We start from the raw sequence: 56855 nt of genomic DNA on the forward strand, positions 1-56855 counted from the left end.
GGCGAGCTTCTTCGCGGTCTGGTGTTCATTGAAGGCCAGCTCCGGATTGCGGTGCAGGTCCTGGTACAGGGCTTCGACCGACGGGAACATCTTGTCGAGCTGGGCGGTGAATTCAGGCGGCAGGGGGGCGGCCTGGGTGCTGCCGGCGGCGAACACGCCGGCCAGCAGCAGCGGTTTCAACAGCGGGAGGAGACGGGAAGAATGTTTCATGATTATCTTGAAAAGCGGGGAAACGGGAAGCGGATCGGACTGACTTTAAGGTCATTTACCAAAGGGCGCAACCATAACAGGTCGATTTCCGTGCGGCAATATTTAACAATTGGTATAGTGGAAACTACGTAGAAAAAGTGTCGTAAAAATTTCTCAACTGCATTTTTTATTTCCTTTGGGTATGCGCTTGCCCGTAAAATCCCTGCCTTGTTTGTGACTTCGCCAGCCCATTCGGCGCTGGCGCCTCACGTCTTACCTCCCCCACACCAAGGAAGCAACAATGGGTTTCATTTCGAATATCCGGATTGGGCGCCGCCTCGGTCTCGGCTTTGCCGTGATCCTGGCGATGACACTCCTCATTGCCATCGCCGGCATTTCGCGCCTGAACGAAGTTGCGGCCTCGACCCGCAACATGATGGCGGCTCCCCTTACCAAGGAACGCCTGATCACTGACTGGTACAGCCTGAACTTCGCCTCGATCCGCCGCACCGCAGCGATCGTCAAGAGCACCGACCCGGCGCTCGGCCCCTACTTCAAGGAAGACGCCGCGGCCTCGGTCAAGAAGGCCGCCGAACTGCTCAAGCAGATCGAGCCGCTGATCGTCGAAGGTGCGGAAAAGACGCTGTTCGACAAGATCCTCGAGCAGCGCAAGGCCTATAGTTCCTCGCGCGACGGCGCCATCAAGGCCAAGGCCGACGGCAATGCCGAGGAAGCGGCGCGCATCCTCGATCAGGGCTTCACGCCGGCGGCGCAGAAGTACCAGGACCTCCTGCAGGAGCTGGTGCTCATGCAGCGTAACAGCATCGACCAGACCGCCAAGGCGATCGACGCCAGCGCCAGCCAGGACGGCACCGTCATCGCCGTGCTGGCCGGCTGCGCCGTGCTGCTCGGCGCCATCCTCTCCTGGCTGCTCACGGTCGGCATCACGCGCCCGATCCGCGCCGCCGTGCTGGCCGCCGAGACCGTGGCCGCGGGCGACCTGACCCATCGCATCGACGCCGATTCGAAAGACGAGACCGGCGCCCTGCTGCGCGCCCTGCGCAACATGAACGACAACCTGGCGAAGATCGTCAGCGAAGTGCGCAGTGGCACCGACACCATCGCTACCGGCTCGGCGGAAATCTCGGCCGGCAACTTCGACCTGTCCGCCCGCACCGAGCAGCAGGCCGGCGCGCTGGAAGAAACCGCCGCCTCGATGGAAGAACTGACGACCACCGTGCGCCAGAACGCCGACAACGCGCGCCAGGCCAACCAGTTGGCGATCACGGCGTCCGATGTCGCGCTGCAGGCCGGCACTGCGGTCGAGCAGGTCATCGCCACCATGAGCTCGATCAACGACTCGTCCAAGAAGATCGTCGACATCATCGGCGTCATCGACGGCATCGCCTTCCAGACCAACATCCTGGCGCTGAACGCGGCGGTGGAAGCGGCGCGCGCCGGCGAACAGGGCCGCGGCTTCGCGGTCGTGGCGTCCGAAGTGCGCACCCTGGCGCAGCGCTCGGCCGCGGCGGCCAAGGAAATCAAGCTTCTCATCGGCGACTCGGTCGACAAGGTCGAAGCGGGCACCAGGCTGGTCGACCAGACCGGCGAGACCGTGGACCAGGTGGTGACTTCGATCCGTCGCGTCACCGACATCATGGCCGAGATCGCGTCGGCCAGCCAGGAACAGACCGGCGGCATCGAGCAGGTCAACGGCGCCATCGGCCAGATGGACCAGGTGACCCAGCAGAACGCCGCGCTGGTCGAGGAATCGGCCGCGGCCGCCGCCTCGATGCAGGACCAGGCGGCCCGCCTGGCCCAGGTGGTCGGCGTGTTCAAGCTCGGCGCCGGTGCCGCTCCTGCCGTAACGCCTGCCGCCGCCCCGGCAGCAGCCAAGGCGCGTACGCTGGCGCTGCCGGCCAAAGCCGCGAAACCGGTCTCCAAAGCGGCGCCGGCGAGCTCGCGCGCAGCTGCCCGTGACAAGGCTGAAGAGTGGGAAGCGTTCTAAGCGCTGCGCATTAAATGACGAAACGCCCGGCCTGCGCGCCGGGCGTTTTGCTTTTTGCTGGTCAGTGCTTAGAATTTGACGATTTCGCGCGACACTCACCCTGTGTTTCCTTGACGCACTAGCGGCACTGCGGCAAAGTTTTGCCTGCACAGCGCCCATTTTTCCTTGCCCATGCCCTTCGATTACCAGCAGCCGCCCGCCGAAACCACCCAGGTCCAGCCTGCCGCCACCGCCTCGTTCGATGAACAGTACGCAGAAGCCCGCCGCCTGGCGAATGCCGGCCAGCCCGGACTCGCGCTGGCGGCCTACAACGCCCTGCTCGCACGCGCACCCGGCAACGTGGACCTGCTGCTCGGACGCGGCATCGTGCTCAGCCGCCTGGGGCGCTGGAGCGAGGCGGAAGCCGACCTGACGGCGGCGGCCAAGGCCTCGCCCGACTATGCCGATGTCTGGTTCGCACTCGGCAATCTCTATCAATGGCAGGACCTGCCGGCCCGCGCCGCCGAGGCCTACGGGCGCGCCGCAGTGCTGCGTCCCGGTGATGCCGCGACGCTGGCGGCGCGCGAGCGCGCCCTGCGCGCCATGCAGCCGCGTCCCGGCACGCCGCAAGCCGCGATCGCCTCGGGCTATACCTGGACCGCGGGTCTGTCCGGCAGCTGGCAGGACGTTGGCGCCGGCCCGCGCTGGAACGACCAGACCCTGAGCCTGCGCCACTACGGCAAGCGCGGCTCGATCGGCTTCGAAGCGCTGCGCGCCCACCGTTTCGACCAGAGCGGCCGCGCATGGGCCGTCGACGCCTACGCCAGCCTGTGGGACGGCGCGTACGCCAACCTGCGCTACCAGAGCGCGCCGGCCGGGCGCCTGTTCCCGGCCAATTCGGGTCGCGTCGAGCTGTACCAGTCGCTGGGCAGGGGCTGGGAAGCATCGCTCAGCGAGGACGTGCTCGGCTTCGAGTCGCGCGTGAACATCCATGGGGTCGGCCTCGGTAAATATGCCGGCGACTTCTATGTGCAGCTGCGCCACCAGAACATCGTCTCCGATAACTCGCGCGGCGCGGGCCAGCGCCTGCTGGCCCGCTGGTACTACGCCGGCGACAGCGCGGGCGACGGCGCCAGCTACCTGGAGATGAGCGCGAACCGCGGCCGCAGCGACGACCCGCTCTCGCTCACCGGGGGCCGCGCGCGCTCCGGTGGTGGCAGCCTCACCTGGGTCCACTACCTGTCGCGCCACTGGGGCGGCAAGGTCGGCGCCAGATTCGCCAGGAGCGGCGCGGGCGGCGCGAGCGAGGCGCGCGAGCGCGGCCTCAGCGTCGGGCTGTATCGCCGCTGGTAAGCCGGCCGCTCTGTCTTTTGACCGATCGCGCCCTCGCTCTTCGCCAACTAAAATATACGCTGTATAAATAACGACGAGGCGTTACATGATCACTGGGCACATTTTTATCGCCACCAGCCTGGACGGCTACATCGCCCGTCCCGACGGCGACATCGGCTGGCTGCTGCAGCGTGACGATCCATCCGAAGACCACGGCTATGACGAGTTCATCGCGGACAAGGACTGCATCGTGATGGGCCGCGGCAGCTACGAGAAGGCGCTCGGCTTCGACCCGTGGCCCTATGATCGCCCCGTGCTGGTGCTGTCGCGCCGGCTGGCCGGAACGGCGGTGCCAGCGGCCCTCGAAGGCAGGGTTAGCTTTTCCGACGCCACGCCCCAGCAGGCCATGGCGCAGCTGGCAGCACAGGGCGTGCGCCGGGTCTATGTCGACGGCGGGCAGCTGGTGCAGTCCTTCATTCGCGCCGGCCTGGTCGAAGACGTGGTGCTGAGCACCGTCCCAGTCCTGATCGGCGCCGGCCGCCCCTTGTTCGGCGCGCTGGCGCGGGACGTGGCACTGGCCCTGGTAGCCAGCCGCAGCTTCCCTTCGGGCCTGGTGCAATCCACCTACCGCTTCCTGCGATGAGCCGGCCCCGTGGCCGCCCCCCAGGAGGCGCGGGCGTGACGCGCGAGGCCATCCTGGGCGCCGCGCTGGCCCTGCTCGACGAGAACGGCGCCAATGTCAGCATGCGTGCGCTTGCCACGCGCCTGGGCGTCACCCCGATGAGCCTCTACCACCATGTCGGCGACCGCGCGTCCCTGCTGCAGGCCTTGTGCGAGCGTGTGTACGGCGCCGTGCTCGACGAGAACGATGCCGGCGCCGACGCGCGCACACAGGTTCGGGCGCTGCTCACCCGCTACCACGACGCCGTCGGCCGCCATCCGCAGCTGACCCTGGCAGTCTTCGCCGAACCTGCCGCCTTCGCCGGCACGGCGCAGCGCATCACCCAGCACCTCACCGGACTGCTGTCGTCCCTCACGCCCGGGCATCTGCTGTGGCGCGACATCCTGGTCGACCATGTGCACGGCAGCGGCCTCGCACTGTGCGCGGCGCGCGGCGATGGCGCCCAGCTTGAGGCCATGCGCGTGCAGTACGGACGGGCGCTGGACTGCATGCTGGAGCGGCTCGCAGATCCTGTCGCCGGTAATCGTACCTAGAACAGCGAGAAATCGATCTCGCAGGTATCGGCGAGCACCCGGTCGGCCGTGACCTCGGCCGTCACCAGGGCCTGGTAACCAGGTTCGAGGTAGCACCCGATGGTCAAGCGTCGGCCTGGTTCGAACGCCAGTTCGACGTCGCTCTCGCCCTGGGGCTCCACGAACACCGATTTGCGTTCGCCGGGCGCGAGATAGCCGATGGGATAGGCGTTTCCGGTTACGTGGACGACAGCGCCGCGCAGGGGTTCGCTGCCGCGGTTGGTCACCGTCACTGTGATTCGCGCGGGCACGGCGAGGTCGATGAAGATGACGACCAGCAGTGCCAGGATGCAGTACAGCGGCAGGCGCAACACGTGGCGGCTCAGCCGTTTTACCCGATAGAGCGATGTGTGCACAGCCTTAGTCATCCGTATCCTCCAGGAGCTCACGGTTTCGGAGGCGCTCGAACAGTCCACCGTCACGGGTGACGACGAACATATGTGGCGTGCCTGTTCCCAGCACGTGGCGCGGCCTGCATTGGCGGACCTGTTCCCAGAACGCCCTGGCTTCGTCGTTCTCGGCCAATACGGAAAAGCCGAATACATTGACGTGCTGCCGCACCGGGAACACGGCGGGGGCGTCGTCGAACACGTACCATTCGTCGAAGCCCGGCGTGGGCAGGCAGTCGATACTTGCGACGCCGGCGCTGAGCGTTACATCGCCTTCCCTGCACCACCCTGCTTCCAGTTCGGCCGCGGATGGGGGGTAGGCGCCGCTGTCGCAGGAGACGATCGCCACCCGCCGGCCCAGCACCAGCTCAGGTGCGACCGCCAGCAGGTCGGCCAGCGAGGGATCCCACGCGAACGACCAGTCGATCACCAGGTATCCATCCCGTTCGCCGGTGCGCGGCATATGCATTCCTCCCATCGTGACGGCTCGACCCAGTATAACCCGCAGTGCGGGGCGGCCTGCGGTAGCGATACCTGAGCCCCGGCAAGCCGTTTTGCGCTACCTTGGCGGTTCCTGCTGCGCTTGCCGCGCGATGGCGGTAAGATCGCGCCGCATTCAACCATTCCCTTTTCTAGCTCATGTTCCACGCTTCCCTGCCCCGCCTGGCCGCCCGCGCCACGCTGCTCGCCACCCTGCTGCTGCCGGCCGCCGCCCCTGCCGGCATCCTGGACGAGGTGCCGGACATCGGCGCCGTCACCGACTACCGCCCCAAGATCCCGCTGCGGGTGTACTCGGCCGACAAGGTCCTGATCGGCGAATTCGGCGCCGAGCGGCGCGACTTCGTGCCGATCGCGAAGATCCCGCCGCTGATGAAGGCGGCCGTGCTGTCGATCGAGGACGCGCGCTTCTACGAGCATGGCGGCATCGACTGGATCCGCGCGCTGGGTGCGGCCAAGGCCAACATCGCTGCGATGGGTCACGCCCAGGGCGGCTCCACCATCACCATGCAGGTGGCGCGCAACTTCTTCCTGTCGCGCGACAAGACCCTGCCGCGCAAGCTGACCGAGGTGGCGCTGGCCTACAAGATCGAGCAGGCCTTATCGAAAGACCAGATCCTCGAGGTCTACATGAACCAGATCTACCTGGGCCAGCGCTCCTACGGCTTCTCCAGCGCCGCACGCACCTATTTCGGCAAGCCGCTCGAGTCGCTGAGCGTGGCCGAGATGGCGATGCTGGCCGGGCTGCCGCAAAACCCCTCGCGCCATAACCCGGTCGCCAATCCGGAGCGCGCGCAACAGCGCCAGCGCGCGGTCCTGAAGCGCATGTTCGAGCTCGGGAAGATCAGCGAGCCCCAGTACCGCAAGGCGCTGGCCGAGCCGCTGCGCGTGCGGCGCGACGGCGGCGGTCCGGGTGCGGGCGCCGAATACGTCGCCGAGCTGGCGCGCCAGGCGGCCTACGCGCGCTTCGGCCAGGCTGCCTACGAGCACGGCTACACCGTCACCACCAGCATCCATGCGGCCGAACAAACCGCTGCCTACGAGGCGGTGCGCCGCAGCGCCATCGCCTACGACCGCCGCAACGGCTACCGCGGCCCGGAAGCGCGTATCGCGCTGCCCAAGGCGGGCGAGGCGCGCACCGAGGCGATCCAGGAAGCGCTGCAGAAGCAGCCGGCGGTGAGCGGTTTCGCGCCGGCTGTGGTGCTGTCGGCCTCGCCCAAGCGGGTGCGCGTCGCCACCCGCGACGGCGATACCGTCGAGATCAGCGGCGCCGGGCTTGCCTTCGCCGCGCCGGCCCTGACGCCCGCGGCCAGGGCCGGCGTCAAGCTGGCGCCGGGCGCCGTCATCCGCATCGCGCGCAACGGCAAGGATGGCTGGGCGATCACCCAGTTGCCGCAGGTGGCTGCGGCCTTTGTCGCCCTCGACGCCCAGACCGGCAGCGTACGCGCGCTGGTCGGCGGCGTGGACTTCCAGCTGCAAAAGCTCAACCACGTGACCCAGGCCTGGCGCCAGCCCGGCTCCAGCATCAAGCCCTTCGTGTATTCGGCGGCGCTGGAGCGCGGTTTCTTCCCGGGCACCACCATCCTCGACGAGCCGCTCGATCTGTCGGGCGAGAAGGCCTATGCCAACTGGTCGCCGCGCAACGACGACAACCTGTTCGAGGGACCGGTGACGATGCGCCATGCGCTCATCCATTCGCGCAACGTGCCCACGGTGCGCATGCTGCGCGCCGTCGAGGTCGAGCATGCGCGCGAGCACCTGGGACGCTTCGGCTTCGACCCGGCGCGCCACCCGAGCAACCTGACCCTGGCCCTCGGCACCGGCGCGGTGACGCCGCTGCAGATGGCCGGCGCCTACGCCGTGCTGGCCAACGGAGGCTACCGCGTCGAGCCGCAGCTCGGCATGACGATCCAGGACCGTGACGGCAAGGTCCTGTTCGAAAGCGGCAAGCCGCGCGCGCCGCAGGAAAACGCGCGCGTGCTGGATGCGCGCAACGCCTTTATCGTGGATTCCATGCTGCGCGACGTGGCAAGGGCCGGCACCGCCGCCCAGGCCTCGCGCCTGCTGAACCGCGGCGACCTGGCGGGCAAGACCGGCACCACCAGCAATGCCATCGACGCCTGGTTCGCGGGCTATGGCGGCAATGTGGTTGCGGTGGCGTGGATGGGCTACGACGACCCGCGCTCGCTGGGCGGGCGCGAATACGGCTCGACGATGGCGCTGCCGGTGTGGGTCGACTACATGCGGGTGGCGCTGGCGAAGACGCCGCAACGCGAGCGCCCCGCGCCCGAGGGGCTGGTGCGTTCTAGCGGGGACTGGGTGTATGCGGAATTTGCCGAGCAGCCGCCCCCATCGTCGGAAGCGGCTGCAGCGGAGATCATGGCGCAATGAAGCGCCGCGGCAAGTTCAGTTCGGCGGGGCCGGGAACAGGATCGCCGGACCGGCCGGCTTGACGCCCGGCGCCAGTCCCGCCGGCGCTGGCTTGCCGGCCGGGCCGAGGTGGCGCACGAAGCGGTAGATGGCGCGCAGGTCTTCCTTGTCCATGGTGTTCAGCGTGAACCAGGGCATCGGCGGACGCGCTTTCATGGTCTGGGCCATCCTGATCCAGTCGTTTTCGCTCATGGCGTTCATCGACAGGCGCAAATTGGTGGGATAGGTCGTGCCCCACGGGCCGTGCCAGCCCAGCTGGTCGCCGGTCAGCCATTCCTTTTCCGGCACCTGGCCGGCGCTCATGCCATAGCCCGCGGTGTGGCAGTCGTTGCAGCCGCCGACCTTGACCAGGTAGCGTCCGCGTTCGATGTACTTGCCCTGCGCCGACGCGTTCGCGCCAGCGGGAGTGTTCTGGGCCGCATGGGCCGGGATGCCGAGCACCAGCAGCATGGCTGCGTGCACGGCGGCGTGCTTGGCCGCGTGGGAAAGTGCGCGCGAGGTCTTGTAAATAAGTTTGATCATGGTGGTCCGTTCGGGGTTGCTGATCGAATGGCGACACGATAATCGCCATTCGCCATCCGGGGCAGCCCCACGCGGGGGGGAATGTGTACATACTCCCCGGTTTTGATTCAGGGCAGGCCCTGAACCGTCCCCTCCTTCGGATAGTCGATCACGTAGTCGACGTTGAAGCGCGCCGTCTCGTTCGGCTTCAGGCTGCGCTCCCAGCCGACCAGGCCGCGGCGCTGCTGCCAGTCCCTGAGGTTCGCCTCCGGGCTGAGCGCCACCTTCGCCGCAATCTTGTCGTCCTGGCTGACCGGGGTCGGCTCCAGCACCAGGATGTCGATCGGCTGGCGGTGGAAGCTCGTCACCACATAGGTGTCGGCAATGCGCTTCTGGTTCTCCTGTTTGAAGATGCCGACCTGCCCCGCTTTCGCGTCACGGTTCTCGACGGTGACGCGCACCAGCGGATCGCGGCCAAAGGAGATCGTGAAACGTTCGCTGTCCTGCGGATTCCAGTACAGCGCGCCCACGTAGGAGCCGTCGCGGCGCAGCTGCACCTGGCCCGGCAGCCAGACGCCCTCGGGGCGCGCCGCGTCGACCGTCAGCACCGCCGTGTCCCTGCTGGTGCGCGGCGCGATGCGCACCAGCTGCTTGACCGCCAGGTTCTGCTTCGCCAGTCCGACCGAGATCTCGCGGCCGTCCGCGGCCAGGCTGACCCTGGCCGGCACCTCGTATTCGGTGGTGAAATTCCCCTGCGTTTCCACGATGGGGGCCACGTAGTCATCCGCAGGCCGGATGTTGCGCGAGCTCGCCACCGTGACAGCCTCCGGCGCCGGCGGCGGAGCCGGTGCGGGAGCGTAGCGGTAGCGGATCATTTCCTGCTGCTCGCGGGGTGGGCGCCAGGTCAGCAGCCATGGCTGGGGATCGGGCGCGTAGGCCGTCTGGCTCGGCTGGCCGGTGGAGAGGCGCAACTTGACGTTGCTCCAGTCCTCGCCAGTCTTCTGCGAGATCGCGGCCATCCGTTCCAGCTCGATGCTGGAGGCGTTCGAATCGAGCGAGGCGCGATACAGCGGCTTCCATCCGGCGCGGTTGACCTGATAGCTCAGCACCAGCCGGCCCGCCTGCTTCGCCGACACGGACACCGTCATGGTGCGGCTCTGGCGCGAATTCGCCTGCACCTTCTCCAGGTCGCTCTTGAGCGCTTCCAACTGCTTGGCCAGGGAACGCTTCCTGACTTCGGCCTCGTGCATGCGCGCCAGGGCGTCGCTGCCGCCCTTGCGGATCGCATCCAGGGTGCCCAGCAAGGCCTTGGGATCGCTGGGGCCAGTGCGACTGCCCTCACCGCCGCCCAGGCGCTCGAGGTAGCCCTGGACCAGCTGCGCTGATTTGTAGTCCGCATCGATGACGGTGAGCTGGTCCTGCAGTGCCTGGATCTTCGCTTCCAGCTCCGCTTCGCGCGGGTTGCGGCTGTCGGCCGAGGCCTGGTCGCGGGTGACCACCTGCCCGACCTGGATGCCGGGGTCGGCCTGCAGGCGCAGGGTGTCGGTGCTGAAGTTGGCCAGCAGGCCCGTGATCTCGACCTGGGTCATGCCCGGTGTGACCTGCACCACGCGCTCCACCGTGGCGCTGCCGGGATACAGGGTAACGCTTTGGATCGGCGCCTCGACGGCAAAGGCATTGGAAGCGACCAGCGCCAGGACGGCTGTCCATTGCGGCTTGATGTCCATGGAATCCCTTTTTGTTATTGGTGATACAGGAAGCGTAACAGAGCCGGGGCGCCAGAAAAACACACAAAGCCACAGCGGGGCAACTCATGTGTAACGAGACGTTTCAGCTGGTCCGGGCGGCTGCCAGCACCTGCTCCACTAGACGCGCCGGCGACTCGCGCAGGTCGAGCGTGAGGCCGTATTCGTCCGGCTGCAGGGGTTCGAGGGTGCGCAGCTGGCTGTCGAGCAGCGACACGGGCATGAAATGGCCGCTGCGCGCGGCCATGCGCTGGGCGATCAGCTCGCGCGGACCGTTCAGGTGGACGAAGCAGACCGCGCCGGCATCGCTCCCGCGCAAGACATCGCGGTAGATGCGCTTCAGGGCGGAGCAGGACAGCACCGCCCCCTCTCCCGCGTCTGCCGCCCTCTGCAGCTCGGCACGCAGGGCCAGCAGCCAGCCGCGCCGGTCCTCGTCCGTGAGCGGCACGCCGGCCGCCATCTTCGTCAAGTTCTCGGGCGGGTGGAAGGCATCGCCCTCGATGAAGCGGGCCTGCAGTGCCTGCGCCAGCCGCCGGCCGATGTCGCTCTTGCCGCAGCCGCTCACGCCCATGACGACCCATAGCGGCGGATTCATTTCATGCATATCTCGTATTCATGCGTTGTATTTTGGTGCCATCAAGCAATTCTTGTATATGACAAAATTGATTGATGACTATACTACTCAACAGTAAATGGCGCGTTTTTATATGTGATATCGTATGAATTCGTCATTTTTTGTCGATTTTGCACCGGATATGAGGATCTCCCCCCCATGCGCGTCAATACCCCCATCACCAACCAGGAATACCTCCTTGCCGATGGCCGGACCATCGTCTCGACCACCGACCTGCAGGGTAACATCCGGTATGCCAACCCTTACTTCATCGAAGTCAGCGGTTTCACCGAAGAAGAACTGATCGGCGCGCCCCAGAACCTGGTGCGCCACCCCGACATGCCGGTAGAAGCCTTTGCCGACCTGTGGGCGACGATCCGGGCCGGCTTGCCATGGAGCGGGATGGTCAAGAACCGCTGCAAGAACGGCGACCATTATTGGGTCTACGCGAACGTGACGCCAGTACTCGAGGACGGCAAGGCATGCGGCTACATGTCGGTGCGCACCAAGCCTTCGCGCCAACAGGTCGAGGCGGCCGCCGCGCTGTATGCGGAATTCAAGGCCGGCAACCCGCGCAAGCTGGTGCTGCGCCATGGGCGCGTATTGAAAAGCGGCCTGGCAGGCCGCCTGGCAGCGCTGCGCAACCTGCCGCTGCGGACCCAGGTCAACGCCGGCATGGGCGTGGTGGCGACTGTCCTGCTGGTCAACCTGGCGCAAGGCTGGCGGCTCGGCGCCGCGCCCTGGAGCCTGCTGGCGATGGCGGTCTCGCTCGGCGTCGCCGTCAACCTCTGGCTCAGCCTGCGCCGCAACGTGCTGGCGCCGCTCGACGAGGCGACCGCCTTCGCGCGCCGCCTGGCCGGTGGCGACCTGACCGCCCGCATCGACAACCGCAGCGACAACGAGATGGGCCAACTGGTAGCCGCCCTGCGCCAGACCTCGGTCAACCTGTTCAGCGTGATCGGCGACGTGCGCAGCAATTTCGACGGGATCCGCCATGCGACCGGCGAAATCGCGAGCGGCAACATGGACCTGTCCGGCCGCACCGAATCGCAGGCTTCCAGCCTGGAGGAAACCGCCGCCAGCATGGAGCAGCTGACCCAGAACGTGGCGCAGAACGGCGACAACGTGAAGACCGCGAACGAACTGGCGATGCGCGCGGCGAGCATGGCGGCCCGCGGCGGCGGCACTGTCGGCGAAGTGGTCAGCACCATGGAGGCGATCAGCAGCTCTTCGCACAAGGTGCTGGACATCATCGGCCTGATCGACGGCATCGCCTTCCAGACCAACATCCTGGCGCTGAATGCGGCGGTCGAGGCGGCGCGCGCCGGCGAACAGGGCCGCGGCTTCGCCGTGGTCGCCAGCGAAGTGCGCAACCTGGCGCAGCGCAGCGCTGCCGCCGCCAAGGAAATCAAGGGGCTGATCAACGCTTCGATCGCCACCGTGGACAGCGGCAGCCGCCTGACCGCGCTGGCCGGCCAGACCATGGGCGAGATTATCGACGCGGTCGACAGCGTGCGCAGCGTGATGGAAGAAATCGCGGCCGCCACGATCGAACAGAGCGGCGGCCTGGGGCAGGTCAACCAGGCGGTCGGCCAGCTCGATGCCATCACCCAGCAGAACGCCGCCCTGGTCGAGGAAGCGGCAGCGGCGGCGGCATCGCTGGCGCAACAGGCCGACAGCGTGGCCGACGCGCTGGCGGTGTTCCGCCTGCACATAGGCGCGTCGGCGCCTGCCCTGCCCGCGCGCGGCAAGGCGCAGCTGCGCCTCGCGGCCTAACAGAAATCCCTGCTCGGGGCGCGCAGTTTCCCGAGCAGGTGCGACATGTCCACCAGCCGCTTGGCTACCAGGTGGCGCACCTCGCCCTGCTTCTGCCAGATGCCGTACACCCCGAGCAGGGGGGCATTCAATACCTCGCGCCGCTGCTGCTCCACCAGGGTCGGCCAGACGATCACGTTGATGTTCCCGGTCTCGTCTTCCAGCGTCATGAACAGCACGCCCTTGGCGGTGCCCGGGCGCTGGCGCACCGTCACCAGGCCGCAGGCGCGCGCCAGCTGGCCATCGGCGTAATCCGCAAGCGTGGAAGCCGGCATGAAGCGCCTGGCCAGCAGCCCTTCGCGCAGCAGGGCCAGCGGATGGCGCCCGAGGGTGAGGCCCTGGGCGCGGTAGTCGCCCACGATCTCGTCGGCTTCCGACGGTGCGGCCAGCTGCGGCTGCTCTTCCTGCGGCGTGGTCGGGCGCAGCAGGTCGCGGTCGGGCACCGCGCCCACCGCCTGCCACAGCGCTTCGCGCCGGTGCCCGGCCAGCGATTGCAGCGCGTTGGCGCCGGCCAGCACCTGCAGGTCGCCGCGGTCGAGCTGGGCGCGGCGCGCCAGGTCGGCCACGCTGTCGAAAGGACGCACCGCGCGCGCCATCTCGATGCGCAGGGCGACTTCCTGCTTCAGGCCGCGCTGTAGGGACAACCCCAAGCGCACCGCCGGCTGGCGCGAGCGATCGGCCGGGTCCAGCTCTTCCAGCGTGGAGTCCCAGCCGCTGATGGCGACGTCCGCCGGGCGCACCTCGATGCCATGGCGGCGCGCGTCCTGCACCAGCTGCGAAGGGCTGTAGAAGCCCATCGGCTGGCTGTTGAGCAGCGCGCACAGGAAGGCCGCCGGCTCGTGGCACTTGAGCCAGGAGCTGGCATAGGCCAGCAGCGCGAAGCTGGCCGCGTGCGATTCGGGGAAGCCGTATTCGCCGAAGCCCTGGATCTGGCTGAAGATCGCCTCGGCGAATTCGAGCGTGTAGCCGCGCTCGAGCATGCCGCGCACGATGCGGTCGTAGTATTTTTCGAGGCCACCCTTGCGCTTCCAGGCCGCCATCGCGCGCCGCAGCTGGTCGGCTTCGCCCGGCGTGAAGCCGGCGCCCAGGATCGCGACCTGCATCACCTGTTCCTGGAAGATCGGCACGCCCAGGGTGCGCTCGAGCGCCAGCTTCATCTCGTCGCTCGGATAATGGATCGGTTCCAGGCCCTGGCGCCGCCGCAAATAAGGATGCACCATGCCGCCCTGGATCGGGCCGGGGCGCACCACCGCGACCTCGATCACCAGGTCGTAGAAGCGGCGCGGGCGCATGCGTGGCAACATGCTCATCTGGGCGCGCGACTCGATCTGGAACACGCCCACGGTGTCGGCCGCGCAGATCATGTCGTAGGTGGCCTTGTCGTCGGGCGGGATGTCCTGCATCTCGAACAGGTTGCCGTAGCGCTGGCCCACCAGTTCCAGGCCGCGCCGCATCATCGACAGCATGCCCAGCGCCAGCACGTCGACCTTCATCAACCCGAGTTCTTCCAGGTCGTTCTTGTCCCACTGGATGACGCTGCGGTCGGCCATGGTGGCGTTCTCGATCGGCACCAGGCGCGACAGCTTGCCGCGCGCGATGACGAAGCCGCCCGGGTGCTGCGACAGGTGGCGCGGGAAGTTCAGCAGCTTGTGGGCGAGCGTGGCCCACTGCTGCGCCAGGCGCGATTCCGGGTCCAGGCCCGCCTCGGCCAGGCGTCCCACCAGGTCGGCGCGGCTGTCGAACCAGTGGTGGGTCTTGGCCACCTTCTCGACGATGGCCAGGTCGATGCCGAGCGCACGCCCGCTGTCGCGCAGCGCGCTCTTGGGGCGGTAGCTGATCACCACCGCCGCCAGCGCCGCGCGCTCGCGCCCGTATTTCGCATAGATGTACTGGATCACCTCTTCGCGGCGCTGGTGCTCGAAGTCGACGTCGATGTCGGGCGGCTCGTTGCGCTCCTTCGAGATGAAGCGCTCGAACAGCAGGCTGGCGCGCGCCGGGTCGACCTCGGTGATGCCGAGGCAGTAGCACACCGCCGAATTGGCGGCCGAGCCGCGGCCCTGGCACAGGATATGCTGCGAGCGGGCGAAGCGCACGATGTCGTACACCGTGAGGAAGTAGTGCTCGTACTGCATCTCGGCGATCAGGCCAAGTTCGTGCTCGATCTGGGCCTGCACCTTGGCCGGGATGCCGTCGCGGAAGCGCCGGTGCGCGCCGATATAGGTTTCCTGGCGCAGGAAGCTGGTGGCGTCCATGCCGGGCGGGACCACTTCGTCCGGGTATTCGTAGCGCAGTTCATCGAGCGAGAAGGTGCACAGGCGCGCGATGCGTACCGTCTCGGCCAGCGCCTCGCGCGAATGGATGTTGGCCAGGCGCAGGCGCGAACGCAGGTGCTGCTCGGCGTTCTGGGCCAGGCCGTAGCCGCATTCCGCCACCGGCTTCTTGAGGCGGGTGGCGCTGAGCGTGTCCTGCAGGGGTTTGCGCGAGCGCACGTGCATCACCACGTGGCCGAGCGCCGTGATCGGCAGGCCGTGCTGCCAGCCCACCTCTTCCACGGTTTCACGGTGCGGCTCGTCGAAGGCGCGGTGCAGCAGCACCAGGCCGAGCCAGGCGCGCCCCGGGAAGGTGGACGCCATCCAGGCGGCCTGCTGGTGCAGGCGATCGACGTCTGCCGCCTCGTGCGAGGGATAGTGCGGCAGCAGGATCGCCAGGCAGTCCGGCATGTGCTTCAGGTGCGCGTAGGCGGGCGCGGGCCGAGCCAGGTCGTCCAGGGTCAGGAAATAGGTGCCCTTGGCGCTGCGCGTGCGGCCCAGCGTGATCAGCTCGGAGAGGTTGCCGTAGCCGTTGCGGTTCTTGGCCAGCAGTATCAAGGAAAGCGCCGGGCTGCCGTCCGCGTTCTTCAGGTGGAAGTGGGCGCCGATCACCAGCGGCAGGCCGGCCTTTTTTGCTTCGGCATGGGCGCGCACCACCCCGGCCAGCGAGCATTCGTCCGTCAGCGCCAGGGCGAAGTAATCGAGTTGGACCGCCCGCGCCACCAGTTCTTCCGCATGCGAGGCTCCTTCGAGGAAGGAGAAGTTCGACAGGCAGAACAGCTCCGCATAGGGAGGCAAAACCTGGGGTGGCGTGGAGAGCGGATCGGTCATCGGCAGGCGCTAGGCAAAGGGGATACAATGCTAGTCAAACCAGCAATACTGTATAAAAACACAGTATAACCGAGACGGCTTGTTCGACAAGGAAATCGCATGCAGATCCGTGCACTGAAGTGTTTTGGGGCCGCACCCGGCACCGGCAATCCCGCCCTCGTGATCGAAGGAGACGCGTCAAACGAAGACACGCGCCGCGTCTTCGCCAAGGCACGCAACACCACCTGTGTCTACCTCGACGGAGATGTCGTCGATTTCTACTACCCGCACATGCGCAGCCCGCTGTGCCTGCACGCCACGCTGGCCGTGGCCCACGTGCTGTTCGCGCGCCATCCGCAAGCCCCCATGCTGGCGGTGACGACGGCCATGCGCGGCCAGCGCCTGGAGCTGCTGCGCGACGCGGATGTCTTCTACATCCGCCTGCAGGCGCAGCAGGTGGCACAGCCGGCCCTTGCGCCCGACCTCCCCCCGCGCCTGCTGGCAGATCCCGGTCTGGTGCCGCTGTCGCGCCCGCAGCTAGCCTCGGTGGGCAGCCCGAAACTGCTGGTGGAAGTCGCCGATGCAGCGACCCTGTACGCGCTGCATCCGGACCTGCAAGCGATTACCGCCTGGGGCAAGGACGCCGGCATCAACGGCATCTATGCCTGGTGCCGCTTGCAAGGTGGTGCCGATGCGGACCGCTACGAAGGCCGCAATTTCAACCACCTCGACCCGGCCCTGGAAGACAGCGCCACCGGCGTGGCGGCCGGCGCCCTCACCGCCCTGCTGGGACACGGCATCACCCTGCTGCAGGGACGGGCCACCGGCCAGTCGTGCCTGATCCAGACGCAGGTGCAAGATGGCGCGATCCTGGTTGGCGGCCGCGCAGAACCATGCGCCGTGGTCGACTCCATCGCCGGCCGGCCCTGATACGTTTGGTAGCAATCCTTACCGCTTCGCTTCACCTGTTCGGCCCGGTTCGCGGTGTAATGAACCCATCGCGAAAGCACAGCGCGTCAACAGGAGAGTGAAAATGAAATCGACTTTGTTCGCATCGGCAATGATTGCCCTGACCATGGCCACCAGCGGCAGCGCGTACGCGCAGCGCGGCGACCATGGCTACGACCGTGACAACCGCAATGGCCACGCCTACGGGCAGGACAGCCGCCGTTACGACAATGACCGCCGCGACAACGACCGCCGCTTCGACAACGACCGCCGCAACAACGACCGCTACTACGACGCCCGTCAATATCATCGCGACGACCGCCGCGGCGGCGGACCGCGCCACGACCTGCGCCGCGGCCAGCGCCTGGACCGGGAATACCGCGATAGCCGCTACGTCGTCACCGACTGGCGTGCGCGCCACCTGAGCGCGCCTCCGCGTGGCCATCACTGGGTCCGCGCCGGCAACGACTACGTGCTGGCGGCCATCGCCACCGGCCTGATCGCACAGGTCCTGCTGAGCAACTAGGGAGCAGCCGGGCCACGTCGTCCAGGACGGCGTGGCCGTACTTACACCAGGCAAGGCTGTCCGCCGCGCGCGAGCTGGTATACACTTCCGCGCACGCTCTACCAGAGCTCATCCATTCTGCGGACATGAAACCACTCCTTTCCTACGCCCTCCCCCTGCTTCTGCTCGGCGCGACCGCCAGCGCACGCGCCGACGTCGACTACCAGCTCAAGATTACCGACGCGGCCCAGCACCTGGCCGAAGTGCGCGCCAGCTTCCCGGCGACGTCCGGCACCACGCTGGACGTGCAAATGCCGAACTGGCGCACCGGTCGCTACAACATCCTGAACCTCGCCAACGGCGTGCGCCTGTTCAAGGCCTTCGACGCCAAGGGCCAGCCGCTGCCGGTCGCCAAGACCGACAAAGGCACCTGGCAGGTCCGTACCAAACCGGGCGACGCGGTGACGGTGCAGTACGAGCTGTACGCGAACCTGCTGGGCGAACGCACCCGCCACATCGACGACACCCACGCCTACCTGGATGCCAGCGGCGTGTTCGTCTACGCCGCCCCGTTCCGAAAGGAGCCGGTCAAGGTGAAGCTGGAAGTGCCGCAGAACTGGAAGTCGCGCTCGGGCATGGACGCAGGTAGCTGCGACCACTGCTTCGTCGCCCCCAATTACGACGTGCTGATCGACGCGCCGATCGAGACCGGCATCCACGAGTTCTACACGGATAAAGTCGATGGCCGCACCATCGAGCTGGCGATCTGGGGCCGCGGCAACCACGACGGCAAGCAGATGATGACCGACCTGAAGAAGATCGTGCTTGAAACCGCGAAGCTCTACGGCGGCAAGTATCCCTTCCAGCGCTACCTGTTCATCGTCCACGCCACCGACGGCGTTGGCGGCGCGACCGAGCACGCGAATTCCACCGTGATCCAGAAGCCGCGCTGGACCTACGCGCCGCGCAAGGGCTACCTCGACTTCCTGCGCGTCGCCGCGCACGAGTTCTTCCACACCTGGAACGTCAAGGCCTACCGTCCGAAAGAGATGGTGCCCTACGACTACCAGAACGAGAACTACAACCGCCTGCTGTGGATCGCCGAAGGCCACACCTCCTACTTCGAAGAGCTGATCGTGCTGCGCGCCGGCCTGGAAAAGCGCGACGAATTCCTCGAGGAGTACGCCAAGCTGGTCGACGACTACCAGCACCAGCCGGGGCGCTTGCAGCAAAGCGCGGCAGACGCCAGCTTCGACGAATGGATCGCGGTCGGCGGCGAGCGCGCCCGCAATGCCTCGGTCAACATCTATTCCAAAGGCCAGCTGCTGGCGCTGATGATGGACATCGAACTGCGCCGCCAGACCGGCGCCAAGCGCGGCCTGGAAGACGTGCACCGCATCCTGTACGAAAAGCACTCGACCGCCCAGGGCGGCTATGACGTGCCGGCCGTGCTGGCGGCCTTGCGCGCCGTGAGCGGCCAGGACTGGAGCGCCTGGTGGGCCCAGTACGTGGACGGCACCGCCGAGATCCCGTTCGACAGCCTGCTGGCCCAGGTCGGCCTGCAAAAAGTGGTCGACGTGCCGAAGGACCAGGAACAGAAGACCGAATGGTGGGCCGGCTGGACCCTGCGCGAAGGCAGCGACCCGGCGGTGGTCACCGTCGTCGAACGCGACAGCCCGGCGTGGAAGGCCGGCGTGGTCTCGGGCGACACCCTGGTGGCGGTGAACGGCCTGCGCGTCTCCGCCAAGGACATCGGCGACAAGATGTCGCTCTCCAAAGCCGGTCCGTTCAAATTGCACCTGTTCCGCCGCGACGAGCTGGTCGAAATGCCGATCACGCCGCAGCAACGCCCGAAAGGCAAGGCCAAGATCAAGGCCCTCGACAAGGCAAGCAGCGCGCAGCAGGCGATGAACGCGGCCTTGTTGGGCGTGTCCTGGCCGAAGGAAGACGCCAAGAAGCAGTAACGCCTTCCCCGCTTCCTTTGCAAACCGCGGTCCCGGTCCACTGGCGCCGCGGTTTTTTCATGACCGGTGTTCCAGCACCCGGTCGATCAGGCCGTATTCCGCCGCCTGGCCGGCGGACATGAAATTGTCGCGGTCCGAATCCCGTTCGATGCGCGCCAGGTCCTGCCCGGTGCGCTCGGCCAGCAGGCTGTTGAGGCGGTGGCGCTGGTACAGGATCTCGCGCGCCTGGATCTCGATGTCGGCGGCCACGCCCTGCGAGCCGCCGTGCGGCTGGTGGATCATGATGCGGGCATTCGGCAGGGCGTAGCGCTTGCCGCGCGCGCCCGCCGCCAGCAGGAAGGAACCCATGCTGGCGGCAAAGCCGGTGCACAGGGTCGAGACGTCCGGCTTGACGAACTGCATGGTGTCGTAGACCGCCATGCCGGCATACACCGAGCCGCCAGGCGAATTGATGTAGAGCGCGATGTCCTTGTCGGGGTTATCCGATTCCAGGAACAGCAGCTGGGCCACGATCAGGTTGGCCGACTGCTCGGTCACCTCGCCCACCAGAAAGATCACCCGCTCCTTGAGCAGGCGCGAATAAATATCGAAGGCGCGTTCGCCGCGCCCGGTCTGTTCGATCACGGTGGGCACGAGGCCCAGTCCCGTTGGAGCATGCAACATCATGATCGTCCTTTCGCGGTAGAGTAGTAACAGCCGCTTGACGCTCGCCGCCGGCGCCATGTGACGCTTGAGAAAAATTTTCTCGTGCCTGTCACATCCGCCCCTTCCCGAGCGTCAAGTGGGACACCACCGCGACAGGAGACCGCCATGCCATCCACTTCCGATCCCGACGGCGCCGTGTTCGAACGGCTGCGCCCGCGCCTGACGGCAATCAGCTGCCGCATCGTCGGCAGCACCGCCGAGGCCGAGGACATCGTGCAGGACTGCTTCCTGAAGTGGCATGGCGCCGATCAAGCCGCATTGGCGACGCCGGCCGCCTGGCTGACCACCGTGGTGCAGCACCAGTCGATCGACCGCCTGCGCCGGCGCGCCCGCGACGAGGCGGCCGCGCACATCGCGCTGGAACTGCTGCCCTGCGCGCCGCCCGCGCTGCCCGAGGAGGGCCTGCTGCGCCAGGCTGAACTCGCCGAGGCGCTGGGCCTCCTGCTGGCGCGCCTGTCGCCGGCCGAGCGCCTGGCGGTGGTGTTGCACGAGGTGTTCGATTGCAGCCATGCGGACATCGCGGCCATCCTGGGCACAGGGACGGCGAATGCGCGCCAGCACCTGGCGCGTGCGCGCCGCCGACTGCGCGTGCTGCCTGACGAAGTGCGCCTGGAAGAAAAGCTGTGCCGCGAGCTGCTGCGCCGCTTCCAGGCCGCGATCAACGGCATGGACGTGGCGGCGGTCGTGAATCTGCTCGCCGGCGAGCAGCCGCTGTCGGTGTATGCGGCGCCTTCCAGCATGGGACACCGCGCCTGCGCCAACGATACGCATTACACGCTTACCCTGGCCGCATGAAATAGAGACACCAGCTTGTAATTGGCATATAGTCATCTCTCCTTCCGGAGAGCGTCCATACAGGGCCTCCACCATCACACGGAACATCATGGACCAGCCCAGCCGGCTTCACGCATTCGACAACCTTCGCGCCGTGATGATGTGGCTCGGCATCCTGCTCCACGTGGCGATCAACCACACCACCGGTACCTTGCCCCTGCCGTGGCGCGATTCGCAGACCACGCCGGTCGCTGACCTGATCCTGGTCTTTATCCACGTCTTCCGCATGCCGGTGTTCTTCATCCTGGCCGGCTATTTCGTGGCCCTGCTGATCGCGCGCCGTGGACCCAGGGGCATGCTGGCGCACCGCATGCGCCGCCTGGCCCTACCCTTTGTCATCTTCTGGCCGGTGCTGATCGTCTGCACCACCGTCATGATGCTGGTCTACCTGCACGTGATGGCGCGCGGTACCGTGGGCATCGACATGTCGCTGCTGGCCCGCAAGGGCGCCGGCGCCTCGCCCTTCAACACGATGCACATGTGGTTCCTGTATTACCTGATCTGGTTCTGCATCCTGACCGCGGCGCTGGCGCCGCTGTGGAGCAGGCTGCCGGCGCCCGTCCATGACGGCGTCGATGCGGTCTTCCGCAAGCTCACCAAGAGCTGGTGGGGCCCGCTGGTGCTGACCATTCCACTGGCGATCGTCGCTTCTTTCTACCGCGCCGGCATGCTCGCCCCGAACGGCTCCTTCATCCCGCAGTTGACCGAGCTGGTGTACAACGGCATGTACTTCGTGTGCGGCCTGCTGGCCTGGCGCCACCAGGACACGCTGCTGCCCTACCTTACCCGGACCTGCTGGCGCAAGCTGCTCGCCGGCTTCGTCGTGTTCGTCGTCGCCCTCGCCGGCTTCAAGGTCTTCACCACCCGGCCGGCATCCGTTCCGCACCTCGAAGCCGGTATCGCCTTCTCCTACAACCTCGCCAGCTGGCTGTGGAGCTTTGCCCTCATCGGCCTGTTCCTGCGCTACATGCCGCGCCAGAACCGCGTCCTGCGCTACGTCTCCGAGAGTTCTTACTGGGTCTTCCTGGTGCACATGCCGTGCACGATCGGCTTCGGCGCCATGCTGTACACCCTGCCGGCGGGACCGATGACCAAGATGGCGCTGAACGTGCTGGCGACAACCGTCGTCTGCCTGCTCAGCTACCAGCTGCTGGTGCGCCATACGCTCATCGGCGTGCTGCTCAACGGCAGGCGGCAGGACAAGCCCAGGCCATCGACGCTCGGCCAGGACCAGGTAGTCGCCTCATGACCGACACCGGCACCCGCGCGCAGTTCAATCCCCTGATCAAGCCCTTCCTGGTGCTGAAGATCGGCGTCGTCATGATGTCGACCATCGTCGGCATCCCGCTGGCGATCGTCTGGTTCCTGGGCGTGGGCCGCTGGTGGGCCCAGCACTATTTCGACCGCCTGGAGTGCCACCTCGACGAGCGCAGCCTGCGCTACCGGAAGGGCATCCTGGTCACGACCGAGAAGACCATCCCGCTCGAGAACATCCAGGACGTGACCTTCATCGAAGGCCCGATCCTGCGGCGCTTCGACCTGAGCACCCTGAAGTTCGAGACGGCGGGCCACAGTGCAGGCCAGGCGTCCGACATGCAGCTGACCGGCATCATCGACGCCCAGGCCTTCCGCACCCGCATCCTGCAGGCGCGCGAAGCGCTTCGCCAGCGCCCGCAGGAAAGTGGCGGTGATGCCCAGCTGGCCGCGCTGCGCGCGATCGAGGCGAAGCTGGACGAGATCGCCCAGCTGCTGCGCAACAGGCAATAAGGCTTGCGCCGCGCGTCAGGCGACGCGGAACACCTCGACCTGGCGCGCCAGCTCCCGGGCCTGGTCGTGCATCGATTCGGCCGCGGCGGCTGCCTGTTCTACCAGCGATGCATTCTGCTGGGTCAGGTCGTCCACCTGCCCGACCGCGGTATTGATCTCGCGGACGCTCGCGGCCTGCTGGTCGCTGGCGGCAGCGATCCGCTCGATCAGCACGCTGACGCGCTGCACGCTGCCCAGCAGCTCGCGCATGGTCTTGCCGGATTCGTCGACCAGGCTGGTGCCGTCGTCGATCTTTGCTACCGATGCATGGATTAGCGCCTTGACCTCGCTTGCGGCGCTGGTGCAGCGTTGCGCAAGCAGGCGCACCTCCCCGGCCACGACCGCGAATCCCCTTCCCTGCTCGCCCGCGCGGGCCGCCTCGACGGCGGCGTTCAGGGCCAGGATATTGGTCTGGAAGGCGATGCCGTCGATGACTGCGATGATATCGACGATCTGGCTCGAAGCATGGCTGATGTCGCCCATGGTCTTGACGACTTCGCCGACGATCGCGCCGCCGCGGTCCGCGATCCGCGATGCTTCGGTCGCCAGCAGGCTGGCTGAACGTGCGTCTTCGGCGTTGCGGTTGACCGCATCGGTGAGCTCATGCATGGTGCTGGCAGTCTGCTGCAGGGAACTGGCCTGGGACTCGGTGCGGGCCGACAGGTCCTGGTTGCCGGACGCGATCTCGCGGCTGCTGGTGGTGATGGATCCGGTTCCCTGGCGTACGCCGTTGACGATGGTCGCCAGGCCGGCGCTCATCCCTGCCAGGGAGCGCGACAGCGTGCCGATCTCGTCGCCCGCCGAGGTATCGATGCGGGCCGTCAGGTCGCCCACCGCCACGGCCTCGGCAAACCGGGACGCCTGGCGCAGCGGACGGGTAATGCTGATGGTGACCCAGTAGGCCAGGGCCGCGCCGATCGCGAGGGCGATCGCCGCAATGGCGACCACGATGGTGCGCGAGCTTGCCACTACCGAATCGACACGGTCGCTGGCGGTATTCATCCGGGTCTCGATATTCCTGATGACCACATCGAGATCGGCCACGATCTGGCGGCGCAAGGGGCTGCATTCGGCAACGAGGAAGACGCCGAACTCACTCATCTGTTTCGCGCTGCGGTATTGGCGGGGTCGCGCCAGCTCGCGCGCCATGGCATGCAGTCCGGCGCTGGCCTTGCGGAAGTCGGGACGCTCGCCGAGGATGGGTTCCAGTTTCTGCAGGCGATCGACAAAGATGGCGCGCTGCTGGTCCAGCACGTCGAGCTCCCTGAACGCGTCCTCGTCGCGCTCGTAGATGTAGGCATTGCGCGCTGCGAGGCCGGTCTGACCGAGCGCCTCGCGAAGCTCGATCAGTTGTGCGAGCTGGGTGGTGCGGATCTGCTTCTCTTCGGCCACCATGTGCGCCGTGTCCCCCATGCGCACCAGGGCGATCGCCGCCAGCAGGAGTGTCAGCATGCCGATGGCGCCGAAACCGCATGCGAGCCGGGCGCCGATTTTCAGGTTCTTCAACATCCTTGTCTTTCTCTTCATGTGATGAGCTGTTACGCAAAATCTCACTAAAGAGAGGTGCGCACCTTTTAAAATCATAGTAGCGCATGTAAGACAATTCCTACAAAACAATTACATTACCTTGTGGCAATTCGGATTGTTTCTTGCAGTATGCTTGATAAATACAGGTTATATTGCTACAACGTTGTGTTAATGCTACAGCGCCTTGGTGCTGCTCCGACGATTGATTAGTATTCAATTTTGCCTCGGAGACATCGGTGCTCACACTCAAACGCCTTCCCCAGTCGCTCCTGCTCGCCCTGTATGGCGGCGCCTTCCTGCTTCCCGCCCACGCCCAGGATACGGCTCCAACGGCGCCCATCCCGCCGGCCGCGGCCGCGGCCGAGGGCAGCAACATGCAGAGCGTCAGCATCGTCGGTTCGCGCCGCGTCGGCAGCTCGTCCGCCATCGACACGCCGGTGCCGGTCGATACGATTTCGATGACCAAGGCCACCGAACAGGGCGGCCAGTTCGACCTGGCCCAGATCCTGACCAACGTGTCGCCCTCGTTCAACTCGACGCGCCAGACCGGCGCCGACGGCGCCGACCTGGTCGACTCCGCCGCCCTGCGCGGCCTCGGGTCCGACCAGACCCTAGTGCTGGTGAACGGCAAGCGCCGCCATACCACGGCGCTGGTGAACCTGTTCGGCGCCCGCAACCGCGGCAATACCGGCACCGACATGAACGCGATTCCCGTCATGGCGATCCGTAACGTGCAGGTGCTGCGCGACGGCGCCGCCGCCCAGTACGGGTCGGATGCGATCGCCGGCGTCATCAACATCGAGCTGAAGAAGAACCTGGGCTGCGAGCTGGTGACGGGCTTCGGCCAGTACACCGAAGGCGACGGCGACAACTACCTGGCCTCGGCCTACTGCGGCGTGGCCGTGGGTGGCGGCGTGCTGGGCATCACCGGCGAATACTACGACCGCGGCCGCTCCAACCGTGCCGAGGAAGGCAACCCGCGCATCATCGGCGACACCAAGTCGCAGAACAGCACCCTCTACCTGAACGGCGAATTCCCGGCGGGCCCCGGCAAGGCCTACGTCACCGCGGGCGTGCAGAACCGCGACGCGTCCTCGGCCGCCTGGGCGCGCGAAGGCATCGGCTCCGACGACATCCCTTCGCGCAACTCGGCCGCGATGTACCCGGACGGCTTCGTTCCCTTCATCAACGGCGACATCGACGACCGCTGGGGCACCGCGGGCTACCGTTTCAAGCTGGGCGAGTGGAACACCGACCTGTCGCAGACCATCGGCTACAACCGCATGCGCTACAACATCGCGAACACGCTCAACGCCTCGATCGCGAACCTCGACCTGAGCCGCGGCGGTCGCGGCATCAGCGCGCGCCAGTTCGACGCCGGCGGCTTCTCGTTCCGCCAGGCCACCACCAACCTGGACTTCTCGCGCTTCTATGAAGGCCTCGGCATGGGCACCAACATCGCCTTCGGCCTCGAGCACCGCCGCGAGAACTACAAGATCCGCGCGGGCGAACCGGGTTCCTACATCGACGCCGACGGCGTGGGTGTGGGCGGCAACGCCGGCAGCCAGGGCTTCCCCGGCTTCCAGCCGAGCGACGCGACCGACAGCGACCGCCACTCGAACGCCGCCTACCTCGACGTCGAGACCGACCTGTCCGAGCGCTTCAAGCTGCAGGCCGCGCTGCGCCACGAGCGCTATTCGGACTTCGGTTCGACCACCACCGGCAAGCTGGCCGGCGGCTTCAGGCTGGCGCCGACGCTGCTGCTGCGCGGTTCGGCCAGCACGGGCTTCCGCGCGCCGTCGCTGCAGCAGGTCTACTTCTCGTCGACCTTCACCGACTTCGTCAGCGGCCAGCCGCTCGACGTGGTGCTGGCGCCGAACGGCGGCCGCGTTGCCAACGCCGCCGGCATCCCGCGCCTGAAGGAAGAAGAGTCGAAGAGCTACACATTGGGCCTGACCTGGTCGCCGAGCCAGGCGACCTCGCTGACGGCCGACCTGTACCGCATCAATATCGACGACCGCATCGTGCTGTCGGGCCGCTTCGACGCCGACAACTACCCGGCCCTCGGCGCCACCCTGCAGCAGCTCGGCGTGGGCCAGGCCCAGTTCTTCGTCAACTCGGTCGACACCAAGACCGAGGGCCTGGACGTGACGGTGTCGAACCGCGCCAGCGTGGGCGCGGGCCGGCTGAACACCTTCCTGGCGCTGAACTTCAGCAAGACCGAAGTGACCGGCGTGCACGCGCCGAGCGCGCTGCGTGGCTTCGAAGACGTGCTGCTGTCCGAGCGCGAACGCCTGTTCATCGAGGAAGGCGCGCCGCGCCGCAAGGCCACGCTGGGCTTCGACTACAGCCAGGGCAAATGGGAAACCGCGCTGCGCATCATCCATTTCGGTCCGCAGACCCTGGGCACCTTCTCGGGCCCGCCGGTGCCGAACCAGTACTACAAGGCGAGGACCTCGGCCGACCTGTCCCTCACCTGGTCTCTGAATGACAAAACCAAGTTCACTGTCGGCGGCACCAACATCTTCAACGTCAAGCCGAGCGAACAGGATCCGAACGAAACCGACAATGGCTTCAAGTACGAGAGCGTGCAGTTCGGCCTGAACGGCGCGGCCTGGTTCGCGCGCCTGGCGCACCGCTTCTGACGCGGCATTCCCGCACACAGCAAGGGCCCCGCATGGGGCCCTTTTTTTTGTTGTACTGCGTATAATGCCTTGCATATTCCGTCGGCAGCAAGCGACGGCCACTCCCCCGCCGCTGTCGCGGCACACGCAAGGCCGCACGATGAGTACCGCTGTCAATACCCGCATTTCCACCGGCATCGCCGGCCTCGACGACATCCTCGGCGGCGGCCTGACGCCGCAGCGCATCTACCTGGTCGAAGGCTCGCCCGGCGCCGGCAAGACCACCCTCGGGCTCCAGTTCCTGCTCGACGGCGCGGCGAAGAACGAAAGCGGGATGTACATCACCCTGTCCGAGACCGCTGACGAACTGGCGGCGGTGGCGGCCAGCCACGGCTGGGACATCGGCGCGCTGTCGGTGTACGAACTGGCCGGCGACAGTGAACTCGATCCGGATGCGCAGCAGTCGGTGTTCCATCCGTCCGAAATCGAACTGGGCGAGACCACACGCAACGTGATGAACCAGATCGACGCGGTGCGGCCGGTGCGGGTGGTGTTCGACAGCCTGTCGGAGATGCGCCTGCTGGCGCAGAACCCGCTGCGCTACCGGCGCCAGATCCTCGCGCTCAAGCAGTTCTTCGCGGCGCGCGCCTGCACCGTTCTGCTCCTGGACGACAAGACCAGCGAGTCCGACCAGCACCTGCACAGCATCGCGCACGGCGTGATCAGCCTGGAGCAGATCGCCAAGGAATTCGGCAAGGAGCGCCGGCGCGTCAAGATCATCAAAATGCGCGGCATCCGCTTCCGCGGCGGCTACCACGACTACCTGCTCGACACCGGCGGCATCACCATGTTCCCGCGCCTGGTCGCGGCCGAACACATACGCGACTTCGTCCCGATGGTGCATCCGACCGGTTCAAGCGGCCTGGACGCCCTGCTCGGGGGAGGCCTGGTGCGCGGCACCAATACCCTGATGGTCGGCCCCTCCGGCATCGGCAAGACCACCCTGTCGACGCGCTGCCTGCTGAGCGCCCTGGAGCGCGGGGAGCATGCTTCGTTCTACCTGTTCGACGAAGGCCTCGGCACCTTCTTCGCGCGCAACCGCGCCTTCGGCATGGAACTGCGCGGCTACGTCGACAGCGGCCAGCTGCGCATCCACCACATCGACCCGGCCGAGCTGTCGCCGGGCGAATTCGCGCAGATGCTGCGCGACGCGGTGGAACTGTCCAAGGTCGGCTTCATCGTCATCGACAGCCTGAACGCCTACCTGCAGGCGATGCCGGGCGAGCAGTACCTGATCCTGCAAATGCACGAACTGCTGTCCTACCTGAACCAGCAAGGCGTGACCACGGTGCTGGTGCTGGGCCAGCACGGCATGATCGGCGAAGTGAAGTCCGACGTCGACCTGAGCTACCTGAGCGACAGCACGGTCCTGATGCGCTTCTTCGAGTCGAACGGCCGCCTGCGCCGGGCGATTACCGTCATCAAGAGCCGCACCGCCGAACACGCGCTCACCATCCACGAGCTGCAACTGGGTGCCGGCGGGGTGCGCATCGGCCATCCGCTCGAAGGCTTCGACGGTGTCCTTTCCGGCCTGCCGAGCTACCGTGGCGTGACCCCGATGATCTCGGACCTGCCTCCCGATGTCGACAGCTAGCCGACACGACGAGCGCATCCTGCTTCTCGCGCCACGCGGGCGCGATGCCGAAGTCATGTGCCCGGTGCTGGCGCAGGACGGCGCCGCCTGCACGGTGATGCATGATTTCCCCGGGCTGGTTGCCGCCATCGGCGAGGGCGCCGGCATGGCCATCGTGGCCGAGGAAGCCCTGCACGGCGTCGACTTCGCCCCGCTGCAGGCCTGGCTGGCGGCACAGGAACCCTGGTCGGACTTTCCCTTCGTCCTGTTGCTGGGCAAGCCGGTCGGCCTGGCGGCGGGCGAGGCGCGCACGCGGCTGGAAGAGCTGGGCAACATCATCCTGCTCGAGCGCCCGCTCAACGCCCAGACCCTTCGCAGCGCGGCGCGTTCGGCGCTGCGCGCGCGGCGGCGCCAGTACGCGGCCCGCGACCTGCTGGCCGAGAGCGCCGGCACGGCGGCGCGCCTGCAACAGAGCCAGCAGGCCCTGCTGCTGCTCAACGAAACCCTCGAGTCGCGTATCGAGGAACGCACGCGCGCGCTGGCCCAGGCCAATGACCGCCTGATGAACGAGGTGATCGAGCGCGAACGGGTGCAGCAGGCCATGGTGCAGTTCCAGAAGATGGAAGCGGTCGGCCAGCTGACCGGCGGCATCGCCCACGACTTCAACAACCTGCTGAACGTGGTCCAGGGCAGCATGGACCTGATCCTGCTGCTCTCGAAGGACGAAGTGGCGCGCCAGCGCGCCGAGATCGCACGCCGCGCCTGCCAGCGCGGCGGCAAGCTGACCAGCCAGCTGCTGGCCTTCGCCCGCAACCAGAACCTGGATTTGCGTCCGGCCGAGGTGAGCGCCCTGTTCGACGGCGTGCGCGAACTGGTGGCGACCTCGCTCGGCTCACGCATCGGCCTGCGTTTCGAGGTCGCCCCCGCCTGCGCACGCGTGTTCGCGGACGCCAACCAGATGGAGATGGCGCTGCTGAACCTGGCCATCAATGCGCGCGACGCCATGGACGGCAGCGGCGAACTGCTGTTCCAGGCCGCGAACGCGGCGCCGCCGGAAGGCCTGCTGCCGCCCGGGGACTATGTGCGCATCGCGGTCACCGACAACGGCCCCGGCATGCCGCCCGAGCTGGTGAACAAGGTGTTCGAGCCCTTCTTCACCACCAAGGCGGTCGGCAAGGGCACCGGCCTGGGCCTGAGCCAGGTATACGGGATGGCCCAGCAATCCGGCGGCGCAGCGCGCATCCTCAGCCAGCCTGCAGTCGGCACCACAGTCGAGATCTGGCTGCGCGCCTGGGACGGCGGCAGCGACCTGGACACGGCGCCGCCGCCTGCCGTTGCGCCGGAGGCGTCAGAGGGCTTCCACATCCTGGTGGTCGAAGACGACAATTTCGTGCGCGAGTCGATGGTGCTCTCGCTCGAAGCCTTCGGGCACGCGGTGACCCAGGCCGCCAGTGGCGAAGCAGCCCTGCGCGAACTGCAGCGCGGGCGCCCGGACCTGATCATCACCGACTACCTGATGCCGGGCATCACCGGCGCCGAACTGATGCTGCGGGCGCGCGAAGTCTTCCCTGGAATCCCGATGATCATCGCCACCGGCTACGCCGACATGCATGCGATCGACGAGGTGCTGGGCGACGACATCCTGCTGCACAAGCCCTTCCAGCTGGCCGAGCTGGCCCGCAGCGTCCAGCGCGCGCTGGGCCGCGGCGGGCCTGCCGCGCCGCAGCACTGAGCCGTCAAGCTGTCGCGCCCTGCTCCGGCAGGCGCGCGCGGATTCCTTCCACGTAGGCGACGGCCGCCGCTTCGGCTGCGCCCGGCGGCCGCTCTTCGCGCAGTTCGCGGTACAGGGCGATGCAGGCTTGCAGCGCGCGCAGGCAGTCGAGCGCGTCGTAGCGCGGCACGGTCGCCGCCAGCGCCGCGGCAAAGACGGGGTCGCGGGTTTCGATCCGGCGCACGCCCTGGGGCCGGGCGCCGGCGCGGCGCAGGGCCAGCGGTCCCAGCACCGCCGAGCGGATGAAGGAGAGGAAGTCGATCGCCTCGAACAGCTCGCCGCGCCCGATCTTGCCGGCGCCGTAATGCACCCAGATCCAGAAGCGGTCTTCGATCCAGGTGGGATCGGGTTGCGGATAGTGCGCCTCACCGTGCTGCAGCGCTGCCGTGACGCGGCCGTCGCGCTCCCACAGCACGGCCGGATCTTCCACTCGCTGGTGGACGTCACCCAGCGCGACGATCTTCAGGTCGACGTGCAGCAGCGGCGCATCATAAAGGCAGATCAGCAGCCGCGGCTCGCCCACGTGCTCGCCCGAGAAGGACGCCAGCAGGCTGCCCAGCCGGGCCGCGAGCGTGCCCCGCTCGCTCATCAGAGCCGCATGCTGGTCCGGCTCGGTGACGATCAACAGGTCGACGTCGCTGAACTCGTCCATCTCTCCGGTAAGCAGCGAACCGGCGCCGGCCAGGCCGACGATGCGGGGGTCAAGGCGCAGGACCTCGAGGGCGTGCTGGATGAACTGACGGTGCGCTGCAGGCAGGGTGGTGGGAAGGCTCATGGCATGCATCCTGGTTGAACTCTGCCGTATTGTACAGACACCGAGCCGGACGCCGTCCAAAACGCCGCTGTGCCACACTGGATCCATCAAGGTTTGGACTGTCCATCCGGGAGCACATCATGAACAACGAACAGAAATCGCAGGAGCAGCCGCAGGGCGCGGCTCAGCAAGGGGCGCCGCAGGGCGAGCAAGCGGCGCAGCCGCAAGGCCAGCAGAAGGCGCAGCAGCAGGCCGCCGCCGAGCTGGACGCCCTCGCCAACAAGAAGCCGGAAGACCTGACGCCGGACGAACTACGCCTGATGGCCGATACCATGCCGGGCGAAGGACCGGGCGACTGATATGTTCGTATTCTTCTCGAACAAACTCGGTTGCCTCGGCTCGATCGCGGTCTCGATCGTCCTCACCTTGGTTCTGCTGCTGATCTTCGGCGTGTTTTAAGAGCCTACTTCTTCAGCGAACGGACAAAGGCGAGGACCTCATCTTCCCGCCCCTCGCCCACCGCCTGGGCGGCGCTCTTGTCGCCCAGCGCTTCGCGCTGTTCGTCCATCCAGGCGCTGGCCGCATCGTCACTGCCCAGGATGCCGCGCACTTCGTGCATGACCGTGTAATAGGCCTGCGCCTTGCGCGACTGCTGGCCGAAACGCTCCTTCAATGCAGCAAAGGCGTCCGGCTTGATCGGGTCGTTGCTCGCCATGGCGCCGCTCCTTATTTGGTGACGGTGAGCAAGGAGCGCTTGCCGCCCTCGAAGGAGTACAGGGTGATGGTGCCGTCGCGGATGTCGCCACGCTGGTCGAAGGCGATCGGTCCGGTCACGCCCTTGTACTGGATTTTCGCCAGCACCGGCAGGTACTTGGCCGGCTGCGCGGAACCGGCCTTCACCATCGCCTCGGCCATGGTCATCACGGCGTCATAGGCATAGGGTGCATTGATCTGGACGTCGATGCCGAAGCGTTTCTTGTAATCGGCGCGGAACTTGTCCATGCCGGCGCGGGCTTCGCCCTGCACCCCGCCCGCTTCCGCGCACACCACCTGGCCGTCCGTCATGGTGCCGCCGGAGAGCTTGTGGATCTCGTCCGAGCAGATACCGTCGCCGCCCATCATGCGCACGTTCATGCCGAGCTGCTTCATCTGGCGCAGCATCGGGCCGGCCGTCGCGCTCATGCCGCCGAAGAAGACCAGGTCGGGCTTGGTGGCGCGGATGCGGGTGATGATGGCGCTGAAGTCCGTCGCCTTGTCGTTGGTGAACTCGCGCGCCACGACGCTGCCGCCCTGCTGCTGCAGGCTGCGCGCGAACTCGGTGACCAGGCCCTGGCCATAGGCGGTGCGGTCGTCGACCACGGCCACGCGCTTGGCTTTCATGTTGCCGATGGCGTAGCGGCCCAGCGCCTGCCCCAGCTGCACGTCGTTGGCCACTACGCGGAAGGCGGTGTTGAAGCCCTGGCGGGTGTATTGCGGCGAAGTCGAGGAAGGCGAAATCTGCGGAATCCCGGCCGCATGGTAGATCTTCGAGGCCGGGATGGTGGTGCCTGAGGTTTCGTGGCCGACCATGCCGTTGATCCGGCCGTCGACGAGCTTCTGGGCCACCGCGGTGGCCTGCTTCGGGTCGCCGCCGTCGTCCTCGGCCACCAGTTCGAAGCGCACCTTCTTGCCGGCGATGACGGCGCCCTTGGCGTTGAGCGCCTCGATCGCCATGCGCGCACCGTTCTCGGTGTCCTTGCCGAAGTAGGCCACCGGGCCGGTCACGGCGGCCGCATGGCCGATTTTCACCACTTCCTGCGCCGAGGCCGTGCCGGCCAGTGCCACAGTCGCCAACAGGGCTGCTTGCTTCTTCATCGATTCCTCTTCAATTCGTCGGGCCGGGCCCGGATAGGCAAAACGGCCATTCTACCGTTTGCGCGTCCGCCCTGCCGGCGGGGCGCAATACAAGTGTGAGAATTGGAGAGAATCCAAGGCGCAAACTCTTGTATCCTCCCCCGCTTGCATAAATACGAGGGGAGCCGGCACAGCCGAGCATCCCCCAGTTCACGGAGACCACCATCGTTACACTCGCTACACGCGCCGCCGTCCTCACGGCCGGCGCCCTGCTTTCCTGCGTGCCGGCCCAGGCCGAGCACTCCTCCAGCAAAACCTCGGCCGCCACCCGCGTGCGCAGCAGCACCCAGCAGCACGAGTGCCGGCGCCTGCGCACGGCGATCGTGGAATCGGAACAGTCGGAACGGCGCATGCGCGCCGCGATGATGGAATCGGTGCAGCAGGACCTGCTCATCCTGCGCAAGCGCTTCCGCAGGCTGGGCTGCCAGTCCGGCACCCGTGCCTGAGACCCGGCCTACAGGGACTGTTCCCACATCAGGCGCCAGGTCGGACGCACCCGATAGACGGTCGAGCGTGCGAGCAGGCTGCTGCCCTCGTAAACCATGCGTTCCCGGTAGTCGCGCTGCAGCAGGTCGGCCACGGATAGCCGTAAGCGCGAGGCGGCGCCCTGCTTCCACACCGCATACAGGTCGAGCTGGCGCCTGGCGCCGGCATCGCTGAAGATCAGCGCGCTCGCACGGCTGGCTGCTGCTGCCCGGTAGCTCCAGGTACCGCCCAAGTCGGCCCGGCTGCCGGGCGCCGCGTAATCCAGCCCGAGATTGCCGCTGTAGGCCGGCTGGCCCTCGATGCGGTTGTCCGGCCCTGGCACACTATCCAGCCGCGACCAGTTGCGCGCCAGGTTGACGCGGGCCGACAGCGGTCCGCGGGTGGTCCGGCCTTCGAACTCGATGCCGCGCACGGTCGCGCCGCCGCCGTTCTCGGGCATGGAGGTCCAGACACCCCTGCTCTCGCCGATGCGCACGAGCGTGATGTCGCGGATGCGCTTGTGGAAGGCACTGATGCTGAGCATCGCGCCGCCGTCCATGTGGCGCTCCCAGGCCAGGTCGACCGCGAGCGCAAGCTCCGGGCGCAGCCTCGGATTGCCCTGCTGGTCCGGGTTGGTGGCGCTGTTGTTGTTGTCGACCGTGTAGCGTCGCGGCATGAGCTGGACGATGTTCGGCGCCTTGTAGGTGCGGCCCAGCGCAAAGCGGAACTGGTCGCGCGCGCCCCCTTTGCCATCCACCTTGCCCGGCTTGAACAGCGCCTGGAACACCGGGCTCCACGCGCCGGCGGCGACGTCGACCGCCGCATCCGCGTTGCCGGCGCCAGTCGTGCGCAGGTCTTCGCGGCGCAGGCCGGCGTAGGCGGACCAGTGCTCGTCGATGTCCCATTCGTCCTGGATGAACAGCGCACTGCGCGCGACCGTCGCGCGGTAGTCCTCGTCGCTGGAGAACAGCTGGGCGCCGGCGGGATCGGCGTGGCGTTCGCGCCGGAATTCGCTGCGCTGCTTGCGGCCGAACTCCCAGCCCGCAGCCAGCGAATGGCTGCCCCACAAGGGGCGGCGCCAGCTGCCGCTGAAGTTCCATTCGCGCTCCCTCGGCCCGGAAGCGACGAAGTGGGATTCGAGCAGCCGGTCCTGCAGGTCCATGCCGCGATAGCTGAAGTCCGCCTCGCGCTTCATGTGAAAGCCTTCCAGCTTGGTGGACAGGCGTGCGCCGCCCTCGAACCTGCGGGTCCAGGCCAGGTCGGCGTAGAGGTGGAGCGGGCGCGTCTCGAAGTGCTGGGTGGCGTGCGGGAAGGCGGTCGCGCTACCGGCCAAGGTGGTCTCGTCTTCGCGCTTGTGGTTGTCGATGTGGCGCCGGCGCACATAGCTCTGAGAGGTGATGCTGTCACGCGCCGTCGGCTGCCACGAGAAACGCGGCGCCAGTTCCAGCACGTCCTCGACCTGGCGGTCGGTCCATGCCGTGCGGCGCAGCAGGGCGGGATCGCTTCCTTCCTCGATGCTGAGGGCGGCGACCGGATTGACGGTGCGCCTGAAGGTGGCTGCCACGGTGTAGGCCAGGGTGCCGCTGCGGCCGCTGTGCTGCGCAAGCAGCTGGGGCGCCGCGCGGCCATCCACGAAGGCGCTGCCGGCCTTGAATTCATTGGCGCCGGCGCCTTTCGCCGGGCCGGCGCGGCGCAGGATCACGTTGATGGCGCCGGCCATGGCCTGGCTGCTGGTCTCGGCCGTGGCGGCGCGCTGGATCTCGATGCGCTCGATCAGGTCGGGACTGATCGATTCCAGCGAAAAGCCGCTGGGCGCGGGCAAGCCGTTGAGCAGGATCGCGACATGGCCGCCGCCCATCCCGCGCATGCGGATCGCCGCCTCCTTGCCGGGAACGGCGTCGACCGTGATGCCGGGCTGGCGTTTCAGTACCTCGGCCAGGCTGGCGTCGCCCTGGCGCAGGATTTCCTCGCGGCCGACGATGATGGCGGTGGTGGTCGACTGCGCCCGGCCGTCGGCGGCGCCGGCCGTGACGAGGACCTGCTGCATGGCTTGCGGGGTGGTCTGGGCACTGGCGCAGGCGTGCGCCGCCAGCAGCAGCGCGCTGGCGCCGGTTCGGATCGTGTGCATGGTGTGGATGTGGTGTAGGTGGTGGTGGTTTACCGGTCGTGCGCTTGCTGCTGCGCGGCAGCGCCGCCTTCGGCGACCCAGGCCATCAGGCGGTCCAGCACCGCCCTCCCCTTCTCGGCCTGGGGATCGTTGATGAAGGCCGCCACGGCCCATTCCTGCCCGTGCAGGTCGCGCACGTAGCCGGCCAGAGCGGCGACATCGCGCAAGGTGCCCGTCTTCAGGCGCGCATTGCCGGCCGCTAGAGTCGCCTTCAGGCGATTCTTCATGGTGCCGTCCAGCGCCGCGATCGGCAGGCTGGCGGCGAACTCGGGCTGCCAGCGGCTGGCCGCAGCGCGCTTCAGCAATGCAGACAAGGCTGCTGGGCTGATCCGTTCATGGCGCGACAGCCCGGCGCCGTTCTCGATGACGATGCCGGCGGGATCGACACCCTGCGCCGCAATCCAGTCGAGGACGCGGCTGCGCGCGCGTTCGAGCGTTGGCCGAGCTTCGCCCGTGCTGGAGGTGGCGCCCATGGTCAGGAGCAGCAGGCGCGCCTTGACCGCGTCCGAGTTCTTGTTGACGGTGCGGACCGTCTCGGCCAGCGTCTCGAACCGGCGCTCGACCAGCATGTACGCACCGGGCGGGACCCTGCCTGCGCGCACTTTGCCGCGCCACTGCCCGCCCATTTCCTGCCACAGGGCGCGGACCAGCCGTTCCAGGTACTCGTCGCGCTCGAGCGTCGCCAGGTCGACGGTCTTGCTGCAGTGTCGTGGAAAGGAGCCGGTCAGCACGATCTGCAGGCCGTTGTCGGCCCGGGCCTGCACCAGCGGCTGGCGCCAGGTGTCGCTCCAGTCGGCGCAGGGCCGGTCGTCCAGCGTCATCCGGTTCAGCACGCGCACCCCGGACAAGGGCGGCGTAGCCTGCACGCGCAGCGTCGATGCATCGGAAGACAGCGTGTAGCTGATCAAGCCGTCCGACACCATCAGGGCGTCGGGAATCACGTTGTACCACGCGTCCGGGGTGTCGTCGAAGGGCGCGGCGCCGATATCGGTTCGGGACGGCTCGAACAGGGACCGGTCCAGCACCAGGTCACCCGTGATGGAGACGATGCCCTCGTCGCGCACGCTGCGCAGCATGGCGCCGAGCCGCTCCCAGGTGAGATTCGGTTCGCCGCCGCCGAGCAGGTACAGATTCCCCTTCAGCGCTCCGTGCGCGGCTGCGGCGTCCGACAGCAGCGCCGTGCGCCAGCGGTATGCGGGGCCCAGCGTATCCAGGGCGGCCAGGGTCGTGACCAGCTTCATGGCCGACGCTGGGTTGACGCTTCGGCGCTCGTCCAGCCCATGCGCAGGGGCCGCGGCTGCGCCCAGGGGCTCGATCCGGTAGCTCAGCGCGCCGGCCGGGATCTCCTGGCGCGCCAGCTCCTGCATCACGGCGGCAGGCACCGGGTCGGCGGCCTGCGCCGCCAGGGCGAAGAGCACGCAGAAGGCGCCGGCGGCGCGCATCATGGAATGGACAAGCGTGGGCATGGTGGCCTCTCGGGTAGTAGTAGCGGCCATTCTGCGCAACGCCGCAGCGCCCTGCCATCAACTATGTGACGAATGCCGGGTTCCGTGTGATGGCCGGGCCCGGCGGCGGTCTTGGAGGCGATGGCGCGCTGCTATACTTTTCCCGATGAAGTCTTCCCTCTACCACCGCCTCCAGCCCTTTGCGCGGATCGTCGCCGTCACGGCCTGCCTGTGGACGGCCATCAGCGTCCTCGGTGCACTCCAGACATACAGCGACAACCTGCGCGCCGGGGTCGACAGCCACTATCCGGCGCTGCTGGCCACCTGGTTCGTCGAATACGCCGTGCCGCTGATCGTCCTGAGCATTGTCCTGAGCAGTGCGCTGACGCGCTGGCCGACGCTGATTGCGCGACCGCGCAACGTGGTGGCCCTGTTCGCCGTGCTGGTGCTGCTATTCCAGCCCGCGCAATGGACGTGGATGGCGTGGCAGCGCGGGCTCCTGCAGATCGCCAGCGTCCAGGATGCGTGGCAACTGCTGCTGAAGATGCTGCTGGTCGGCTGGTTTTCGACCACCGGCACCTTTGCCGCCATCCTCGCCTTCTTCTACTTCCGCCAGGCCAGGGAGCGCGAACTGGCATGGCAGCGCTCGCAGACCGACATGCTCAACCTGCGCCTCGCGCTCGAAGAACAGCGCATGCTGGCCCTGCGCGCGCAGCTGGAGCCGCATTTCCTTTTCAATGCCCTGAACGCGATCAGCGCCCTGGTGCGCGGCGGCGACCGGCCGCTGGCCCTGCACGGGATCAATCTGCTGAGCGACCTGCTGCGCTACGTCCTGTCGGCCAGCGCCGGCACCACCACCACCGTCGCCGCCGAGCTGCGCTTCGTGCAGGACTACCTGGACCTGCAGCGCCTGCGCTATGGCGACCGGCTGCGCATGCATGTCGACGGCGCCGATGCGCTGTTGCAGGAAGTCCCCTGCCCGCCGCTGCTGCTGCAGCCGCTGGTCGAGAACGCGCTGCGGCATGAACTCGACTGCACCGAGGGACCGAGCGACATCCGCCTGGCGTTCATCCGGGAGCAAGACGTGCTGCTGGTCCGGGTCACCAATCCGGTCGGGAAGGATGCGCCGCCCAACCCCGGCGCCGGGCTCGGGCTGGCCAACACCCAGGACCGCCTGCGGCTGATGCACTCCGAGGCATCGCTGAGCGCCGGGCGCCAGGGCAAGCGCTTCGTGGCCGAGATCCGGCTGCCGCTGGCAAGCGCGGATTGACAGGCATGGCGATCCGCTACCTCATCGTCGACGACGAAGCGCCGGGCAGGATGAACCTGCGCCTGGCCATGGCGGCCCATCCGGGCTGGGAGCTGGTGGCGGAGTGCGGCGGCGCGGTGGCGGCGCGCGAAGCACTGGCGCGGCAGGCGGTCGACCTGGTATTCCTCGACATCCAGATGCCGGGACAATCCGGCCTGATGCTGGCGCGCGAGATCAGCCGCATGGCCGAACCACCGCTGATCGTCTTCGTGACCGCCTACAGCGAGCACGCGATCGAGGCCTTCGAGGTGCACGCCCTCGATTATCTGCTCAAGCCGCTCGACGATGGGCGGCTGGCGCAGGCTGTCGAGCGCAGCGCGGCGATGCTGAGGCAGCGCCAGCGCGATGCCTACGGGGCGGCCGTGCGCGGCTACGTGGATGCGGACAAGGGGGAAAAGACACGCTACCCCGACGCCATCGGCGTGCGCTCGGTCGGCCGCATCGAGCAGGTCAGCGTGCGCGAGATCCTGCGCATCGAATCCGCGGGCAACTACGTCGAACTGCACCTGGCCGGACGTTCCGTCCTGCACCGCATTCCCCTGAGCCGTCTCGAGGGGCTGCTGGCGCCGGACGAATTCGTGCGCGTGCACCGGGGCACGATCGTGCGGCGCAGCGAGATCGCGCGCCTTGCAATCGGCGGTGACGGCAGTTACTCACTCACCCTGCGCTGCGGCGCCACGGTGGCGGTCAGCGAGCGCTATGCGGGCGCGCTGAAAACCATCCTGACGGGCCAGGAATCCTGACTCAGGCGCCGGTCGGCTTGAAGCTGACTGTGGCCGACAGTCCGCCCAGGCGTTCGGACTGGCCCAGGGCCAGGGTGGCGCCGTGGCGTTCAGCGATGGCCTTGATGATGGCTAGCCCCAGGCCGCTGCCGGCGGCTTCGCTGCCGGCTACCCGGTAGAAGCGGTCGAACACGCGCTCGCGTTCCTCCGGCGGGATGCCGGGTCCGCTGTCCTCGACCGCGACGCTGATGTTCCCGCCCTCGCTGCGCACCGAGATGTCGGCGGTGCCGCCTTGCGGGGTGTACTTGATCGCATTGTCGACCAGGTTGCGCAGCAGGATGTGCAGCGCATCCGGCTGCCCTTCCACGGTGGCGGGATCGGCATGGTGCACGCCCACGTCCACGCCCTTGGCCGCAGCCACGCCGGCCAGGTCGGCCACGGTGCGGCGGGCCAGGTCGCTGAGGTCGACCGGGCGCGCGGCCGTGCTGGTGGCGGCCGCTTCCTGGCGCGCCAGCACCAAGAGCTGCTCGACCAGGCGGGTGGCGCGGTCGATGCCGGCGGTCAGGCGCGACACGGCCAGCTTGCGTGCTTCCGGGGATTCCGCACGGTCCAGGCTCTGCGCCTGCAGGCGCAGCGCGGCCAGCGGGGTGCGCAGTTCGTGGGCGGCGTCGGCGACAAAGGTCTGCTGGGCGTCGAAAGCGGTTTTCACGCGCCCGAACAGCAGGTTCAGTTCCTGCACCAGCGGGCGCACCTCGTCCGGCAATCCGGCTTCCGACACCGGCGACAGGTCGTCGGCCTGGCGCGACGCGACCTGCGAGCGCACCCGCGCCACCGGATCGAGCGAGCCGCTCACCACCCACCACACGACCAGCATCAGGATCGGCATCATCACCGCGATCGGACCGAGGGTGCGCAGCGCCAGGTTACCCGCCATGTTGCGGCGCACGGCCAGGTCCTGGGCCACCTGCACAGTCTGGTTCTCGGTCTGGATCGAGAACACGCGGTAAACGGTGTTGTTGGCCTTGACGTTGGAGAAGCCGAGCACCGCGCGCTGCGGCAGCTTGGCCCGCGAGACGCTGTGGAAGACCTGCACCCCGTCGGGGGACCACATCTGCACCACCATGTCGTCGTTGTTGGTGCCGGGCTTGTCGGTCTGGGCTTCGAGGCGGCGCTGCGCCTCGGTGTTCGACAGCGGCGTGCCCGAGCGCAGCGACAAGGCCATCTGCTGCATGTGGTAGTCGAAGATCTGGTCGGCGTCGTGCAGCGCCGTGCGGTAGGCGATCGAGGCCTGCGCCAGCGCGGCGATGGTGATCGCCGCCAGCAGGTACCACAGCAGGCGCCCACGCAGCGAGTGGGTCATCCGGGGGCGAAACCTCATGCCTTGGGTACCATGTAGCCGACGCCGCGCACGTTCTGGATCAGGTCACTGCCCAGCTTCTTGCGCAGGCCGTGGATGTAGACTTCGACCGCGTTGCTGGAGACTTCGTCGCGCCAGCTGTACAGCTTTTCTTCGAGCTGGGCGCGCGAGAGCACGGCGCCCGGCCGCGCCACCAGGGCCTCGAGCACGGCCCATTCGCGCGCCGACAGCGCAACGCCCACGCCGTCCACCAGCACTTCGCGGGTGGCCGGGTTGACGGAGATGTTCTTGTATTCGAAGATGGGTTCGGCACGCCCGGCGGCACGCCGCAGCAGCGCGCGGATGCGCGCCAGCAGTTCGTCGAGATCGTAGGGCTTGAGGACGTAGTCGTCTGCGCCGGCGTCCAGTCCGGCAATGCGCTGGGCCACCGAGTCGCGCGCGGTGGCGACCAGCACCGGGGTGCGGTCCTTGCGCGTGCGCATTGAGCGCAGCACTTCGAGCCCGTCCTTGCGCGGCAGGCCCAGGTCGAGCAGGACCAGATCGTAGTTCTGGTTTTGCAGGAGGGCCGTGTCGGCCATCTCGCCGTCCTTGACCCAGTCGACGGCGTAGTGCTCGGCCCGTAACAGGTCGAGCACTACTTCGCCGATCATCGTATCGTCTTCTACCAGCAATAGCCGCATGAATTCCCCGTTCTTGAAACCGTGCGGGTCGAGGACGCTACGCTTCCCTTAACCAATCCGCACCGGAATGAAGATTCTGTCATTCCCGCGCTGGATCAGCAAGGCCACCGACTTGCTGGCCTTGGCCACCACGTCGCGGACCTGGTCGGGCGAGTTCACCACCCGGCCGTTGACTGACACGAGCACGTCGCCCGGTTCGACGCCGGCGATCGCCGCGGCGCCTTGTACATCCTCGATCACCAGGCCCGATGCGATGCCGCTCTGGCGGCGCTCGATCGGTTCCAGCGGACGCAGGGCCAGGCCCAGCTTGGCGCTGTTGTCCGGCGCTTGCGCCAGCTCTTCCTGCGGCGCGCGCTTGGCCTTCGCGTTGGCGTCGCCCAGGGTTGCATCAACACGCACCAGCTTGCCGTCGCGCCAGACGTCGAGCGCCACGCGCTCGCCCGGCTTCGACATCGAGATGTTGCTCGACAGGTCGATCGAAGACACGATCGGCTGGCCGTTGATACGGCGGATGATGTCGCCCGACTTCAGGCCGGCGCGCTCGGCCGGGCTGCCGCGCTCGACGCTCTCGACCAGCGCGCCTTCCGGCGAATCGAGGCGGAAGGCATCGGCAAAGGCCTGGCCCACTTCCCGCACGCCGACGCCCAGCTTGGCGTGCTGCACCTTGCCGGTAGCGACGATCTGGTCCTTGATCTTGACCGCGACGTCGATCGGGATCGCAAACGACAGGCCCTGGTAGCCGCCGGTCTGGCTGTAGATCTGCGAGTTGATGCCCACCACTTCGCCGCGGGTGTTGAACAGCGGCCCGCCCGAGTTGCCCGGGTTGACCGCGACGTCGGTCTGGATGAAGGGCACCTGGTTGTCCTGCAGCGAACGGCCTGTGGCGCTCACCACGCCGGCGGTGACGGTGCTTTCCAGGCCATAGGGCGAACCGATGGCCAGCACCCACTCGCCCACCAGCAGCGAACGCGATTTACCCACTGGTACCGTCGGCAGGTTCTTGCCGTCGATCTTCAGCACGGCCACGTCGGTCTTCGGGTCCGAGCCCAGGACCTTGGCGCGGAATTCGCGGCGGTCCTGCAGCTTGACGGTGACTTCGTCGGCGCCCTGCACGACGTGGGCATTGGTCAGGATGACGCCGTCCGGGCTTACGATGAAGCCCGATCCGGCGCCGAAAACGGGAGCCGGCGCTTCCCGGCCGCCGCCGTAGCGGGGGTCCTGGAACTGCCGGAAGAATTCATAGAGCGGGTGTCCCGGCGGGATCTGCGGCGTGTTGCCGCGGTTCGCGGTCTTCATGCCGCCGACCACGCGGATGTTCACCACCGCCTTGCCGTTCTGCGAGGCGATGCGGGTGAAGTCGGGCAGGGTCACGCTGCCGGCGGGTGCGGCGGAAGGGGGGGCGGCCGCAGGGCCGCCCGCTGCAGGCGCAGGTGCCGCCTGCACGGGGGCCGGGGCGGCCGTTTCGGCGGCCACGTTGTTATGGTTGACGGCAAGCGCACCGACCGCTCCGCCGATGACGCCCGCGGCACACAGGGCCAGCGTGAGGCGTTTGGCAGTGATGGCAGTGACGGCACCTTCGTTACGCATGTATGTGCTCCTGATGGAAAATGGTTGACCGATGATGTTGTCTATCGATGGGTGTAGTGTCCCAAAGCTGGCTTAGACAATGCTTAAGCTGGCAACTTTCACCCTTACATCACTCTTAAGATGCACTGTCGTTCGTAGGGTGGGCGGGGTAGTGCAGGCCAGTGGCCGGCACTACGAACGCCCACGCGTTCAAATCACCTTGGCAGGTACGCGTCGTAGTACGCGCACGAACGTTGAACGCGTGGGCGGCATAGCCGCCCACCCTACGGAAACCCTGAGCACATCGTCAAAAAGGGCGCCCCGTGGGACGCCCTCTTTCAAGCTACTACTCTGTACTGCGGGCGTTCGTCCCTTGCTTGGACTTACGCTGCTTCGCGCTGTTCCAGCGCCTGGACGTTGCCGGTATTGCCGTTGGCGTCACCAATGGTGATCTTGCGCGGCTTGAAGGCTTCCGGCACTTCGCGCACCAGTTCGATGGTCAGCATGCCGTTGTCGAAGGATGCAGCGGTGACCTTCACGTGGTTCGCCAGCTGGAAGCGCTGTTCGAAGTCGCGAGCGGCGATACCGCGGTGCAGGAAGGTGCGCTGGGTCTCGTCCTTCTGCTTGCGGCCGGTGACGTGCAGGGTGTCACGCTCGGTCACGATCTCGATTTCGTCGCGGGTGAAGCCGGCCAGGGCCATCACGATGCGGTAGTTGTCTTCGCTCACCAGTTCGATGTTGTACGGCGGGTAGCTCGGCTCGCCGCGCTGCTCGAGCAGGCTGGCCAGGCGATCGAAACCGATGGCGGAACGGTACAGGGGAGTCAGGTCGAAAGTACGCATGATAAATATCCTTTTAAGTTAAGCGATAAGTTGCCGGACCTCATCGTGAGCATCCGGTGAATCCAATCTAGTGGCACCCCGATGCACTTTCAAGACATACGAAATATGGATTTTTAATTCATTTTGCAAATATTATTTGCATATGCATGAAGGATTGAAACATTGCCCGCGTGCTAAACTCGACCGGTTTTTACTCTTCCGGAGCGACCAAACATGAAGACCATCGGCCTGATCGGCGGCATGAGCTGGGAGTCCACCGTCCCCTACTACCGCAGCATCAACGAGACGGTGCGCGAGCTGCGCGGCGGCCTGCATTCGGCAAAACTGGTGCTGGTGAGCGTGGACTTCGACGAGGTCGAACGCCTGCAGCGCACCGGCGACTGGGACCGGGCCGGGCTTCTCCTGGCCGACTGCGCGCGCCGTCTCGAAAGCGCAGGCGCCGACTTCATCGTCCTGTGCACCAACACCATGCACAAGGTGGCGCCTGCGATCGACGCGGCCGCCGGCATCCCGTTGTTCCACATCGCCGATCCCACCGCGGAAGCGATCCGCGCCCAGGGCCTGCGCAGAATCGGCCTGCTCGGCACGCGCTTCACGATGGAGCAGGATTTCTACCGCGCGCGTCTCCAGCAGCATGGCCTCGAGGTGCTGGTGCCGGGCGAAGCGGGTCGCGCGCTGGTGCACCGCGTGATCTACGACGAGCTTTGCCAGGGCAAGGTGCTCGATGCTTCGCGCGATGCCTACCGCGCCGTCATTCAGGAGCTGGTGGATGCCGGCGCCGAAGCCGTCATCCTCGGCTGCACCGAGATCGCCCTGCTGATCGGCCCCGCCGACAGCCCGGTGCCGGTGTTCGACACCACCGCACTGCACGCGCGCAAGGCCGCCGAATTTGCGCTAAGGTGAGGCCCCCGAGCCACGCCCCCACGCTTCCATGTTTTCGATCGTCCTGAATATCGTCGGTACCCTGTTCCATCTGTACGTCGCGGCGCGCCTGTATTCGCTCGATCCGGTGCGCAGCCGCATCCCGCGGCGCGCCTGGTGGATCGGCGCCTTCCTGGTCTGGCTGCTGTATTTCGCCGGCGTGCGCGTCGGTGACGAAGCGCTCGACTGGCGCTGGTGGCCGGGGCAGTTCGCCCTGACCTGGCTCGGCATTAGCTTCGTGATGTCGCTGTGCCTCCTGGCGGCAGACCTGGCAAGCGGCTTCGGGTTCTGGTGGCGCGCGCATACGCAGAAGCTGCGCGCGACTGGTGCGATCGCCGGCGTGCTGCTGGCGGCCTTCGCCCTGTTCCAGGGCATGCGCGCGCCCGTCATCGTCGACCAGGAAGTGGTGATGAAGGACCTGCCGCGCGCGCTGGACGGCACCGTGATCGTCGCCGTCAGCGACATCCACCTGGGCGCCCAGCGCCGCTCGGAATGGCTGGCCGCGCGCGTGGCACAGATCAACGCCCTGCAGCCCGCGGCGGTCCTGCTGCTGGGCGACCAGGTCGAGGACAATCCGGTCGGCGAGCCGCAACTGGCGCCGACGCTGCGCGGCCTGCGTGCTCCTTTAGGCGTGTGGGCGGTGACGGGCAACCACGAGTTCTACGGCGACGTCGAGACCACCGTGTCCGAATTCCAGCAAGGCGGTGTGCGCTGGCTGCGCGACCGCCAGGTGGAACTGGCGCCAGGCCTGGTGCTGGCGGGGATTGAGGACATCGGGAGAACGATGCGCAATGAAGGCGAATACACGGGCGGCCTGGCGCGCACCATCCCAACGCGCACCGATACCGCAACGATCCTGATGTCGCACATCCCCGCTCCCGGCATCATCGAGGAAGCGCGCGAACGCGGCGTCGACCTGATGCTGTCGGGGCATACCCACGGCGGCCAGATCTGGCCCTTCAGCTATGCGGTGCAGCAGCGCTTCGCCAAGTACGCGGGCGCCTACGACGTCGACGGCATGCTGCTGTACGTGACGCGCGGCGCCGGCAGCTGGGGCCCGCGCATGCGCCTGTGGAAGCCGGGTGAGATCATCCGCCTGACACTACGTGCGCCGGCCGCGGCATCCGCCATGACAGCATCGACTCACTGAGGAAGTACGCTATGCAGACGCCCTCGTCCGCCCCTTCCGCCAGCGAACAGGCCCTGAACGCGCGCTGGCGCGCCTTCCAGCTCAGGCTCGCCGACCAGCTCAAGGAACTGTCCTCCCCCACGGCCATTGTGGAAACCGCCACCGGGCTGCTGGCCGGCTACCTCGGCGCGTCGCACTGCTGGTACACCGAAGTCGGCAAGGACGACACGTTCTTTTCCCGCGCCGGCTGGTTCGACAAGGGAATCGCGCCGATGCCGACCTCTGGACGCATCGCCGACTTCGGTCCGGCCGTGATCGCGACCCTCGGTATGGGCAAGGATTTCGTGGTGGACGACGTCGCCGCCGACGCCCGCACCAGCGCGTTCGCCGCCAGTTACGGGACGCTCATGATCGGCGCGCTGCTGGCGGTCCCGATCTTCAAAAACGGACGCTGGCTGGCAAACCTGAACGTGGCCAGGCGCGAGGCTTGCGGCTGGTCCAGCGATGACATCCTGGTCACGCGCGACGTTGCCGAACGCACCTGGTCGGCAGTCGAGAACGCTCTGGCGCAGGCCGACCTGCGCAAGGAGCGCGACCGCAGCCAGTACATCTTCGATACCCTGAGCGAGGGCCTGGTGCTGCTGGCGGCGGACGATACCCTGGCCTATGCCAACGACGCAGCGCTGCGCTTTTGCACCACGCCGCGCGAGGCCCTGGCGGGCAAGCCCTTCCCTGCTGCCTTCCCGGCGCTGGACGGCGCCGGGCTCCGGGCCATGTTCGGAAGGGTGCGCGCCAGCAGCAGGGCGGAAGCGGCCGAATACCCCTGCATCCTGCCGAACGGCGGCCAGGCCTGGCTCGATATCCGCGCCAATCCTTCACTGGAGGACGGCCTGGCAGTCTTCTTCAACGACATCAGCGGGCGCAAGCTGGCGGTGCTGGCGGCGCAGAAGGCAGCGGCACACAAGAGCATGCTGCTCGACCTGGACGAGCGCCTGCGCAGCGTCGCCGACGACCCGTCGGCGATGATGACTGCGGCGACGCGCGAGCTGGCGCGCATCCTCGACGTGCCGCGGGTCGGCTATGTCAGCATGGACGAGTCCGTCGAATACGGCACCGTCGGGCACAATTACAACGACACGCGCCGGGTACCGGAACTGCCGCCGCGCCGCGAACGACTCGACGACTACGGCCTGGCCCTCGCCGCCGACATCCGCGCCGGCCGCGTGATGCGGGTGACCGACCTTGCTACCGATCCGCGCACCGCCGGGCCGGCGGCGCAAGCCCACGCCGAGATCGGTGCACGCGCTTCGGTGGCAGCGCCGATCCAGCGCGCCGGCAAGACCGTGGCCTTCATGTTCGCGCACCACGACCAGCCGCGCGAATGGAGCGACGACGACGTCGAATTGATGCGCGCCACGGCAGCCCGCACCTGGGACGCGGTGGCGCGCGCCCGTGCGGTGCTGGCGCTGCGTGAGACCGACCGGCGCAAGGACGAGTTCCTCGCCATGCTGGCGCACGAGCTGCGCAATCCGCTAGCCCCCATCAGTTCGGCAGCCGACCTGCTGCGCCTCGGACGGCTCGACGAAGCGCGCGTGCGCCAGACCAGCGGCATCATCTCGCGTCAGGTCAGGCACATGACGGGCCTGATCGACGACCTGCTGGACGTCTCGCGCGTTACCCGCGGCCTGGTCAGCCTCGACCGGCGCGAGGTGGACGTGCGGAGCGTGGTCGGCGAAGCAGTCGAGCAGGTCAAGCCCCTGATCGAACTGCGCTGCCACCAGCTGGACATCCAGGTGGCGCCGGGACCGGCGCACGTGTGGGGCGACCAGAAGCGGCTGGTCCAGTGCGTCGCGAATGTCCTCAACAATGCTGCCAAGTACACGCCGGAAGGCGGCAGCATCGTCCTGCGCTTGCACGCTGAGGACGGCCAGGCCGTGATCACGGTCGCTGACAACGGTATTGGCATGAGGCCGGAAGTGGTGGCCCATGCGTTCGAGCTGTTCGCACAGGCGGAGCGCACGTCGGACCGGGCCCAGGGCGGACTCGGCATCGGCCTGGCGCTGGTCAAGAGCCTGGTCGAACTGCACGGAGGCCAAGTGACGCTGTGCAGCGGGGGACTGGGGCACGGCAGCGAGTTCGTCATCCGGCTGCCGCGCTTCGAGGCGGTATCGCTGGCGCCGACGGTCCTGCCCGCGCAAGTGGACGGGCCTGCGGCCGCTGCAGCCACACGGCAGACACAGGTGATGATCGTGGACGACAATATCGACGCCGCCGAAGTACTGGGCGCGCTGTGCGAACTGTTGGGTTACGCGGTCACGATCGAGCATTCGTCCCAACGCGCCCTCGAGCGCGCCATGCAGGAAGGGCCGGAGGTGTGCTTGATCGACATCGGCCTGCCCGACATGGACGGCAACGAGCTGGCCAGCCGCCTGCGCCGCCTTCCCGGGACCGCGCAGTCGATGCTGGTGGCGGTGACCGGTTACGGCCAGGACAAGGACCGGGCAGCCGCCCAGGCGTCCGGCTTCGACCACTACCTGGTCAAGCCGGTCGATGCGGAAACGATCTGGGAACTGCTGCAAGCGCGTTGAGACAGGGGGTAGGCAGGGTCGCATGGGCATGGCGCGCCTTGCCTCCCAGCGCCCGAATGTCATATACTGCGACATCGAGTCACAACCAATGTCAGCATGAAGACCGCATGAAAACACTCAGCGAGAAGCGCCAGGACATGACGCGCGGCCTCATCCTCGACGCTGCCTTCGAATTGCTGCGCGAGGGCGCGGTCAGCGAACTGACCGTGCGCGCCGTCGCCCAGCATGCGGTGATCTCGGAACGCACGGTGTTTCGCTATTTTCCGTCGCGCGAAGCCCTGCTCGATGCGGTCGCCGCCTGGCTGCTCGAGCGGATGGCGATTCCGGCAGTCCCGGAATCGCGCGAAGGCCTGCTGGGCGCGCCGCGCCTGCTGTACCAGGCGTTCGAAGACCGCGCCGACACGACGCGCGCGGCGCTCCATCCCGAATTGATTGGCCGGATCCGCGCCCTGCAGGCCAATGGCCGCTGGGAGGCCGTGTCGCGCCTGCTGGCCGCGATCGCCCCGAAGGCCGGCGCGGCCGAGCAGCGTATCGCGGCGGCGAACATCTGCTACCACCTGACGGCAAGCTCGTGGAATTACTACCGCAGCGCCTTCGGCTTCGAGCTGGAGGAATGCATCGCCTGCGCGGAAGCAGCGGTGCGCCAGGCGCTGGACGGGATTGGCGGCGTCAAGCGCAAATAAACGGGGCCGGGATTATGAGAGTAACAGCCTGCCGACCCAGGCCAGGTTAATGATCCAGGGCGCCAGCGCCAATAAGGGCAATAACAGCGGTAATTCAGCCCCGATGAATTCCGGATCGGGGTTTCTGTTTATTTCCGTGAATATGTCCGGAAACTGCTCGGGCAATAACATCATCACTCCAGGCATTAAGCGGATCAGCCCGGCGGGGAGAAACGGACCTGGTGACGCTCGCCGATCGCCAGCATCTTGTCCAGGTCGGCAGGCATGTTCCTGACATGCGCATCGACTTCCCGGAAGAAGGTTTCGGCATGGGCCGGCGCATCGAAAATGATCACCCGCGCCGGGGTGTCGGACTGTCCTTCGAAGGCGTGTTCAGTGTCCGCCGGGGCATACAGGAAGTCGCCCGCCCGCATCAGGTGGCGCTCGCCGCCGACGAGGAAACCAACTTCGCCGCTGACGACGTAATAGGCTTCGCCCCAGGGGTGGGCATGGGGCGGCGCGCCCGAACCCTTGGGCAGGGTGACTTCCATCAAAGACCATTGATTGCCCGTCTGGGCTGCCGTGCACAGGAAACGCGTTTGCGTGCCGAGGATGCGCAGGGCATCGCCCTCGCCTTGCCGCGTGATGACCGCTTGGTTCGACATCTCTTCCTCCATCATGAATGTCACACACTATGACATTGTGACTCACGCACTGTCAACACAAAAATGCAGGCATTGTCGCGAATGCGACGGCAGCTCTCTCCTTTGGAATGGGCCCTACAAATCAGGGACAATTTATCGACAGTTTAGGAAAGAAATGCGGTGATCGAATCCCTAGCATGTTTACGCGATTGAATTAATCAAGCTCATCCGCATAAACACGATTTTGCAAAGGGAATACCATGAAACAAACCGGATTCATTCTTATCGGCGCCGCATTCTGCGCCACCCTCGCCGCCTGCGGTGGCGGCAGTGACAGTCCGGCCATGCCGGACCGCCTGGCCGGCAACGGCATCGCCGTCGGCGAGCCGAACGGCGGCGCCCCAGTCGTCTCCGAGTTCATCAAGCTGGCCCAGGACGCGAGCTGCGCCACCACGCGCAACAATCTGTTCGTCGTCGACGGCAAATATGTGCTGTGGGACCGTGCCGGCGAGTGCGCCGACAATGCCGCCGCTCTCAAGCTGATGGGACCGACGCCGGGCGCCGTGCTGTGCGAAGCGGCGGACGGCATCGCCGGGCCGCGCAGCAGCTGCAGCGACGACAAGCTCCTGCCGCTGTTCGACACCATGCGCAAGAACGTCGACAAGCCCGACCTCGGCCTGGGCAGCAGCCACCGCGTCGACTACGTTCCTTTCCTGCCGAAGCCCGACACCTCGCTCTCGTTCACGCCGCTGGTGGAAGACAGCTATTCGAAGATCGCGCAGCCGCGCCAGGTCGTGGTGCGCGACGCCGCCGCCTGGGCCGCGCTCTCGGCCGAGCATGGCCAGGCGCGCCCGCTGCCGGAAGTCGACTTCAGCCGGCACATGCTGGTCGGCGTCTTCGCCGGCAATACGGCCGATGCGTGCACGACGAGCTTCGTCGCCCACATCGTCTCGCGCGGCGGCAAGCTGGTGGTCGAATACGTGGAGCGTGACACCAGCCAGGTGGAGGCCTGCGCCCAGGTGGTCGGCCAGCCGATGCAGATCGTGCAGCTCGCACGCGTCGATGCGCCGGTAGAGTTCAGCAAGGTGACGATCGAGCGCCTGGCCTTCCGCACCCTCGACCAGCGTGCCTACTCCCGCATCGCCACGCCGCGCAAGCTGGTGGTGCGCGATGGCGCGACCTGGGCCGCGCTGTGGGCCGAACACGCCGGCGCCACCGTCGTGCCGGACGTCGACTTCGACAGCAAGATGGTGATCGGGGTCTTCCTGGGATCGCGGCCCAGCGGCTGCTACGGCACCAGCATCGAACGCCTGACCCTGACCGGCGACAAGCTGATGGTCGTGCACGTCGACACCGAGCCCGGCCCCGGCGTCGCCTGCACCCAGGCCTTCACCTCGGCGGCCCACCTGGTCGTGGTCGACCGCAGCGAGCGTGCGGTCAGCTTCGAAGCCCTGGTGCGCACGCTCAAGTAGGCGCTACAGCTCCCACTGCAGCTTGAACGTCAGCGACTTGCTGCGCGTGCCGACCAGCGGCATCTTTTCATCCACGTAGCCGGCCGAGGCGATGCGCCCGTGGCGCCACTGGTAGCGGTACAGCAGCGAGCGGTGCACCTGGCGTTCGTTCCAGGCTTCGAGCGTCGTCACGCCATCGTCGCGCCGTGCGGCCCAGGTGTTCTGGGCCAGCAGGCGCAGCGAGTCGCGCGGGCTGAAGTGCAGGTTGGCGAGCCAGCGCCAGGCATTGTCGGCAAAGGCCGGAGACCCTAGCGTGCCCTGGACCCAGGCGCGATTGAAGTGGTGGTCGAGTTCCAGCGACCAGCCCCGGCGCAGGGGGAAGCGCAGGCCGACGTCCAGCGTCACGTTGCCGCCCGGGCCGACCCGGTCGGCGTCGGCATCGAGCTGGCGCCCGAGCGCGATTTCTCCCGCAATCTTCGAGACCCAGGGCAGCGGCGTGCTCGCAAAACCAAGGTGCAGCGCGCGCGTGTCGTGCAGTTTGCCGCGGGGGCGGGCACGCTGGCGGTCGAAGCCGAGCAGGGTCCAGAACTCGGTCTGGCGCGGCGCCATCATCCAGATGCCGGGGCGCAGTTCGCGCGTGACGACTTCGCCGCCCAGCTGTCCGCTGGCGCGGTCGTGCAGGGTGCGCACCTCGGCCAGCTGCAGCAGGGTCTCGAACTCGTACAGCTCCAGCCCCGCGAAGGATTGCTGGCCGCGCTTGCGGGCGATTTCGGCCGTGCCCTTGACGATACCGGCCTGCGGCACGAAGCCGTTGTCGTTCACGAAACCGGGCGCGATCGCTTCCAGCGCGAACTCGTTCCACCAGTCGTCCGAACTGTGGATGTATTTGGCGTGCAGGTAGCCGCCCGACTGACGGCCGCGGCGCAGCGGCCGCCCATCCTCGTCGAAGCCGGAGGTGGTGCGCGCATGCATGGCGGTGACGACGGCCTGTCCCTGGGCGCCGCCGAAAGTGTCGCCGCGCCACTGGGCGTCCATGCCGATCACGTCATTGCTCCCCAGGTCCTCGACCGCGCGCTGCGAGGCAAAGGCCCCCAGCAGCAGGCCATCGCCGTGCCAGCGCCCGCGCCACAGGCTGGCCCGGGTCGGACGCGGCTGGATATACTCGAGGGTCTCGTAGGGCCGGCCGCGCAGCACCAGGCCGCCCTCCTGGTCGCGCAGGCTCATGGCAGTGGCGTCGGCATCGGCCGCGCGCCAGGTGGCGCGCAGGCCCCAGGCCGGATTGCCCACGGTACGCGAATAAAAGGCCGGCAGCGGCAGGCCGAGCACATCGGCGCTCTCGAGGAAGAAGCCGCGCTTTTCCGGCAGACTGAGGGCGATGTTGCCGGCGCCCTGGGACACCGGCTGGTCGACCTCGACCTGCGAATAGTCCGGGTTGATGGTGGCGTTGAACACCCAGTCGGCGCGCGGCCGCGCATTGATCTCCAGGCCCAGTTCGGCCTGGTGCCCGCGTCTGGGCAGGCCTTCGTGTGCGCCACGCTCGGCGCGCAGGGTCAGTTCGGGGCGCAGCTCGAGGAAGCGGCGGTCGCGCACCGCGGCCACGGTGTCGTCCATGCCCTCGACGTCGCGCAGGAAGGACAGGTGGCTTAGGGCATCCAGGCGCAGCGGCGCGCTGACCAGCAGGGTGCCGTCGGCGTGCGGCACGCTGCGCTCGACCAGCAGGCGCCAGTCCTTGCCGCCGCGGTAGGGAAAACGCAGGTTCGACAGCGGCCAGCGCACTTCCATGCTGTAGCCGTCGGGCAGGCGCGTGACCGCGGCTTCGACCGGGAAGTCCGGACCGAGGTCGGATTCGTCGTCGTCCGCCCGGTGCAGGCCGTCGCTGACCACGCCGGCCAGGTTCACGCGCACGAACTGGGCGGCGCGGCCGTGGCCGACGGGGTCGATCCAGATGCCGATGAAGTCCTGGTCGAGGTCGACCTTATCGCGCCGCGCCAGCGCCCCGCGCATTCTGTCCGGTGCGTCGTCCCAGGCGCGGATGCCGAACACCAGGGCCTGATCGTCGACCAGCAGCTGCACCGTGGTGCGCAGGCCGCCTGCGGCCTCCTTGCCGTCGCGCGGGGCGTGCTTGTGGAAGCCATCGTAGGCCGGAGCGCGCTGCCAGGCGGCGTCGTCGAGGCGGCCGTCGATGGCCGGAGCGGGGCCGGCATTGCGCACGGCGCGCAGGCCATGGCGCTCGTCGGCAGCGACAGCGTCGGCGGCAAGCAGGATGCTCAGGGCGATACCGGGAAGGCGATACGGGAAGCGCGACACGTTCGGAGAAGAAGAGGCAGACAACCGGCGAGTGTAGCATGTGCCTTTGACAACAGGGACCTGCAACACCCCCTCCCATTCGGGAGAGGCTCAATCCGGCAAGCGGGCGTCCTTGGCGACCATCTCCTGCAGCGTCTCGCGCGGCAGCGCCGGGCTGAAATAATAGCCCTGCATTTCGTCGCACTCGTGCTGGCGCAGGAAGGCGATCTGTTCGCGCGTCTCGACGCCTTCCGCGATCACCTTCAGCCTGAGGTTGTGGCCGAGCGCGATGATGGCGCGCGTGATGACGAGCTGGCCGTCGTGGCCGACGTCGCCCAGGAAGGAACGGTCGATCTTGATGTAATCGACCGGGAATTTCTGCAGGTGGCTCAGGCTCGAATAGCCGGTCCCGAAGTCGTCGATCGACAGGCGCACGCCGAGTGCCTTGAGCTGGGCCAGCGCCTCCAGCGCTTCTTCCGGATGGTCCATCAGGTGGCTTTCCGTCACCTCGAGTTCGAGCTTGCGCGGGTCGACTCCATGGCGGCGCAGGCGCTCGCCGAGCCGCTCGGCGAACTGGCGCTGGCGCAGCTGGCGCGCCGACAGGTTGACCGCGATGACGAAATCGTCGACGCCGAGCGCCGCCATGGCCTTGAGCGCGGCGCAGGCCTCGTCGATCACCCACTCGCCCAGCGGCACGATCAGTCCGGTTTCCTCGGCCACCGGGATGAAGCGCTCGGGCGGAATCAGCCCGTCCACCGGGTGGCGCCAGCGCACCAGTGCTTCGGCCCCCACGACCTTGCCGCTGCGCAGGTCGACCTTGGGCTGGTAATCCAGCACCATTTCGTTGTCGCGGATGGCACGGCTCAGGTTCGCTTCCAGCATCAGGTGCTCGTGCACGATCTGGTTCAGCTCGGCCGAATAGAACTGGAAGTTGTTCTTGCCGAGGGTCTTGGCGTGGTACATGGCGGCGTCAGCGGCGCGCATCATCTTCTCAAGACTGTCGCCGTCGTCGGGAAAGACGCTGACGCCGATGCTGGTGCCGGGGACGATCTCGTGCTCCCCGACCCGGACCGGCGCGGTGATGCTGCGGCGGATGCGCTCGATCAGTTCGGCGACCTCGGCGTGGCTGGCCGGATCGCAGATGAGCAGGACGAATTCGTCGCCGCCCATGCGGGCGATGGTGTCTTCCTCGCGCATGCTGGCGCGCAGGCGCTGGGCCACTTCGCGCAACACCGCGTCGCCGGCGTCGTGGCCGAAGTTGTCGTTGATGTGCTTGAAGTTGTCGAGGTCGAGGAAGGCCAGCGCCACCATGAAGCCGTCGCGCTCCGCGCACTCGATAGCGTGGCGCAGGCGCTCCTGCAGCAGGTTGCGGTTGGCCAGGCCGGTGAGCGGGTCGTGGTGGGCCAGGTGGTGCAACCTGCGCTCGTAGTGACGGGCTTCGGTGATGTCGTTGATGACCCCGACAAAGTGGGTGATGTCGCCGTCGAGGTTGGCCACCGGGTCGATGCGCAGGTCGTTCCAGAACACCTCGCCGTTCTTGCGCACGTTGCGCAGCACGGCGCGCACGCCTTCCTTGCGCCGCAGGGCCTCGCGGATGCGGCTGCGCTCGTCCTCGTCGCAGCCGTCGATGCGCATGAAGCGCGGGTCCGAGCCGCGGATCTCGGCCAGGGTGTAGCCGGTGATGCGCTCGAAAGCGGGATTGACGTATTCGATCCGGTGCTCGCCTTCTTCGCAATGGGTGATGACGATTGCGTTCAGGCTCGAGTAGATGGCGCGCTCGCGCACCCGCAGGCCGTGCTCGGCCTGCCGGCGCGCGGTGATGTCGAGGCCGGTGCCGAACACGACCGGTACATTGCCCAGCGTACTGCGGGCACACTGGAACAGGAAGGAGCTGCGCTTGCCGTGCTTGCTCACCAGCTCGGCCTCATGGGTAGAACAGCCGGTCTCGAAGGCGCCGAGGATCTTGTCGACGATCAGGGGCCGGTCCTTGTCGTCGAAGAAAAACTTGACGTTCGTGCTCGGCAGCTCCCCGGCCTGCATCTCGAGCGCTTCTTCCAGCGCACGGTTCCACAGCAGCAGGTGGCCGCTCTGGTCGATAACATAGAACACGCAGGGCAGCGACTCGATGAGGTCGGCCACCGGCAGGTCCTGGATCAGGGCGTAGCGCGGCGGATGGCGGCCATTGCGCGGGATCAGGATGACGCTGTAGGTGCCGGGGGCATCGGGGTCGAAGGACTGGGGCGCGACCGTGATGCGCACCGGCAGGCGCTGGCCGTCGGCGGTTTTCAGGACGCCTTCGTTCTCGGCATCGGCGCGCGCCGCCAGGCGCAGCTTTGCCCCCGACGCAGCGGCGCCCGGCGGCTCGCCGAACTCGACGATGCGGTCCAGGGTCATGCCCTGGATGTCGGCCGCGCCGTAGCCGGCCAGCTTTTCGCAAGCCTTGTTCCAGCTCCTGACGGTGCCTGCCGCATCGACGACGAACACGGCAAGGGGCAAGGGCGAGAGGTTCAACGCTTCTCCTGGATGGCCGCATGTGGGGGGCGGCGCGCAGTGAACGTACTTTGTCAATACATCATAGCGCAGCGCGCCACTGCCGGGTCGCACGCGAGGACAGGCTGCCTTACAATGCGCAACATGGGACAGGCAACGGCGGTGATCGATCCGGCGCAAGTGGAATTCAGCGCGATCCGGGCGCAGGGTCCGGGCGGACAGAACGTGAACAAGGTGTCGTGCGCAGTGCACGCGCGCTTCGACGTGGCCGCCTCGTCCCTGCCGGCGGACGTCAAGGAGCGCCTGCTGGCGCTGCGCGACGCGCGCATCACCACGGAGGGCGTGATCGTCCTGAAGGCCCAGGGCTCGCGCAGCCTCGAGCAGAACAAGCTCGATGCACTGGCGCGCCTGCAGGCGCTGGTGGACCGCGCAGCAAGCGTGCCCCTGGTACGCCGCGCCACCCGGCCAACGCGCGGATCGCAGCTGCGCCGGCTCGACTCGAAGGCGAAGAGCAGCCGGGTCAAGGCGCTGCGCGGCAAGGTCAGCGAGTAGGAAAGCGGGCGCGTAGCCAGGGCGCCCAGCCGGGCCGTCTAGCCTTGGGCGGCTCCGCCCGCGCCCGCCTTCTGGATCATGGCGGCCACATTCTGCAGCTCGCGCACCACGCCGATGACGGTGGGCTCGAATCGTTCGAACATGTACTGGGTGGCGGCTTCGGCGCTCAAGCCTTCCGGCGTTTCGTGCACCAGGCGCTTCATCGCCAGTTCGCGCACATGGTAGGCAAACAGCAGCTCGCTGTAATCGGTCGTCTTGGTTTCCATCGCTTCCTCATCCGCTTCATCCAGACCGGGACAATAGCATGCGGTCGGCGCTATCATCTTGCCGTCGACATTACGGAAGCACGCCCATGTCCCCTGCCCTGCATGCTGCGCTCGACCGGCCGGTCTGGTCGGCCCTCACCGGCGGCCACCGCCACTTCGCCCTCGGCGCTGCGCTGGCCAAACGCTACCCGCGCGATGTCGGTCCCTTCGCCGCCCTGGCCGACGACAGCCGGGAAGCCTGGGATGCCCTGGGCGCGCTGTTGCAGCCCGGCGAGGCCGTCATGCTGGTCACGCCTTCGGCGCCGCCGCAAGCAGCCGGCTTTGCGCTCACTCCGCTCGATCCGGTGCTGCAGATGATCGCCACGCGTGCGCCTGAGCCATCCACGCTGCCCTTGCTGGTGCTGGGTGCGGCGGACGCGCCTGACATGCGCGCGCTGGCCGAGCTGACCAATCCAGGACCGTTTGCCGGGCGCACCC

Annotated in this window: 48 protein-coding genes (2 of these 48 running past the window's edge); 26 read left to right on the forward strand and 22 right to left on the reverse strand. The window is 67.3% G+C overall.

The window, feature by feature from the left end:
• A protein-coding gene (locus LK539_RS01850) for an amidohydrolase (RefSeq protein ID WP_227799203.1) crosses the window boundary here: on the reverse strand, positions 1–210 show its 5' end (the start). It extends 1128 nt beyond the left edge of the window; only the first 210 of its 1338 coding nucleotides appear in the window; the start codon lies at positions 208–210; its stop codon lies beyond the left edge, outside the window.
• Positions 211–490: 280 nt separating this feature from the next.
• Here LK539_RS01850 and LK539_RS01855 point away from each other — a divergent pair, with 280 nt between their 5' ends.
• The 4 genes from LK539_RS01855 (at position 491) to LK539_RS01870 (ending at position 4723) form a co-directional block, all read left to right on the forward strand.
• The gene (locus LK539_RS01855; protein WP_227799204.1) at positions 491–2197 is read left to right on the forward strand and encodes a methyl-accepting chemotaxis protein; all 1707 of its coding nucleotides are present in this window, start codon (positions 491–493) and stop codon (positions 2195–2197) included.
• A 171-nt stretch (positions 2198–2368) separates the two neighbouring features.
• On the forward strand, positions 2369–3529 hold the full coding sequence (locus LK539_RS01860; RefSeq protein ID WP_227799767.1) for a YaiO family outer membrane beta-barrel protein: 1161 nt from the start codon (positions 2369–2371) through the stop codon (positions 3527–3529).
• An 85-nt stretch (positions 3530–3614) separates the two neighbouring features.
• Positions 3615–4151: a dihydrofolate reductase family protein gene (locus LK539_RS01865; protein WP_227799205.1), complete on the forward strand. Its 537-nt coding sequence runs from the start codon at positions 3615–3617 to the stop codon at positions 4149–4151.
• A gap of 35 nt (positions 4152–4186) precedes the next feature.
• Entirely contained in the window at positions 4187–4723 is a 537-nt protein-coding gene (locus tag LK539_RS01870) for a TetR family transcriptional regulator (protein WP_227799206.1), read from the forward strand.
• Here the strand turns inward: LK539_RS01870 and LK539_RS01875 are convergent.
• Both LK539_RS01875 and LK539_RS01880 read right to left on the reverse strand, forming a co-directional pair.
• On the reverse strand, positions 4720–5130 hold the full coding sequence (locus LK539_RS01875; RefSeq protein WP_227799207.1) for a DUF4352 domain-containing protein: 411 nt from the start codon (positions 5128–5130) through the stop codon (positions 4720–4722). The genes LK539_RS01870 and LK539_RS01875 overlap by 4 nt on opposite strands.
• Complete coding sequence (locus LK539_RS01880; protein WP_227799208.1) at positions 5123–5614, reverse strand: hypothetical protein; 492 nt, start codon at positions 5612–5614, stop codon at positions 5123–5125. Before LK539_RS01880 ends, LK539_RS01875 begins: the two co-directional genes overlap by 8 nt.
• A gap of 176 nt (positions 5615–5790) precedes the next feature.
• Between LK539_RS01880 and LK539_RS01885 the strand changes: the two genes are divergently transcribed.
• On the forward strand, positions 5791–8040 hold the full coding sequence (locus LK539_RS01885; protein ID WP_227799209.1) for a penicillin-binding protein 1A: 2250 nt from the start codon (positions 5791–5793) through the stop codon (positions 8038–8040).
• A gap of 15 nt (positions 8041–8055) precedes the next feature.
• Here the strand turns inward: LK539_RS01885 and LK539_RS01890 are convergent, their stop codons facing one another.
• The 3 genes from LK539_RS01890 to LK539_RS01900 all read right to left on the reverse strand — a co-directional run bounded on the left by LK539_RS01890 (position 8056) and on the right by LK539_RS01900 (position 10920).
• Positions 8056–8601 (reverse strand): c-type cytochrome, encoded by a 546-nt coding sequence (locus LK539_RS01890; RefSeq protein WP_227799210.1) that lies wholly within the window; start codon positions 8599–8601, stop codon positions 8056–8058.
• Positions 8602–8708: 107 nt separating this feature from the next.
• A complete protein-coding gene (locus tag LK539_RS01895) occupies positions 8709–10307 on the reverse strand; it encodes a mucoidy inhibitor MuiA family protein (protein WP_227799211.1) in 1599 nt (532 codons plus the stop codon).
• Between the two features lie 103 nt (positions 10308–10410).
• Complete coding sequence (locus tag LK539_RS01900; RefSeq protein WP_227799212.1) at positions 10411–10920, reverse strand: gluconokinase; 510 nt, start codon at positions 10918–10920, stop codon at positions 10411–10413.
• Between the two features lie 177 nt (positions 10921–11097).
• Between LK539_RS01900 and LK539_RS01905 the strand changes: the two genes are divergently transcribed.
• Positions 11098–12714, forward strand: a complete 1617-nt coding sequence (locus LK539_RS01905) for a PAS domain-containing methyl-accepting chemotaxis protein (protein WP_227799213.1) — start codon at positions 11098–11100, stop codon at positions 12712–12714.
• On the opposite strand, the gene LK539_RS01910 is transcribed toward LK539_RS01905, so the two are convergent.
• Positions 12711–15893, reverse strand: a complete 3183-nt coding sequence (locus tag LK539_RS01910) for an error-prone DNA polymerase (protein ID WP_227799214.1) — start codon at positions 15891–15893, stop codon at positions 12711–12713. The genes LK539_RS01905 and LK539_RS01910 overlap by 4 nt on opposite strands.
• Positions 15894–15992: 99 nt before the next feature.
• Between LK539_RS01910 and LK539_RS01915 the strand changes: the two genes are divergently transcribed.
• The 3 genes from LK539_RS01915 (at position 15993) to LK539_RS01925 (ending at position 19289) form a co-directional block, all read left to right on the forward strand.
• Positions 15993–16802 (forward strand): PhzF family phenazine biosynthesis protein, encoded by an 810-nt coding sequence (locus tag LK539_RS01915; protein ID WP_227799215.1) that lies wholly within the window; start codon positions 15993–15995, stop codon positions 16800–16802.
• A 103-nt stretch (positions 16803–16905) separates the two neighbouring features.
• Positions 16906–17346, forward strand: a complete 441-nt coding sequence (locus LK539_RS01920; protein WP_227799216.1) for an RcnB family protein — start codon at positions 16906–16908, stop codon at positions 17344–17346.
• Between the two features lie 125 nt (positions 17347–17471).
• Positions 17472–19289 (forward strand): M61 family metallopeptidase, encoded by a 1818-nt coding sequence (locus tag LK539_RS01925; RefSeq protein WP_227799217.1) that lies wholly within the window; start codon positions 17472–17474, stop codon positions 19287–19289.
• Between the two features lie 57 nt (positions 19290–19346).
• On the opposite strand, the gene clpP is transcribed toward LK539_RS01925, so the two are convergent.
• On the reverse strand, positions 19347–19955 hold the full coding sequence (clpP, locus tag LK539_RS01930; RefSeq protein ID WP_227799218.1) for an ATP-dependent Clp endopeptidase proteolytic subunit ClpP: 609 nt from the start codon (positions 19953–19955) through the stop codon (positions 19347–19349).
• A 144-nt stretch (positions 19956–20099) separates the two neighbouring features.
• Here clpP and LK539_RS01935 point away from each other — a divergent pair, with 144 nt between their 5' ends.
• The 3 genes from LK539_RS01935 (at position 20100) to LK539_RS01945 (ending at position 22595) form a co-directional block, all read left to right on the forward strand.
• The gene (locus LK539_RS01935) at positions 20100–20789 is read left to right on the forward strand and encodes a sigma-70 family RNA polymerase sigma factor (protein ID WP_227799219.1); all 690 of its coding nucleotides are present in this window, start codon (positions 20100–20102) and stop codon (positions 20787–20789) included.
• Between the two features lie 88 nt (positions 20790–20877).
• The gene (locus tag LK539_RS01940; protein ID WP_227799220.1) at positions 20878–22077 is read left to right on the forward strand and encodes an acyltransferase family protein; all 1200 of its coding nucleotides are present in this window, start codon (positions 20878–20880) and stop codon (positions 22075–22077) included.
• Positions 22074–22595: a PH domain-containing protein gene (locus LK539_RS01945; protein ID WP_227799221.1), complete on the forward strand. Its 522-nt coding sequence runs from the start codon at positions 22074–22076 to the stop codon at positions 22593–22595. Before LK539_RS01940 ends, LK539_RS01945 begins: the two co-directional genes overlap by 4 nt.
• Before the next feature lie 15 nt (positions 22596–22610).
• Here LK539_RS01945 and LK539_RS01950 read toward each other — a convergent pair whose 3' ends face one another.
• Positions 22611–24143, reverse strand: coding sequence for a methyl-accepting chemotaxis protein (locus LK539_RS01950; protein WP_227799222.1), 1533 nt, complete (start codon positions 24141–24143; stop codon positions 22611–22613).
• A gap of 254 nt (positions 24144–24397) precedes the next feature.
• Between LK539_RS01950 and LK539_RS01955 the strand changes: the two genes are divergently transcribed.
• The 3 genes from LK539_RS01955 (at position 24398) to LK539_RS01965 (ending at position 30150) form a co-directional block, all read left to right on the forward strand.
• Complete coding sequence (locus LK539_RS01955; protein ID WP_227799223.1) at positions 24398–26806, forward strand: TonB-dependent receptor domain-containing protein; 2409 nt, start codon at positions 24398–24400, stop codon at positions 26804–26806.
• A gap of 139 nt (positions 26807–26945) precedes the next feature.
• Positions 26946–28439: an ATPase domain-containing protein gene (locus tag LK539_RS01960; RefSeq protein WP_227799224.1), complete on the forward strand. Its 1494-nt coding sequence runs from the start codon at positions 26946–26948 to the stop codon at positions 28437–28439.
• Entirely contained in the window at positions 28426–30150 is a 1725-nt protein-coding gene (locus tag LK539_RS01965) for a response regulator (protein ID WP_227799225.1), read from the forward strand. The genes LK539_RS01960 and LK539_RS01965 overlap by 14 nt, the downstream gene beginning before the upstream one ends.
• A gap of 4 nt (positions 30151–30154) precedes the next feature.
• On the opposite strand, the gene LK539_RS01970 is transcribed toward LK539_RS01965, so the two are convergent.
• Positions 30155–30964 carry a nucleotidyltransferase domain-containing protein gene (locus LK539_RS01970; RefSeq protein ID WP_227799226.1) on the reverse strand — a complete coding sequence of 270 codons (810 nt, stop codon included), beginning with the start codon at positions 30962–30964 and terminating at the stop codon, positions 30155–30157.
• 119 nt (positions 30965–31083) lie between these two features.
• Here LK539_RS01970 and LK539_RS01975 point away from each other — a divergent pair, with 119 nt between their 5' ends.
• A complete protein-coding gene (locus LK539_RS01975; protein ID WP_227799227.1) occupies positions 31084–31302 on the forward strand; it encodes a hypothetical protein in 219 nt (72 codons plus the stop codon).
• 104 nt (positions 31303–31406) lie between these two features.
• Here LK539_RS01975 and LK539_RS01980 read toward each other — a convergent pair whose 3' ends face one another.
• Positions 31407–31658, reverse strand: a complete 252-nt coding sequence (locus tag LK539_RS01980) for a hypothetical protein (RefSeq protein WP_227799228.1) — start codon at positions 31656–31658, stop codon at positions 31407–31409.
• A gap of 11 nt (positions 31659–31669) precedes the next feature.
• Positions 31670–32797 (reverse strand): branched-chain amino acid ABC transporter substrate-binding protein, encoded by a 1128-nt coding sequence (locus LK539_RS01985; protein ID WP_227799229.1) that lies wholly within the window; start codon positions 32795–32797, stop codon positions 31670–31672.
• 260 nt (positions 32798–33057) lie between these two features.
• Between LK539_RS01985 and LK539_RS01990 the strand changes: the two genes are divergently transcribed.
• Positions 33058–33282 carry a hypothetical protein gene (locus LK539_RS01990; protein ID WP_227799230.1) on the forward strand — a complete coding sequence of 75 codons (225 nt, stop codon included), beginning with the start codon at positions 33058–33060 and terminating at the stop codon, positions 33280–33282.
• 8 nt (positions 33283–33290) lie between these two features.
• On the opposite strand, the gene LK539_RS01995 is transcribed toward LK539_RS01990, so the two are convergent.
• Positions 33291–35429 carry a TonB-dependent siderophore receptor gene (locus LK539_RS01995; RefSeq protein WP_227799231.1) on the reverse strand — a complete coding sequence of 713 codons (2139 nt, stop codon included), beginning with the start codon at positions 35427–35429 and terminating at the stop codon, positions 33291–33293.
• A 29-nt stretch (positions 35430–35458) separates the two neighbouring features.
• Positions 35459–36934 (reverse strand): D-alanyl-D-alanine carboxypeptidase/D-alanyl-D-alanine-endopeptidase, encoded by a 1476-nt coding sequence (gene dacB, locus LK539_RS02000; protein ID WP_227799232.1) that lies wholly within the window; start codon positions 36932–36934, stop codon positions 35459–35461.
• A gap of 145 nt (positions 36935–37079) precedes the next feature.
• Between dacB and LK539_RS02005 the strand changes: the two genes are divergently transcribed.
• Both LK539_RS02005 and LK539_RS02010 read left to right on the forward strand, forming a co-directional pair.
• The gene (locus LK539_RS02005; protein WP_227799233.1) at positions 37080–38183 is read left to right on the forward strand and encodes a sensor histidine kinase; all 1104 of its coding nucleotides are present in this window, start codon (positions 37080–37082) and stop codon (positions 38181–38183) included.
• A 5-nt stretch (positions 38184–38188) separates the two neighbouring features.
• The gene (locus LK539_RS02010) at positions 38189–38965 is read left to right on the forward strand and encodes a LytTR family DNA-binding domain-containing protein (protein WP_227799234.1); all 777 of its coding nucleotides are present in this window, start codon (positions 38189–38191) and stop codon (positions 38963–38965) included.
• A 1-nt stretch (position 38966) separates the two neighbouring features.
• Here LK539_RS02010 and LK539_RS02015 read toward each other — a convergent pair whose 3' ends face one another.
• The 4 genes from LK539_RS02015 to LK539_RS02030 form a co-directional block, all read right to left on the reverse strand.
• Positions 38967–40304, reverse strand: a complete 1338-nt coding sequence (locus LK539_RS02015; protein ID WP_227799235.1) for an ATP-binding protein — start codon at positions 40302–40304, stop codon at positions 38967–38969.
• A gap of 14 nt (positions 40305–40318) precedes the next feature.
• A complete protein-coding gene (locus LK539_RS02020; RefSeq protein WP_227799236.1) occupies positions 40319–40981 on the reverse strand; it encodes a response regulator transcription factor in 663 nt (220 codons plus the stop codon).
• Positions 40982–41029: 48 nt separating this feature from the next.
• Positions 41030–42568, reverse strand: coding sequence for a Do family serine endopeptidase (locus LK539_RS02025; RefSeq protein ID WP_227799237.1), 1539 nt, complete (start codon positions 42566–42568; stop codon positions 41030–41032).
• A gap of 362 nt (positions 42569–42930) precedes the next feature.
• Positions 42931–43389 (reverse strand): Hsp20 family protein, encoded by a 459-nt coding sequence (locus LK539_RS02030; RefSeq protein WP_227799238.1) that lies wholly within the window; start codon positions 43387–43389, stop codon positions 42931–42933.
• Positions 43390–43602: 213 nt separating this feature from the next.
• Here LK539_RS02030 and LK539_RS02035 point away from each other — a divergent pair, with 213 nt between their 5' ends.
• From LK539_RS02035 to LK539_RS02050, 4 genes are all read left to right on the forward strand, one after another.
• A complete protein-coding gene (locus LK539_RS02035) occupies positions 43603–44292 on the forward strand; it encodes an aspartate/glutamate racemase family protein (protein ID WP_227799239.1) in 690 nt (229 codons plus the stop codon).
• Positions 44293–44320: 28 nt separating this feature from the next.
• The gene (locus tag LK539_RS02040; RefSeq protein ID WP_227799240.1) at positions 44321–45460 is read left to right on the forward strand and encodes a metallophosphoesterase; all 1140 of its coding nucleotides are present in this window, start codon (positions 44321–44323) and stop codon (positions 45458–45460) included.
• Between the two features lie 11 nt (positions 45461–45471).
• On the forward strand, positions 45472–48027 hold the full coding sequence (locus LK539_RS02045) for an ATP-binding protein (RefSeq protein WP_227799241.1): 2556 nt from the start codon (positions 45472–45474) through the stop codon (positions 48025–48027).
• A gap of 107 nt (positions 48028–48134) precedes the next feature.
• On the forward strand, positions 48135–48710 hold the full coding sequence (locus LK539_RS02050) for a helix-turn-helix domain-containing protein (RefSeq protein WP_227799242.1): 576 nt from the start codon (positions 48135–48137) through the stop codon (positions 48708–48710).
• 194 nt (positions 48711–48904) lie between these two features.
• Here LK539_RS02050 and LK539_RS02055 read toward each other — a convergent pair whose 3' ends face one another.
• Positions 48905–49354, reverse strand: coding sequence for a cupin domain-containing protein (locus LK539_RS02055; protein ID WP_227799243.1), 450 nt, complete (start codon positions 49352–49354; stop codon positions 48905–48907).
• Between the two features lie 239 nt (positions 49355–49593).
• Here LK539_RS02055 and LK539_RS02060 point away from each other — a divergent pair, with 239 nt between their 5' ends.
• Positions 49594–50805, forward strand: coding sequence for a protease complex subunit PrcB family protein (locus LK539_RS02060; RefSeq protein WP_227799244.1), 1212 nt, complete (start codon positions 49594–49596; stop codon positions 50803–50805).
• A 3-nt stretch (positions 50806–50808) separates the two neighbouring features.
• Here the strand turns inward: LK539_RS02060 and LK539_RS02065 are convergent, their stop codons facing one another.
• Entirely contained in the window at positions 50809–53091 is a 2283-nt protein-coding gene (locus LK539_RS02065; RefSeq protein WP_227799245.1) for a hypothetical protein, read from the reverse strand.
• 90 nt (positions 53092–53181) lie between these two features.
• Positions 53182–55581, reverse strand: coding sequence for an EAL domain-containing protein (locus LK539_RS02070; RefSeq protein WP_227799246.1), 2400 nt, complete (start codon positions 55579–55581; stop codon positions 53182–53184).
• Positions 55582–55695: 114 nt separating this feature from the next.
• Here LK539_RS02070 and arfB point away from each other — a divergent pair, with 114 nt between their 5' ends.
• Positions 55696–56112 (forward strand): alternative ribosome rescue aminoacyl-tRNA hydrolase ArfB, encoded by a 417-nt coding sequence (arfB, locus tag LK539_RS02075; RefSeq protein ID WP_227799247.1) that lies wholly within the window; start codon positions 55696–55698, stop codon positions 56110–56112.
• Between the two features lie 38 nt (positions 56113–56150).
• On the opposite strand, the gene LK539_RS02080 is transcribed toward arfB, so the two are convergent.
• Positions 56151–56378: a hypothetical protein gene (locus LK539_RS02080; protein ID WP_227799248.1), complete on the reverse strand. Its 228-nt coding sequence runs from the start codon at positions 56376–56378 to the stop codon at positions 56151–56153.
• Between the two features lie 86 nt (positions 56379–56464).
• Here LK539_RS02080 and LK539_RS02085 point away from each other — a divergent pair, with 86 nt between their 5' ends.
• A protein-coding gene (locus LK539_RS02085; protein ID WP_227799249.1) for a GNAT family N-acetyltransferase crosses the window boundary here: on the forward strand, positions 56465–56855 show its 5' portion. Its footprint extends 299 nt past the window's final position; only the first 391 of its 690 coding nucleotides appear in the window; its start codon is at positions 56465–56467; its stop codon lies beyond the right edge, outside the window.

The organism is Massilia sp. IC2-476, assembly GCF_020707295.1.
Lineage (GTDB): Bacteria > Pseudomonadota > Gammaproteobacteria > Burkholderiales > Burkholderiaceae_D > Telluria.

What these genes read in the sequence shown, in the direction of transcription:
- LK539_RS02050 (WP_227799242.1), top strand. Translation starts at nt 48,135, where the DNA reads ATGAAAACACTCAGCGAGAAGCGCCAGGACATGACGCGCGGCCTCATC.
- LK539_RS01970 (WP_227799226.1), bottom strand. Translation starts at nt 30,964, where the DNA reads ATGAGCCTTCCCACCACCCTGCCTGCAGCGCACCGTCAGTTCATCCAG.
- dacB (WP_227799232.1), bottom strand. Translation starts at nt 36,934, where the DNA reads ATGCCCACGCTTGTCCATTCCATGATGCGCGCCGCCGGCGCCTTCTGC.
- LK539_RS01935 (WP_227799219.1), top strand. Translation starts at nt 20,100, where the DNA reads ATGCCATCCACTTCCGATCCCGACGGCGCCGTGTTCGAACGGCTGCGC.
- LK539_RS01855 (WP_227799204.1), top strand. Translation starts at nt 491, where the DNA reads ATGGGTTTCATTTCGAATATCCGGATTGGGCGCCGCCTCGGTCTCGGC.
- LK539_RS02010 (WP_227799234.1), top strand. Translation starts at nt 38,189, where the DNA reads ATGGCGATCCGCTACCTCATCGTCGACGACGAAGCGCCGGGCAGGATG.
- LK539_RS02035 (WP_227799239.1), top strand. Translation starts at nt 43,603, where the DNA reads ATGAAGACCATCGGCCTGATCGGCGGCATGAGCTGGGAGTCCACCGTC.
- LK539_RS01965 (WP_227799225.1), top strand. Translation starts at nt 28,426, where the DNA reads ATGTCGACAGCTAGCCGACACGACGAGCGCATCCTGCTTCTCGCGCCA.
- LK539_RS02060 (WP_227799244.1), top strand. Translation starts at nt 49,594, where the DNA reads ATGAAACAAACCGGATTCATTCTTATCGGCGCCGCATTCTGCGCCACC.
- LK539_RS01995 (WP_227799231.1), bottom strand. Translation starts at nt 35,429, where the DNA reads ATGCACACGATCCGAACCGGCGCCAGCGCGCTGCTGCTGGCGGCGCAC.
- LK539_RS01950 (WP_227799222.1), bottom strand. Translation starts at nt 24,143, where the DNA reads ATGTTGAAGAACCTGAAAATCGGCGCCCGGCTCGCATGCGGTTTCGGC.
- LK539_RS01920 (WP_227799216.1), top strand. Translation starts at nt 16,906, where the DNA reads ATGAAATCGACTTTGTTCGCATCGGCAATGATTGCCCTGACCATGGCC.
- LK539_RS01915 (WP_227799215.1), top strand. Translation starts at nt 15,993, where the DNA reads ATGCAGATCCGTGCACTGAAGTGTTTTGGGGCCGCACCCGGCACCGGC.
- clpP (WP_227799218.1), bottom strand. Translation starts at nt 19,955, where the DNA reads ATGATGTTGCATGCTCCAACGGGACTGGGCCTCGTGCCCACCGTGATC.
- LK539_RS01905 (WP_227799213.1), top strand. Translation starts at nt 11,098, where the DNA reads ATGCGCGTCAATACCCCCATCACCAACCAGGAATACCTCCTTGCCGAT.
- LK539_RS01890 (WP_227799210.1), bottom strand. Translation starts at nt 8,601, where the DNA reads ATGATCAAACTTATTTACAAGACCTCGCGCGCACTTTCCCACGCGGCC.
- LK539_RS01940 (WP_227799220.1), top strand. Translation starts at nt 20,878, where the DNA reads ATGGACCAGCCCAGCCGGCTTCACGCATTCGACAACCTTCGCGCCGTG.
- LK539_RS01865 (WP_227799205.1), top strand. Translation starts at nt 3,615, where the DNA reads ATGATCACTGGGCACATTTTTATCGCCACCAGCCTGGACGGCTACATC.
- LK539_RS01975 (WP_227799227.1), top strand. Translation starts at nt 31,084, where the DNA reads ATGAACAACGAACAGAAATCGCAGGAGCAGCCGCAGGGCGCGGCTCAG.
- LK539_RS02030 (WP_227799238.1), bottom strand. Translation starts at nt 43,389, where the DNA reads ATGCGTACTTTCGACCTGACTCCCCTGTACCGTTCCGCCATCGGTTTC.
- LK539_RS01885 (WP_227799209.1), top strand. Translation starts at nt 5,791, where the DNA reads ATGTTCCACGCTTCCCTGCCCCGCCTGGCCGCCCGCGCCACGCTGCTC.
- LK539_RS02015 (WP_227799235.1), bottom strand. Translation starts at nt 40,304, where the DNA reads ATGACCCACTCGCTGCGTGGGCGCCTGCTGTGGTACCTGCTGGCGGCG.
- LK539_RS01910 (WP_227799214.1), bottom strand. Translation starts at nt 15,893, where the DNA reads ATGACCGATCCGCTCTCCACGCCACCCCAGGTTTTGCCTCCCTATGCG.
- LK539_RS01945 (WP_227799221.1), top strand. Translation starts at nt 22,074, where the DNA reads ATGACCGACACCGGCACCCGCGCGCAGTTCAATCCCCTGATCAAGCCC.
- LK539_RS02055 (WP_227799243.1), bottom strand. Translation starts at nt 49,354, where the DNA reads ATGTCGAACCAAGCGGTCATCACGCGGCAAGGCGAGGGCGATGCCCTG.
- LK539_RS01875 (WP_227799207.1), bottom strand. Translation starts at nt 5,130, where the DNA reads ATGACTAAGGCTGTGCACACATCGCTCTATCGGGTAAAACGGCTGAGC.
- LK539_RS02020 (WP_227799236.1), bottom strand. Translation starts at nt 40,981, where the DNA reads ATGCGGCTATTGCTGGTAGAAGACGATACGATGATCGGCGAAGTAGTG.
- LK539_RS01860 (WP_227799767.1), top strand. Translation starts at nt 2,369, where the DNA reads ATGCCCTTCGATTACCAGCAGCCGCCCGCCGAAACCACCCAGGTCCAG.
- LK539_RS02080 (WP_227799248.1), bottom strand. Translation starts at nt 56,378, where the DNA reads ATGGAAACCAAGACGACCGATTACAGCGAGCTGCTGTTTGCCTACCAT.
- LK539_RS02005 (WP_227799233.1), top strand. Translation starts at nt 37,080, where the DNA reads ATGAAGTCTTCCCTCTACCACCGCCTCCAGCCCTTTGCGCGGATCGTC.
- LK539_RS02040 (WP_227799240.1), top strand. Translation starts at nt 44,321, where the DNA reads ATGTTTTCGATCGTCCTGAATATCGTCGGTACCCTGTTCCATCTGTAC.
- LK539_RS01985 (WP_227799229.1), bottom strand. Translation starts at nt 32,797, where the DNA reads ATGAAGAAGCAAGCAGCCCTGTTGGCGACTGTGGCACTGGCCGGCACG.
- arfB (WP_227799247.1), top strand. Translation starts at nt 55,696, where the DNA reads ATGCGCAACATGGGACAGGCAACGGCGGTGATCGATCCGGCGCAAGTG.
- LK539_RS01880 (WP_227799208.1), bottom strand. Translation starts at nt 5,614, where the DNA reads ATGCCGCGCACCGGCGAACGGGATGGATACCTGGTGATCGACTGGTCG.
- LK539_RS01900 (WP_227799212.1), bottom strand. Translation starts at nt 10,920, where the DNA reads ATGAATCCGCCGCTATGGGTCGTCATGGGCGTGAGCGGCTGCGGCAAG.
- LK539_RS02045 (WP_227799241.1), top strand. Translation starts at nt 45,472, where the DNA reads ATGCAGACGCCCTCGTCCGCCCCTTCCGCCAGCGAACAGGCCCTGAAC.
- LK539_RS01895 (WP_227799211.1), bottom strand. Translation starts at nt 10,307, where the DNA reads ATGGACATCAAGCCGCAATGGACAGCCGTCCTGGCGCTGGTCGCTTCC.
- LK539_RS02025 (WP_227799237.1), bottom strand. Translation starts at nt 42,568, where the DNA reads ATGCGTAACGAAGGTGCCGTCACTGCCATCACTGCCAAACGCCTCACG.
- LK539_RS01980 (WP_227799228.1), bottom strand. Translation starts at nt 31,658, where the DNA reads ATGGCGAGCAACGACCCGATCAAGCCGGACGCCTTTGCTGCATTGAAG.
- LK539_RS01925 (WP_227799217.1), top strand. Translation starts at nt 17,472, where the DNA reads ATGAAACCACTCCTTTCCTACGCCCTCCCCCTGCTTCTGCTCGGCGCG.
- LK539_RS01960 (WP_227799224.1), top strand. Translation starts at nt 26,946, where the DNA reads ATGAGTACCGCTGTCAATACCCGCATTTCCACCGGCATCGCCGGCCTC.